Source organism: Streptomyces sp. NPDC051183 (assembly GCF_040682455.1).
Lineage (GTDB): Bacteria > Actinomycetota > Actinomycetes > Streptomycetales > Streptomycetaceae > Streptomyces.
This window is the reverse complement of the sequence record NZ_JBFBBA010000014.1, coordinates 1-56619: the sequence shown is the minus strand read 5'-3', so window position 1 is coordinate 56619 and position 56619 is coordinate 1. Positions and strand designations below refer to the sequence as shown.

General features: G+C 72.6%; 45 protein-coding genes, 1 tRNA gene and 3 pseudogenes (1 of these 49 only partly in view). 22 read left to right on the top strand and 27 right to left on the bottom strand.

Annotated elements, in window-relative coordinates:
- Window positions 1-503: the 5' portion of a methyltransferase domain-containing protein gene (locus AB0M99_RS14900; RefSeq protein ID WP_365920258.1), read on the bottom strand. Its footprint begins 514 nt before the window's first position; the window shows 503 of its 1017 coding nt (coding positions 1-503); the start codon lies at window positions 501-503; its stop codon lies beyond the left edge, outside the window.
- 89 nt (window positions 504-592) lie between these two features.
- Between AB0M99_RS14900 and AB0M99_RS14895 the strand changes: the two genes are divergently transcribed.
- Window positions 593-997 carry a globin gene (locus tag AB0M99_RS14895; RefSeq protein WP_365920256.1) on the top strand — a complete coding sequence of 135 codons (405 nt, stop codon included), beginning with the start codon at window positions 593-595 and terminating at the stop codon, window positions 995-997.
- A gap of 4 nt (window positions 998-1001) precedes the next feature.
- Here AB0M99_RS14895 and AB0M99_RS14890 read toward each other — a convergent pair whose 3' ends face one another.
- From AB0M99_RS14890 to AB0M99_RS14850, 9 genes are all read right to left on the bottom strand, one after another.
- Window positions 1002-1724, bottom strand: coding sequence for a hypothetical protein (locus AB0M99_RS14890; RefSeq protein ID WP_365920255.1), 723 nt, complete (start codon window positions 1722-1724; stop codon window positions 1002-1004).
- Window positions 1721-2197, bottom strand: coding sequence for a thioesterase family protein (locus tag AB0M99_RS14885; protein WP_365920253.1), 477 nt, complete (start codon window positions 2195-2197; stop codon window positions 1721-1723). Before AB0M99_RS14885 ends, AB0M99_RS14890 begins: the two co-directional genes overlap by 4 nt.
- A 10-nt stretch (window positions 2198-2207) precedes the next feature.
- Complete coding sequence (gene ettA / locus AB0M99_RS14880) at window positions 2208-3872, bottom strand: energy-dependent translational throttle protein EttA (RefSeq protein ID WP_365920251.1); 1665 nt, start codon at window positions 3870-3872, stop codon at window positions 2208-2210.
- 225 nt (window positions 3873-4097) lie between these two features.
- A complete protein-coding gene (locus tag AB0M99_RS14875) occupies window positions 4098-4556 on the bottom strand; it encodes an ALF repeat-containing protein (RefSeq protein ID WP_365920249.1) in 459 nt (152 codons plus the stop codon).
- Window positions 4557-4890: 334 nt separating this feature from the next.
- Window positions 4891-6369 carry a phosphatase PAP2 family protein gene (locus AB0M99_RS14870; protein WP_365920247.1) on the bottom strand — a complete coding sequence of 493 codons (1479 nt, stop codon included), beginning with the start codon at window positions 6367-6369 and terminating at the stop codon, window positions 4891-4893.
- Between the two features lie 50 nt (window positions 6370-6419).
- The gene (locus tag AB0M99_RS14865; protein WP_365920245.1) at window positions 6420-7613 is read right to left on the bottom strand and encodes a thioester domain-containing protein; all 1194 of its coding nucleotides are present in this window, start codon (window positions 7611-7613) and stop codon (window positions 6420-6422) included.
- Between the two features lie 209 nt (window positions 7614-7822).
- The gene (locus AB0M99_RS14860) at window positions 7823-8230 is read right to left on the bottom strand and encodes a single-stranded DNA-binding protein (RefSeq protein ID WP_365920243.1); all 408 of its coding nucleotides are present in this window, start codon (window positions 8228-8230) and stop codon (window positions 7823-7825) included.
- A 135-nt stretch (window positions 8231-8365) separates the two neighbouring features.
- On the bottom strand, window positions 8366-10207 hold the full coding sequence (locus AB0M99_RS14855; protein WP_365920241.1) for a GTPase: 1842 nt from the start codon (window positions 10205-10207) through the stop codon (window positions 8366-8368).
- Window positions 10208-10211: 4 nt separating this feature from the next.
- Window positions 10212-11822 carry a dynamin family protein gene (locus AB0M99_RS14850; protein ID WP_365920239.1) on the bottom strand — a complete coding sequence of 537 codons (1611 nt, stop codon included), beginning with the start codon at window positions 11820-11822 and terminating at the stop codon, window positions 10212-10214.
- Window positions 11823-12155: 333 nt separating this feature from the next.
- Here AB0M99_RS14850 and AB0M99_RS14845 point away from each other — a divergent pair.
- A tRNA-Arg gene (locus AB0M99_RS14845) sits at window positions 12156-12228 on the top strand.
- 144 nt (window positions 12229-12372) lie between these two features.
- Here the strand turns inward: AB0M99_RS14845 and AB0M99_RS14840 are convergent.
- Window positions 12373-12798 (bottom strand): annotated as a pseudogene (locus AB0M99_RS14840) (ATP-binding cassette domain-containing protein); the annotation flags it as partial.
- A 386-nt stretch (window positions 12799-13184) separates the two neighbouring features.
- The gene (locus AB0M99_RS14835; protein WP_365920237.1) at window positions 13185-13658 is read right to left on the bottom strand and encodes a phospholipase; all 474 of its coding nucleotides are present in this window, start codon (window positions 13656-13658) and stop codon (window positions 13185-13187) included.
- Between the two features lie 347 nt (window positions 13659-14005).
- Here AB0M99_RS14835 and AB0M99_RS14830 point away from each other — a divergent pair, with 347 nt between their 5' ends.
- On the top strand, window positions 14006-14527 hold the full coding sequence (locus tag AB0M99_RS14830) for a hypothetical protein (RefSeq protein WP_365920235.1): 522 nt from the start codon (window positions 14006-14008) through the stop codon (window positions 14525-14527).
- Here the strand turns inward: AB0M99_RS14830 and AB0M99_RS14825 are convergent.
- On the bottom strand, window positions 14524-15312 hold the full coding sequence (locus tag AB0M99_RS14825; RefSeq protein ID WP_365920233.1) for an alpha/beta hydrolase: 789 nt from the start codon (window positions 15310-15312) through the stop codon (window positions 14524-14526). The two genes, AB0M99_RS14830 and AB0M99_RS14825, sit on opposite strands and share 4 nt — an antisense overlap.
- A gap of 108 nt (window positions 15313-15420) precedes the next feature.
- Between AB0M99_RS14825 and AB0M99_RS14820 the strand changes: the two genes are divergently transcribed.
- Window positions 15421-16137, top strand: a complete 717-nt coding sequence (locus tag AB0M99_RS14820; RefSeq protein ID WP_365920231.1) for a 4'-phosphopantetheinyl transferase superfamily protein — start codon at window positions 15421-15423, stop codon at window positions 16135-16137.
- Here AB0M99_RS14820 and AB0M99_RS14815 read toward each other — a convergent pair.
- The gene (locus AB0M99_RS14815; RefSeq protein ID WP_365920229.1) at window positions 16134-16823 is read right to left on the bottom strand and encodes a nucleoside deaminase; all 690 of its coding nucleotides are present in this window, start codon (window positions 16821-16823) and stop codon (window positions 16134-16136) included. The two genes, AB0M99_RS14820 and AB0M99_RS14815, sit on opposite strands and share 4 nt — an antisense overlap.
- A gap of 21 nt (window positions 16824-16844) precedes the next feature.
- On the opposite strand from AB0M99_RS14815, the gene AB0M99_RS14810 reads away from it, so the two are divergent.
- The 5 genes from AB0M99_RS14810 (at window position 16845) to AB0M99_RS14790 (ending at window position 22731) form a co-directional block, all read left to right on the top strand.
- Entirely contained in the window at window positions 16845-17258 is a 414-nt protein-coding gene (locus AB0M99_RS14810) for a GNAT family N-acetyltransferase (RefSeq protein WP_365920227.1), read from the top strand.
- A gap of 70 nt (window positions 17259-17328) precedes the next feature.
- Complete coding sequence (locus AB0M99_RS14805) at window positions 17329-18498, top strand: S8 family serine peptidase (RefSeq protein ID WP_365920225.1); 1170 nt, start codon at window positions 17329-17331, stop codon at window positions 18496-18498.
- Between the two features lie 351 nt (window positions 18499-18849).
- Window positions 18850-20142 (top strand): hypothetical protein, encoded by a 1293-nt coding sequence (locus AB0M99_RS14800; protein WP_365920223.1) that lies wholly within the window; start codon window positions 18850-18852, stop codon window positions 20140-20142.
- 86 nt (window positions 20143-20228) lie between these two features.
- Window positions 20229-21287 (top strand): DUF916 domain-containing protein, encoded by a 1059-nt coding sequence (locus AB0M99_RS14795; protein WP_365920221.1) that lies wholly within the window; start codon window positions 20229-20231, stop codon window positions 21285-21287.
- Between the two features lie 61 nt (window positions 21288-21348).
- On the top strand, window positions 21349-22731 hold the full coding sequence (locus AB0M99_RS14790) for a hypothetical protein (protein ID WP_365920219.1): 1383 nt from the start codon (window positions 21349-21351) through the stop codon (window positions 22729-22731).
- 68 nt (window positions 22732-22799) lie between these two features.
- Here the strand turns inward: AB0M99_RS14790 and AB0M99_RS14785 are convergent, their stop codons facing one another.
- From AB0M99_RS14785 to iolC, 4 genes are read right to left on the bottom strand one after another with little or no spacing between them, the layout of a single operon-like run.
- Window positions 22800-24299, bottom strand: coding sequence for a CoA-acylating methylmalonate-semialdehyde dehydrogenase (locus tag AB0M99_RS14785; RefSeq protein WP_365920217.1), 1500 nt, complete (start codon window positions 24297-24299; stop codon window positions 22800-22802).
- Window positions 24300-24311: 12 nt separating this feature from the next.
- Window positions 24312-26243: a 3D-(3,5/4)-trihydroxycyclohexane-1,2-dione acylhydrolase (decyclizing) gene (iolD, locus tag AB0M99_RS14780; RefSeq protein WP_365920215.1), complete on the bottom strand. Its 1932-nt coding sequence runs from the start codon at window positions 26241-26243 to the stop codon at window positions 24312-24314.
- Window positions 26183-27007: a 5-deoxy-glucuronate isomerase gene (gene iolB / locus AB0M99_RS14775; RefSeq protein WP_365920442.1), complete on the bottom strand. Its 825-nt coding sequence runs from the start codon at window positions 27005-27007 to the stop codon at window positions 26183-26185. The genes iolD and iolB overlap by 61 nt, the downstream gene beginning before the upstream one ends.
- Before the next feature lie 7 nt (window positions 27008-27014).
- Window positions 27015-27938 carry a 5-dehydro-2-deoxygluconokinase gene (iolC, locus tag AB0M99_RS14770; protein ID WP_365920440.1) on the bottom strand — a complete coding sequence of 308 codons (924 nt, stop codon included), beginning with the start codon at window positions 27936-27938 and terminating at the stop codon, window positions 27015-27017.
- A 101-nt stretch (window positions 27939-28039) separates the two neighbouring features.
- Here iolC and AB0M99_RS14765 point away from each other — a divergent pair, with 101 nt between their 5' ends.
- The 3 genes from AB0M99_RS14765 to AB0M99_RS14755 all read left to right on the top strand — a co-directional run bounded on the left by AB0M99_RS14765 (window position 28040) and on the right by AB0M99_RS14755 (window position 30412).
- Entirely contained in the window at window positions 28040-28954 is a 915-nt protein-coding gene (locus AB0M99_RS14765) for a sugar phosphate isomerase/epimerase (RefSeq protein WP_365920213.1), read from the top strand.
- Window positions 28955-28977: 23 nt separating this feature from the next.
- The gene (locus tag AB0M99_RS14760) at window positions 28978-29991 is read left to right on the top strand and encodes a Gfo/Idh/MocA family oxidoreductase (RefSeq protein WP_365920211.1); all 1014 of its coding nucleotides are present in this window, start codon (window positions 28978-28980) and stop codon (window positions 29989-29991) included.
- A gap of 220 nt (window positions 29992-30211) precedes the next feature.
- Window positions 30212-30412 (top strand): MarR family transcriptional regulator, encoded by a 201-nt coding sequence (locus tag AB0M99_RS14755; protein ID WP_365920209.1) that lies wholly within the window; start codon window positions 30212-30214, stop codon window positions 30410-30412.
- Window positions 30413-30499: 87 nt separating this feature from the next.
- Here the strand turns inward: AB0M99_RS14755 and AB0M99_RS14750 are convergent, their stop codons facing one another.
- Window positions 30500-32767 (bottom strand): MMPL family transporter, encoded by a 2268-nt coding sequence (locus tag AB0M99_RS14750; RefSeq protein WP_365920207.1) that lies wholly within the window; start codon window positions 32765-32767, stop codon window positions 30500-30502.
- 142 nt (window positions 32768-32909) lie between these two features.
- On the opposite strand from AB0M99_RS14750, the gene AB0M99_RS14745 reads away from it, so the two are divergent.
- Complete coding sequence (locus tag AB0M99_RS14745) at window positions 32910-33563, top strand: TetR/AcrR family transcriptional regulator (RefSeq protein WP_365920205.1); 654 nt, start codon at window positions 32910-32912, stop codon at window positions 33561-33563.
- On the opposite strand, the pseudogene AB0M99_RS14740 reads toward AB0M99_RS14745, so the two are convergent.
- A pseudogene (locus AB0M99_RS14740) lies at window positions 33541-34405 on the bottom strand (cation:proton antiporter). The gene AB0M99_RS14745 and the pseudogene AB0M99_RS14740 sit on opposite strands and share 23 nt — an antisense overlap.
- 179 nt (window positions 34406-34584) lie before the next feature.
- On the opposite strand from AB0M99_RS14740, the gene AB0M99_RS14735 reads away from it, so the two are divergent.
- Window positions 34585-34818, top strand: a complete 234-nt coding sequence (locus tag AB0M99_RS14735; RefSeq protein ID WP_365920203.1) for a cation transporter — start codon at window positions 34585-34587, stop codon at window positions 34816-34818.
- Window positions 34819-34906: 88 nt separating this feature from the next.
- Window positions 34907-37180 carry a heavy metal translocating P-type ATPase gene (locus tag AB0M99_RS14730; RefSeq protein WP_365920201.1) on the top strand — a complete coding sequence of 758 codons (2274 nt, stop codon included), beginning with the start codon at window positions 34907-34909 and terminating at the stop codon, window positions 37178-37180.
- A gap of 350 nt (window positions 37181-37530) precedes the next feature.
- On the opposite strand, the gene AB0M99_RS14725 is transcribed toward AB0M99_RS14730, so the two are convergent.
- A complete protein-coding gene (locus tag AB0M99_RS14725) occupies window positions 37531-38820 on the bottom strand; it encodes a citrate synthase (protein WP_365920199.1) in 1290 nt (429 codons plus the stop codon).
- Between the two features lie 183 nt (window positions 38821-39003).
- The gene (locus tag AB0M99_RS14720; protein ID WP_365920197.1) at window positions 39004-41250 is read right to left on the bottom strand and encodes an ATP-dependent RecD-like DNA helicase; all 2247 of its coding nucleotides are present in this window, start codon (window positions 41248-41250) and stop codon (window positions 39004-39006) included.
- Between the two features lie 289 nt (window positions 41251-41539).
- On the opposite strand from AB0M99_RS14720, the gene AB0M99_RS14715 reads away from it, so the two are divergent.
- Window positions 41540-42085 carry a DUF937 domain-containing protein gene (locus AB0M99_RS14715; protein ID WP_365920195.1) on the top strand — a complete coding sequence of 182 codons (546 nt, stop codon included), beginning with the start codon at window positions 41540-41542 and terminating at the stop codon, window positions 42083-42085.
- A gap of 78 nt (window positions 42086-42163) precedes the next feature.
- A pseudogene (locus AB0M99_RS14710) lies at window positions 42164-42655 on the top strand (GNAT family N-acetyltransferase); the annotation flags it as partial.
- Here the strand turns inward: AB0M99_RS14710 and AB0M99_RS14705 are convergent.
- Window positions 42606-43541: an EamA family transporter gene (locus AB0M99_RS14705; protein ID WP_365920193.1), complete on the bottom strand. Its 936-nt coding sequence runs from the start codon at window positions 43539-43541 to the stop codon at window positions 42606-42608. The pseudogene AB0M99_RS14710 and the gene AB0M99_RS14705 sit on opposite strands and share 50 nt — an antisense overlap.
- Before the next feature lie 108 nt (window positions 43542-43649).
- Here AB0M99_RS14705 and AB0M99_RS14700 point away from each other — a divergent pair, with 108 nt between their 5' ends.
- Complete coding sequence (locus tag AB0M99_RS14700) at window positions 43650-44606, top strand: LysR substrate-binding domain-containing protein (RefSeq protein WP_365920191.1); 957 nt, start codon at window positions 43650-43652, stop codon at window positions 44604-44606.
- 10 nt (window positions 44607-44616) lie between these two features.
- On the top strand, window positions 44617-46497 hold the full coding sequence (locus AB0M99_RS14695) for a glycoside hydrolase family 3 N-terminal domain-containing protein (RefSeq protein ID WP_365920189.1): 1881 nt from the start codon (window positions 44617-44619) through the stop codon (window positions 46495-46497).
- A gap of 24 nt (window positions 46498-46521) precedes the next feature.
- Here AB0M99_RS14695 and AB0M99_RS14690 read toward each other — a convergent pair whose 3' ends face one another.
- Both AB0M99_RS14690 and AB0M99_RS14685 read right to left on the bottom strand, forming a co-directional pair.
- Window positions 46522-47958: a S28 family serine protease gene (locus tag AB0M99_RS14690; RefSeq protein WP_365920187.1), complete on the bottom strand. Its 1437-nt coding sequence runs from the start codon at window positions 47956-47958 to the stop codon at window positions 46522-46524.
- A gap of 84 nt (window positions 47959-48042) precedes the next feature.
- On the bottom strand, window positions 48043-48441 hold the full coding sequence (locus AB0M99_RS14685) for a hypothetical protein (protein WP_365920185.1): 399 nt from the start codon (window positions 48439-48441) through the stop codon (window positions 48043-48045).
- 204 nt (window positions 48442-48645) lie between these two features.
- Between AB0M99_RS14685 and AB0M99_RS14680 the strand changes: the two genes are divergently transcribed.
- Window positions 48646-49200: an EF-hand domain-containing protein gene (locus AB0M99_RS14680; RefSeq protein ID WP_365920183.1), complete on the top strand. Its 555-nt coding sequence runs from the start codon at window positions 48646-48648 to the stop codon at window positions 49198-49200.
- Window positions 49201-49230: 30 nt separating this feature from the next.
- On the opposite strand, the gene AB0M99_RS14675 is transcribed toward AB0M99_RS14680, so the two are convergent.
- Both AB0M99_RS14675 and AB0M99_RS14670 read right to left on the bottom strand, forming a co-directional pair.
- A complete protein-coding gene (locus AB0M99_RS14675) occupies window positions 49231-53082 on the bottom strand; it encodes an ABC transporter ATP-binding protein (protein WP_365920181.1) in 3852 nt (1283 codons plus the stop codon).
- A gap of 124 nt (window positions 53083-53206) precedes the next feature.
- Window positions 53207-53980, bottom strand: a complete 774-nt coding sequence (locus AB0M99_RS14670) for a GntR family transcriptional regulator (RefSeq protein WP_365920179.1) — start codon at window positions 53978-53980, stop codon at window positions 53207-53209.
- Window positions 53981-54141: 161 nt separating this feature from the next.
- On the opposite strand from AB0M99_RS14670, the gene AB0M99_RS14665 reads away from it, so the two are divergent.
- Entirely contained in the window at window positions 54142-54645 is a 504-nt protein-coding gene (locus AB0M99_RS14665; protein ID WP_365920177.1) for an ATP-binding protein, read from the top strand.
- Between the two features lie 422 nt (window positions 54646-55067).
- The coding region (locus AB0M99_RS14660) for a reverse transcriptase domain-containing protein (RefSeq protein WP_365920175.1) at window positions 55068-56619 on the top strand (1552 nt) is incomplete at its 3' end.

Genomic DNA, 56619 nt, shown 5'->3' with positions numbered 1-56619 from the left:
GTGACCACGGTCGGCCGGTACCCGAGCTGGGCCAGGTGGGCGCGCGCGGACTCGGTGATCTCCTCGTCCAGGTCCACGGTGGTGACCAGGTCCTCGCCGAGCCGGTGGCACAGCAGGGCGGCGTTGTAGCCGGTGCCCGCGCCGATCTCCAGCACGTTGTCCCCATCGCGCACCTGAAGGGCCTCCAGCATCTTCGCCATGAGCGAGGGCTGGCTGCTGGAGGAGACGAGCTCGCCGTCGCGCAGCCGCGTCGCGAGCGGGGCGTCCCGGTACACCCCGCGCAGCCAGCGGGCCCGCCGCTCCGGGTCCGGGTCCTCGGCCCACAGCCGCTCGTTGCCCGCGCCGCGGCCGGTGAAGAAGTACGGGACGAAGACGTGCCGGGGCACGGCCGTGAAGGCCGCCCGCCAGGCCGGATCGTCCAGCGCCCCGGCGGCGGTCAGCTCCCGCACCTGGGCGGCGTGCGCGGTCTCCAGCACGTCGCGAACCTCGGCGTGTGCGCCCATGACTCCACTGTCCTGCGCGGGCCGTTCCCGTGCGACCTCGGAGTCCTAGGACCCGGGTCCTCCGTCCGGGCGTCTGAGACGATGGTCGGGTGAATGAGATTCCGAGGGGCACGGTCCAGGAGCAGACCTTCTACGAGCAGGTGGGCGGCGAGGACACCTTCCGCCGTCTGGTCCACCGGTTCTACCAGGGGGTCGCCGAGGACCCGCTGCTGCGTCCGATGTACCCGGAAGGGGATCTCGGGCCCGCAGAGGAGCGGTTCGCGCTGTTCCTGATGCAGTACTGGGGCGGCCCGAACACGTACAGCGAGAACCGCGGCCACCCGCGCCTGCGCATGCGGCACGCGCCGTTCCAGGTGGACTCCGCGGCGCACGACGCGTGGCTGAAGCACATGCGGGTCGCGGTGGACGAGCTGGGCCTGGCGCCGGAGCACGAGGCGCAGCTGTGGCGCTACCTGACGTACGCGGCGGCGTCGATGATCAACACCGCGGGCTAGCGGACTACAGGGGGCGGACCTGGAGGGCGCCGAGCCCTCCGACGCCGCCGGGGCGGCGCAGGGCGATCGAGCCGTACGGGGTGCGCAGGCGCAGCCAGCTCCCCGAGGCGAACAGCGCCACCGGGTCGGGGGCACCGGGCGGGACGGGGGCGGCGGGCACGGTGGACCGTATCGGCCGCAGGAAGCCCAGGGACTGCGCGGCGTGCACGGCCCGCAGCGGGAGTTCCGTGTCGCCGAGCGTGCGGGACCAGATCTCGCGGCCGATGCGGTCGCGCTCGGACCGCGTGCGGTGCTGCGGGGGCAGGGCCTCGTCGCGGGCCCGGAACTCGGCCACGGCGGCGGCCACGGCCTCGCCGATCGCCTCGGGGCCGGGCAGCCCGGGAACCTGCTGCCAGCCGCCGCGGGGCGGGAGCACCCCGGCCCAGGCGGGTCCGGTGACGGGCGCGGGGACGACGGCGAGCGCCGAGGACTCCTCGACGGACTCCAGCAGCTCACCGGCGGACACGGTCAGGTCCAGCGGCGCCGCCACGGGCCCGGCCAGCCGCACCGTGCGGACGGCCAGCACCTCGAAGGAGGGCGGCCGCCCGAAGACGGCGAGCGCGCCGCCGCCCGCCTGGAGGCGGACCGCGGCGGCGCGGTCGTAGTGCAGCAGCCGGCCCAGGAAGGCGGCGAGGTCCGCCGCCTCCCCGGAGTCGGCGAACCGCAGCTGTTCGGGGAGCCCGCTCATGCCGCGAGGCGCCCTTGCGTGCTCTTGCGGCGCTCGGAGGCGTCCGCGGGCTCGTCGAGGTACTCCTCCAGGAAGAGCTTCTCCTCGGCCGTGATGCGGCGGGGCCGCCCCTCGGCGAGGTTGTACGGCACGACCACGGTCTCGGCGCGCACGTACACCGTCTCCGGCGCGTCCTGGGTCGCCTCGTCCTTGACCTCGTAGCGGATGGTCAGGGACGCGGCGCCTATCCGGGTCACCCAGGACTCGATGAGGACCGGCTCGTGGCGGTGCACGAGGGGCAGCTTGTAGTCGATCTCGTGGCGGGCCACGACGGAGCCGCCCGTGAAGGACTCACTGCCCTCCCCCGGCGCGAGGCGGAACATGAAGTCGATCCGCGCCTCCTCCAGATAGCGGAGGAAGACGACGTTGTTGACGTGCCCGAAGGCATCCATGTCCGCCCAGCGCAGGGGGCACCGGTAGTGGTGTCTGGCCATGACCGTTGCCTCAGCCTCGGGTGAGCTTCTTGTAGGTGGCACGGTGCGGGCGGGTGGCGTCCGCACCGAGACGCTCGACCTTGTTCTTCTCGTACGACTCGAAGTTGCCCTCGAACCAGTACCACTTGGACTCGCCCTCGTACGCCAGGATGTGCGTGGCGACCCGGTCGAGGAACCAGCGGTCGTGGGAGATGACCACGGCCGCACCGGGGAACTCCAGCAGCGCGTTCTCGAGCGAGGACAGGGTCTCGACGTCGAGGTCGTTGGTGGGCTCGTCGAGGAGCAGCAGGTTGCCGCCCTCCTTGAGCGTCAGCGCCAGGTTGAGGCGGTTGCGCTCACCACCGGACAGGACGCCGGCCGGCTTCTGCTGGTCCGGGCCCTTGAAGCCGAAGGCGCTGACGTACGCACGGGACGGCATCTCGACCTGGCCGACGTTGATGTAGTCCAGCTCGTCCGACACGACCGCCCAGAGGGTCTTCTTGGGGTCGATGTTGGCGCGGCTCTGGTCGACGTACGAGATCTTGACGGTCTCGCCGATCTTGACGGAGCCGGAGTCCGGCGCCTCCAGGCCCTGGATCATCTTGAAGAGCGTGGTCTTGCCGGCGCCGTTCGGGCCGATGATGCCCACGATGCCGTTGCGCGGCAGCGTGAAGGACAGGTCGTCGACGAGGACCTTGTCACCGAACGCCTTGGAGAGGTTGTTGACCTCGACCACGATCGAGCCCAGACGCGGGCCCGGCGGGATCTGGATCTCCTCGAAGTCCAGCTTGCGCATCTTGTCCGCCTCGGCCGCCATCTCCTCGTAGCGCGCGAGACGGGCCTTGGACTTGGTCTGGCGGCCCTTGGCGTTGGAGCGGACCCACTCCAGCTCTTCCTTGAGGCGCTTCTGGCGCTTCTCGTCCTTGCGGCCCTCGACCTTGAGGCGGGTGGCCTTCTTCTCCAGGTAGGTGGAGTAGTTGCCCTCGTAGGGGTGCGCGCGGCCGCGGTCGAGTTCGAGGATCCACTCGGCGACGTTGTTCAGGAAGTAGCGGTCGTGGGTGACGGCCACGACGGCGCCCTTGTACTGCGAGAGGTGCTGCTCCAGCCAGTTCACCGACTCGGCGTCGAGGTGGTTGGTGGGCTCGTCGAGGAGGAGCAGGTCCGGGGCCTCGATCAGCAGCTTGCAGAGCGCGACGCGGCGCTTCTCGCCACCGGAGAGGTTGGTGACGGGCCAGTCGCCGGGCGGGCAGCCCAGGGCGTCCATGGCCTGCTCCAGCTGGGCGTCGAGGTCCCAGGCGTTGGCGTGGTCCAGGACTTCCTGGAGCTTGCCCATCTCGTCCATGAGCGCGTCGGTGTAGTCGGTCGCCATTTCCTCGGCGACCTCGTTGAAGCGCTTGAGCTTGCCCATGATCTCGGCGGCGCCGTCCTGGACGTTCTCCAGGACGGTCTTCGACTCGTCGAGCTTGGGCTCCTGCATGAGGATGCCCACGGTGAAGCCCGGCGTGATGAAGGCATCGCCGTTCGACGGCTGCTCCAGGCCCGCCATGATCTTCAGAACGGTGGACTTACCGGCGCCGTTCGGGCCGACCACACCGATCTTCGCGCCGGGCAGGAAGTTCAGGGTGACGTCATCAAGAATCACCTTGTCGCCGTGCGCCTTGCGCGTCTTGCGCATGGTGTAGATGAACTCAGCCAAGAGAAACCGTCCGGCAGATCGATGGGTGGGCAGATACACCCCATCTTGCCAGTCGTCCATACCTCGGGGGAAACCCGTATGGCCCCCGGGCCATACGCCGGGGCGGTGCGCGGGGGCCGGATTCCGGGCCTGGACAGGGATCGACGGCCCCGGCGGCCGGTACGGATGCCGAGGGGGTGCCGCCTTCGGGCAGCACCCCCCCGGTACCCCTCGGTACGTTTCCGGCTAGGCGCCGGTGCCCGCGCGGCGCATGCGCGCGGCGAGCAGCAGACCGGCGCCGGCGACCAGCGCGGCGCCCGCGCCGCCCGCGGCGAGGGCCGTGTCGGAGCCCGCGCCGGTGGCGGCCAGCGTGTGGCCGCCGCCGTTGACGGTGACGTTCCCGTTACTGGTGGTGGCGGTGGCGCCGGACCCGGTGGTGACGACGGCGGGCTGGGCCGTGGTCCCGGTGCCCGTGCCCGTGCCGCTGCCGGCCTGGGCCTCCCGGGCGGCCTTGGCGGCGTCCTCGGCGGCCTTGTCCTTCGCGCGGGCCTCGTGCTGGCCGGTCTTGAGGAAGGCCTCGATGGCCTTGGGGTCGACGGCGTTCAGGGCGTCCCGCGCCGCCTCGCACACCTCGGGGCCCCCGACGCTGGCGACCCGGGCCACGCGGACGCGGTTGTCCTGGTGGCGCAGCTGGTACTGGGTCACCTCGAGGAAGTGACGCCTCTCGGCGGCGGTCTTGCCGCCGTCGAAGCGGCTTGTCCGCGGTGTTCTCGGCCGGGGTCTGGTCGGGAACGGTCGGCGCGGGCGGGGCGGCCGGCCCCGGGGCGGCCTCTTCGGCGAACGCCGGGGAGGCGAGCAGTACGGCCGGAGCAATGGCGGCGGCGGTGACCGCAGCGGCGATCCGGGACAGCTTCACAGACAGCACCGCAGTGTTTGCGCATCTTCACGCGTCGGATGATCCTAATTTCGGATCACTGTAGGCGCTTCGATCACCCCCGCTCCACCCCATTGACCCGGAACGACCGGGTCCGCATGCAGGTCAGCGGGGGCGGTAGACCGTCAGCGCGTCCGGGAGCTCGTCGAGCACCAGCGCGGCGGGGGCCTTCGCGTATTCGCCGTCGTAAGCGAGCGCAGTGCCCGCCGGGATGTCCCCGACGCGCAGGCTGCGCAGGCGCGTGGCCACATGGACGGGGGAACGGGTCAGCGGGCCCGCCAGGGCTGCGGCGAGCAGCCGGGGGCCGGGGCGGCCGCCGCCGTGGACGAGGCGGACGTCGAGCAGGCCCTCGCCGAGGCTGTCGCGCCACCGGGGCGCGGGTCCGGTGCCCCGGTACGTGCCGTTGCCCGCGAAGAGCAGCCATACGCTCCGGGGCCGCCCGGCCAGCCGGAGCCGTACGGGGCGCTGGGCCCGCACCACCCGCCAGGCCGCCAGCAGCGCGGCGGGCCCGCCGCCGATCCGGGGTGCCCACCGCAGCCGGTGGCCCAGCAGCTCCGGGTACGCCCCGATGCTGAAGTTGTTCAGGAAGTACGCCGGGCGGTCGTCCTCCGGCCCCGGGGTGAAGCGGCCCACGCCGACGTGCACGGCGTGGCCGGCCGCCACGGCGCGGCAGGTGTCCTGCGCTCCGGCGAGGCCGAGGTCCAGCGCGAAGTGGTTGAGCGTGCCGCCCGGGAACACCGCGAGCGGGACCCCGGCCCGCAGTGCGGCGGTCGCGGCGGCGTTGACCGTGCCGTCGCCCCCGCAGACCCCGAGCACGGTGGAGCGGGCGGCCGCCGCCGCCAGCCCCGCGACCAGCTCCGGGCCCGCGCACTCGACCACCTCGGCCTTGGGCAGCCGCTCGCGCAGTACGTCCAGCCCCGCGGCCGCGGTGGTCCCCGACCCGGTGTTCACCACCACGGTGAGTCCGCGCCCGTCGGGCAGCGCGGGCGCCCCGGCCGCCGTCCGCTCGTCGCCCGGGACGACCCGCGCCTCCTCGGCGTCCCGCGCGAGGTGGCGTACGACGAACCCCGCGGCCACCCCCAGCGCCGCGCCCGCGAGCACGTCGGAGGGGTAGTGCACGCCGGTGTAGACCCGGGAGAAGGCCACGGCGGCGGCTGCCGGAGCCACCGCGGCGCCCCAGGCCGGGGCCTCCAGGGCGAGCCCGGTGGTGAAGGCGAACGCCGACGCCGAGTGCCCCGACGGGAAGGAGGTGGTCCAGGGCGGCGTCGCCGGCTGGCGCACTACGGGCACCCCGTCCAGCAGCGGCCGCGGACGGCGCACGGACCACTTGCCGACGGTGTTGATGGTCGCGGAGGCCAGTGCCAGCGAGGCCGCCCCGCGCAGGGCGGCCTTGCGCGCCCCGGCCGAGCCGAGGACGGCGATGCCCGCCGCGGCCGCGCCCCACAGCACCCCGTGGTTCGCGGCCCGCCCGAGCCGGGGCAGCACCCGGTCGGCCCCGGGCCAGTGCCGCCGGGCCACCGCGTCGAACCACTGCCGGTCCCACCGCGCGACCGCGCCCCGCCAGGTCAGTTCCTGTCCAGCCATCTCCAGTCCCTACCCGCGCTCCCGGATCCGGAATCAGGACAGCCGGTCTGCTACTCCGACTCCTCCTCCAGCGGACGCTTGCGCAGCAGGAGCACCACCAGACCGCCCAGGACCACCAGCCCCACCGCCAGGGAGGCGATGAACGGCGTGGCCGCCGAGCTGCCGCTGGTGGCCAGGCGCTCCTCCGAGCTGTCGGGCGAGCCCTGCGCGGACAGCGAGCCCAGCGTGGTCAACGCCGTCCCGGCGGACGTGTTGGAGCCCGCGCCGGAGCCGGAGCCGGAGCCCGATGCCGTGCCCGTCGTCGCGGTGACCGGGGTCTCGGCGGACCGGGGCCACATCGCCGTCGCCGTCGCCGCCGTGGCGGACGCGCTGGAGCCCGCCACGATCTGGGTCTGGGCCGGCACACCGCTGGTGAAGACCCGGCCCACCGGCACCCTGGTCGCGCCGTGGACCGTGACCGAGGCGATGCCGTCCGGAGTGCCCGCGGGCACCTCGAAGTACAGCCGGCTGCCGTTGACCGCGGTGTCGACCGGGCGCCCCTCGGCGTCCACCACCCGCACCCCCATCGCCACCGCCGCGGCGTCGGGGGTCACGCTCACGCTCTGCGCCCCCGTCCGCACGGTGACCGGCCCGAGCCGGCTGCCCACCGGCCCCGACACGTCCCCGGGGTCCAGCCCCAGCGAAGCCGGCGGCTCCGGCATCCGGCCCGCCTCCCGCTGGAGGTAGTCGGCCAGCTTCTCGGCCGCCGGGTCGGCTGCCTCGACCTGCACGCCGTCCGCCAGCCGCCAGATCGCCACCTGCGTCCCGGCCGCCGCGCTCTCCGCGGTGAGCGCCCCGGCACCGGCCGCCTCGGCGAGCCCGGCCAGGTCGTTCAGCTGCGGATAGGAGTGCTCCAGGACCCAGCGGATCCGGCCCGCCTCCCCGTTCCCCGCGAGCGGGCTGCCGCTCCAGCCGCTCTCGTTGAACCGGGCCTGGGGCTGCGCGTTGCCCGCGAGTCCGACCCCGTACGTCTGGAGCATCCCGCCGCCGTCGACCCGCATCTCGTACAGCCCGGCCGGGATCTGGCGCACGGATCCGTCGCCGCCGCGCAGGACCGCCTGCCCGAACGTCTTCAGCCCGTCCAGCACGGCGCTCGCGCCCTCCGGCGCCCTGGGCACCGTCGGGTCGCTGTCGGCGGCTGCCTGAGCGCCCGGGGCGGCGGCGAGCGCCGCGGTGAGCAGCGCCACCGCCAACGGCCGCCGCACGCCGGCCCGTACGGCAGCCGCCGCGCGACCCGGCACAGGAGCCGGAGCCGGGCCAGGAGCTGGAACCGGAACCGGTACCAGAGCCGGAGCCGGACCAGGAGTGGAATCAGGAGCGGAGGATGCGGGAACGGCAATCGACACAGTCTTCCCCTTCGGGCCGAAGGCCCAGGTGCCCGTGAGTACCGGGGAATCCTATCCGCCTCGAACACTCAGACCACCGCCCCGTTCTGAGTGGCCATCAGAGGGGCGTCCACCTTGACGATCCGGCGGAAGGCGGCCGTCCCGCGGTTGAGGTCGTGCCCGATGGCGGTCGCCTCGATGTCCGCCGAGAACCACCGGTTGCCCTCCTCGTCGGGCGGGTTCTCGCGCACCCGCAGCCTCCCGTGCACCACGAGCGGTTCGCCGACCGAGACGGAGCCGGCGAGGTTCAGGGCGAGGGTGCGCCGCGCCCACACGGTGTAGAAGCTGGTGGGCGCGTCCGCCCAGACCTCTTTGCGGCGGTCGAAGTACCGCGGTGTCACAGCGAAGCGGAACCGCGCCGACGGTCCCGCCGGCGTCTCCCTGTAGTCGACTTGCGTTGCCACGTGACCCACCAGCGTCACCTGGGTGTCGTTCATCCCGGCCGCCCTCCCCGGGCGGGGCCGCGGCTGAGATCCGCCCGCCCCGCACCCGTGTTCCGTACCCGCACGGACCATCCGCACGAGGTACGACCATGCTGGGCGAGGCAGCCGGAGCCCGCTCGCGCCTGTGGACTACTGGCGGGTTGTGGACAACTTGATCCCCCCTGCGGCCACCGCCGCGTACTGCTCGCGCACCTCGCGGTAGCGCAGCAGCTCCGCCGCCACCGGCTCCAGCACCCGGGCCCGGCCGCACCCGGCCGCCGCCTGCCTCAGCCGCCGCTCCGCGTCCTGCCCGTACCGCCTCGCCGGACCGCGGGCCGCGATCGAGCAGGCCCACTCCACCAGCGGCCCGCCGATGATGCCCGCCACCATCAGCAGCACCGGCGGCAGCAGTCTGGGCTCCAGGACCCCGACGATCTGCCCGACCAGCCACAGCCCGCCGTAGATCTGGAGCAGCGTCATGGCCGCCTGCGCCAGCACCGCCGCCGGCCACCACGCGGGCCGCGGCGGCTTGGCACTGGGCACCGCGACCGCCGCGCCGAGCGTCACCGCGATCTCGTCCAGCGCCTCCGGGAGCTGGTAGGCACCGCGCACCGCCGTCTCGCGGACCGCCTGCGCCCAGGGCTGGGGCAGTCCGGCGGCCGCTTCGTCGGCGACCGTCCGCACGGCCTGCTCCACGCGCTGGCGGGCCGTCACCTCCTCCTCCACCGGCGGCTCCACGACGGGCGCGCCCCGGCCGCCGATCGCCGCCAGGGCGGCCAGCCCGGCCAGCGTGCGCGGGGCGCGCCGGCTCTCGTACCACCGCCACAGCCGCAGCCACGGGGTCCCGCACGCCTTCCCGGCATTGCGCCGCCAGGCCCGCTCGGCGGCGAGCCCTGCCGCGTACGCCCCGACCGCCTCGGCGAGGCGGTCCTCGAACTCGGCGCGCGCGGCCTCCCCGATCTCCGGCCCCGGGTGCCCGTCGGCGACGTAGAGCGGCCGCAGGCGCGCGGCGGCCCGGTCGACATCGGCGCAGATCCGCCGGGTGGCGGCGCCCTTCTCCTGGGTGAACTGTCCGAGCATCTCGCGCAGTTCCCCGACGCCCTCACCCGTGAGGGCGGACAGTCCGAGCACGGTGGCTCCCGGCTCCCCGTGCTCGCCGAGCGCGATCCCGTCGTCGTCCAGCAGCCTGCGCAGGTCGTCCAGTACGAGGTCCGCCGATTCGCCGGGCAGTCGGTCCACCTGGTTCAGCACGACGAACGTCACCTCCGCGTGCCCGGCCAGCGGGCGCAGGTACCGCTCGTGCAGCACGGCGTCGGCGTACTTCTCCGGGTCCACGACCCACACCACCGCGTCGACAAGTGCCAGCACCCGGTCCACGTGCTCCCGGTGCGCGCCGACGGCCGAGTCCAGGTCGGGCAGGTCCACCAGGACCATCCCGCGCAGCGCCTCGGCCTCCGAGGTCTCGCGGGGCCGGCGCCGCAGCCGTCCGGGGATCTCCAGCCGGTCGAGCAGGCCGGCGGCCCCGTCCGACCAACTGCACGCGATCGGCGCGGCGGTCGTGGGCCTGCGCAGCCCCGTTTCGGAGATCTGCACCCCGGCGAGTGAATTGAAGAGGGTGGACTTGCCGCTTCCGGTGGCTCCGGCGATGGCGACGACCGTGTGCTGCGCCGACAGGCCGCGCCGCGCGGCCGCCTCGTCCAGCACCCGTCCGGCCTCGGCGAGGGTCTTGCCGTCGAGGATCCGGGTCCGGGACAGCCCGACGAGCTGGCGCAGCGCGTCCAGACGCGTGCGCAGCGCCTGGGCCTCGGGGCTGAGCGGGGACGCGGGGGCCTTGCCGCCATCCTCGCCGGCTCCGGAGACCGCCCGTACGAGCGCGTCGTCGCCCTCGTCGTCGTCATCGAAGCCGGGCTCCCGGTCGGCGGGCCGGGGGCGCGAGCGTGCGATGAGTCCGTCGTCCCAGCGGTCGTCGGTGCGATCGGTCAAGGCGGTCACCGCGTCACCTCTCCTTCTGCAGTAGCGACAGCGCGGCGATCAGCTCGGACTGTGGTTCCGGGGTCACTTCGAGTGCTTCCAGGGGAGCGAGCCGGCGGTCGCGCTCGGCGCGCAGCACCTGGTCGAGGTGCTCGCCGACGAGCTCGCCGCCGCGGTCGCGCAGCCGCAGGGCGGCCTGCGCGCCGATCCGTTCGGCGAGCTTCTCCCCCGCCGGGCGGGCCCGCTTGCCGCCCAGCAGGGCGGCGACCAGCAGGGCGGCGACGCCGTCGGGGTCGGGCGCGGGCTGCTTGTCGAGCTGCGCTACCTCCTCCTCGGCGAGTTCCTCCAGCACGCGCCGCCACCGGCGTACGGCCATGCCGATACGTTCCGCCGCCTCGCGATCGGGAGCGGGCAGCGACACCGCCCCGGCGGCCGGCTCTCGCCGCCAGGCCTCGGCGATCCGCTCGTCGGCGGCGGCGACCGCGCACTGCAGCAGCGCCGCCAGGGACTCCGCCAGCGAGTCGAGCAGTTCATCCGCGCTCGTGTCGAGCGGGTAGCCGCGCCAGCGGGTCAGCGCGTCGCCGGCGAGCACGGCGCCCTGGTCGAGGCGGTTGCGCACCCGCTTGCCCTCCCGCTTGTACGCGTCCTCGACGGCCGAGGTCAGCCGCACGGCGGCAGCGTGCTGGGCGGCGACGGCCGACGCGAGCTCGGGCATCCGCCGGGCCAGGGAGTCCAGCGCCCCGAGCGCAGTCCGCCCGACGGCGTACTGCCGGGCGGCCGGGTCCTGGACGTGGTGGGCGAGCCACGCGGCGAGCGGCGCGACGGCGCTGGCCGGCAGCAGCCCGCCCCCGCCGGCCGACTCGGGCAGTTCGGGAACGGTGAACCGCGGCACCTCGCCCAGCCCGGCCCGCGTGAGCAGCGCCCCGTACTGCCGTGAGACCTCGGCGAGCACCTGGTGCGGAACCCGGTCGAGGACGGTGATCAGGGTGGCCTTGTACTGCTTGGCGGTGCGCAGCAGGTGCCAGGGCACGGCGTCGGCGTACCGCGAGGCGGTGGTGACCATGACCCAGACGTCGGCGGCGCAGATGAGCTCGGCGGCGAGTGTCCGGTTCTCGACCACGAGGGAGTCGATGTCGGGGGCGTCGAGGATGGCGAGCCCGCGGGGCAGGGAGGAGACGGTCTCGATCCGCAGCTCGCGGGTGGAGTGGTTCAGGGGGCCGCGGGGGGCGGTCGCCTTCGGGGCCGGAACGCGCTCCTCCTCCCCCGGCGGGGCCCAGACCCGCATCAGGTCGGGGAGCACCCGCATCCCGGCGAACCAGTGGTGGTCGTCCGGATGGCAGACGAGCACCGGTGTGCGCGTGGTCGGGCGCAGCACCCCGGCTTCGCTGACCTGCCGCCCGACGAGGGAGTTGACGAGGGTGGACTTACCGGCCCCGGTGGACCCGCCGACAACGGCGAGCAGCGGCGCCTCGGGCGCCTTCAGCCGGGGTACGAGGTAGTCGTCGAGCTGCGCGAGCAGCTCGGCTCTGGTCTGGCGGGCGCGGGGGGCGCCGGGCAGGGGCAGCGGCAGACGCACGGACGCGACCCGGTCGCGCAGGGCGGACAGGGCATCGAGCAGCTGAGGCCGAACATCCAAGGTCACCACATGCGAAGAATGCCCAATTTAGGACCATTTTTGAAGCTTATACGTCCTCTGCGCGCCGACCGCGACTCCAGTGGGACATTCTGGGCACGGCGGACGAGTGGGGCGCAGGCATAACGAGTGCACAACACCCAGGGCGCCGCGGCGCAAAAGCGATGCGAGAATCGCACCTGCCTGCGATTATCGGGACCGCTTCACCGAACCTCCACATCGTGGCACGCGGGTGAAGCAACCGGGACAAGGCAACCGGAGCCCTATCCTTGACCCGGCACGGACCACAGTCCCACCCCCACCAAAGGGGCTCCAGGCCACCACGGCCACCTTCCGGCCCCCGTAGCTCAGTGGATAGAGCAGGTGCCTTCTAAGCACTTGGCCGCAGGTTCGAGTCCTGCCGGGGGCACTTCTCTCCACCACCCCGAGCCCTCCCTTCGCGGAGGGCTTCAGTGCAGGTCAGGGCACCTTACCGAGCGGGTTGTAGCGACAGGGTAAGGGGTCGGCCGCACGGCGCGGACGACCCCTTTGCCACTCGCCCGTACTCACCCGGTCAGCCGAAGCGGCCCTCCACGTCGTCCGAGGTGCGCGGGTCCGAGGGCGTGGAGAACATCGCCGGGGTGGGGCCGTGTTCGACGATGCACAGGCGCTGCTGCTGACCGCCCGAAAGGGCGCCGCCCGGTTGGCGCAGCCGGTCGCGGACCTCCTTCCACAGGCCCGCCTTGGCCAGGCACTCCTCCACCAGGTCGTCCTTGACCGCCGTGTTCGCGCGGATGCCGGTCAGCTTCAGGCCCGCCGTCACGTTGTCGTGGACCGACATCGCCGGGAAGGGGTTCGGCTTCTGGAAGACCATGCCGATACGGCGGCGGGCGTCGGCGAGGCTCCGGCCGCGGGCGTAGACGTCCTCGCCGTCGAGCAGGACCTCGCCCGCCAGTTCGGCGCCGGGGATCAGCTCGTGCATGCGGTTCAGGAGGCGCAGCCGTCCCGCTGCGGTCTGCCCGCCGCCGACGTCGGCGCGGGCGCCTGCCGTCGTGCCTGCCGTCGTGCGACGTCCACCCATGACACGAACAGAAAACGTGGCCGAGACACCGGGCCGCCCCCCTTCCCCACAAGCCGTGCGTGGCTGGAAAACGGCCACCCACCCACGGCCGCGGGCATGACGATCCACGGGGCGGAGGGTTCTGGGGCACACGGATCGGTGAAGCAGAAACGGAGAACATGTGAACGTGAGGAGGGGGCGTGCGGGGGCGCGCGTTCCGCTCTCCGGAACGCCCTCCGGTGCGCTCTGCGGGGCGGCGGCTCATACGACCGTCCCGCCCGACAGGGGGCGTCGGGCGGGACGGGGAGCGGGGTGACGCGCGTGGATCACGCGGTCGGGGCGTCCTGGGGGGAGACACCGAAGGCCTTGACGGCCTGGTAGTAGGTCCAGGCCGTGCTGTCGCAGGAGGCCTTCTTCACGCTCGAGTACTGCGAGCAGACGCGCTTGAGGTCCGAGTAGAACGCGTCGTCCAGCCGGGTCTTGGTGGCCGAAAACTCACCCGCCGCCTTGTAGTTGCGGTAGCCGAAGTCGTGGCGGGCGCAGGCCGTCTGGAAGGGGAAGCCGAACGGGTTGTCCGGGGAGGTCGTGCAGTAGTCGGTCGACCAGTCGAAGCCGTACGCCGACCAGGCGCCCTGGTTGCCGCGGGCCGCGACCCAGGAGTTGTAGCTGGCGGCGCTCGTCTGGGTCCAGTTGCTCAGCACCTGCGGCTTGTCCGCGGGAGCCGCCGACGCGGGGGTCGCGAAGACGAGCACACCGGCCGCGGCGGCGGACGCGAGAACGGGGGCGAGACGACGGCGCATGACATTCCTCCAGGACGGGGCGGGGGGCGTTACGACGGGGCGGTACGGGGGCGGTACGGGAGTGCTGGGCGGGGCGGTATTGCCCGCCGCCCGGCCAACTCCCGGTGCGGCGTCTGGTCACACCCTCGGAGCCCGCCATATCGCCGATCCCCACGGCGCCTATAAGCGCCGCGCACGCCACTCGTCCCGCCGGGTCCAGGGGGCGGAGCCGGGCACAGCCGGGCACAGCCGGGACTCAGGTATGGGTCCCGGGACTCAGGTATGGGTCGTTGTCACTCTTGGGGTCGAGAGCAGGTTCGTACTCGGGAGGGACGCGGAAACGGTCGCGGTCGCGAACACTTGCGGGTATGAACCGCCGTCCTCTCGTCATCGTCGCCGCCACCGTGGGAGCTCTCGCCACCGCCGCCTTCGCGCTGCCCAACCTGCCGCCCAACCCCGTGTCCGACGTGGTCAACGACGCGGTGTTCAAGGAGAAGGGCAAGCGCTTCCAGAGCGCGGCCGATGCTCCGACGCGCGGGGATCAGGCGTGGGTTCTGCCGTCCTGGATACCCAAGGACGCCACCGATGTGCGCATACACGCGCGGACCACCGGTGAGGCCCGGCTGATCCGGTTCAAGCTGGGCGCGACGCCGCTGGACGGCCCGCAGTGCCCGGCGGGCACGCCGAAGGAGATGGCGAAGCCGGGGCTGGACGCCAAGTGGTGGCCGCGCGACACCCGGGCCGAGGAGCGGTCCGAGTGCCGGGACTTCTACCAGTACCAGGTCGCGGTGCGCGGCAAGCGGGTCTACGCCTGGACCGACGGGACCCCGTCGCCGGGCGCCAGGACGCAGGACGGCACCCCGGCGGTCCGGCAGGCGGGCAGCCGCTAGGACCGTGGCAGGTCGGGGGTGCTCGCGAGGGCTGCCGCGGCGGCGCGGGCGAAGCCGTCGGGGTTGTCGAGCATGATGTTGTGCCCGCAGTCGGGGACGGCGAGCACCATCACCCCGGAAGCCTCCAGCGCCTCGGTGCCGGGGAAGTGGCCGTCCTCGGCCGGGAACAGGTAGCTGCGCGGGATCTTCAGCTCCAGCAGCAGCTCGCGCATCGTGGGCTGCGTGCCCGCGGCGAGGTGCACGGCGGTGCGGTGCAGGGCCACGCGGCCCGCGAGCCGCATCGTGGACCACCAGTGCGCTCCGACCCGGTCGCGCACCTCGGTCCAGCCGCCGGCCAGGAACTCCTCCTCGGTGTAGGTGGCGAGCCCGCTGCTGCCGGCCGTACCGGGGGTGTGCGGGACCGGATCGAGGTTCGCGTCGACCAGCACCAGGCGGGAGACGAGGTGGGGGTGCCGGTCGGCCAGTACGACGGCCACAGCGCCGCCCATGCTGTGCGCGATCAGCTCGGCGCCGCCGGCCCCGGCCTGTTCGAGTGCGGAGGCGAGCGCGTCGGCGTGCGCTTCCAGCGTGTACGAGAAGTCCTCGGGGCGGTCGCTGTGCCCGTGCCCCAGCAGGTCGACCAGCAGGGACCGGCGCCCGGCGAGGAGCGGGTGCACGGCGCTCGCCGCGAAGTAGGCGGGCGAGGTGGAACCGAGTCCGTGCAGGTAGACCCGGGCCGGCCCGGCCCCGGGCAGTTCGACCCACCGGATCCGGTCACCCGCGGGCGTGACGACGGCACTTCGCATTCTGGACTCCCCCAAGTCGAATGAGTCGACCGATCAGGTCGATGTCGGGATGGAAGCATAGGACGCGCCCGGAGTCGGGCCGCCGACCTGCTCGTCTACCCTCGTCGGGTGGGTACCAACCTGAACCGCCTCGGCAGCGACGCGCCGCGGACCGCCGCGCCTCCGGTCGGCGCGGACGTGGTGGTCTGGGCTCTGGACACCACCTCGGAGGTGGTCGGCGGCCACCGGATCGCCGAGGCGCTCCCGGTGCTGGACGAGGCCGAGCGCGACCGGGCCGGGCGGATGCTGCGGGAGGCCGACCGGATCCGCTACACGGCCTCGCACGTGGGGCTCCGGGTGCTGCTCGGCGGCTACCTCGGGCTGGCCCCGGCAGAGGTGGTGCTGGTCCGCGAGACGTGCCCGTGCTGCGGCGGCCCGCACGGCCGGCCCGCCGTGGCCGGCGGCGCCCCGCACTTCTCCCTCTCGCACAGCGACGACGTGGCCTACCTCGCCTTCGCCGGTGTCCCGGTCGGGGTCGACGTGGAGGCGGTCCCGAGCGCGGCCGCGGTCGCCGACGTGCTGACCACCCTGCACCCCGCGGAGACCGCCGAGCTGACCGCGCTCCCGGAGCCGGAGCGGCAGGCGGCGATGGCCCGGGTGTGGTCCCGCAAGGAGGCCTACCTCAAGGCCGTCGGCACGGGCTTGGCGCTCGGCCTGGCCGAGCCGTACGTGAGCTCCGCGCCCACCCCGGCCGCGGTCCCCGGCTGGACCCTGACCGACCTCGCGGCCCCGCCCGGCTACGCGGCGGCCCTCGCCCTCCACGCCCCGGACACCGCTGCGCACTAGCCGGTACGCCCGGCGCGGGCCGCCGCGGCGCGGGCCAGGTGCGGCCAGAGGGGTTCGAGCCAGGCCTCCACCGAGGGGGCCGTCGGCAGACCCGCCGGCACCAGGTCGTGCAGGGCCGCGGTCTCCGGTTCGGCGGCCCGGTGGCGGGTCAGGATCCGCGGCTCGGCCGGGCCGGTAGCGGCGACGGCCACGCTCCGGAGGAACATCACGTTGGCGGCGGGCAGCCACACCCCGCCGCAGGCCCGCGACGCCGTCGCCTCCGGGGAGCCGCCCGCCAGGGCCCACGGGTCCGGCGCGAGGTACCGCACCTCGCCCACCCCCGTGAACCGGGCCGCCGCGGCGCACATCCCGCACGGTTCCTGCGTGCTCCACAGCACGGCCGCGCCGAGGTCCCAGGCGGTCCGGGCGGCCCCGAGCGCGTTCATCTCGGCGTGCGCCAGCGGCGTACCGCGCAGCGGCCCCGGCCCGGCACCGGGCCCCGGCGCAGACCCGGCCCCCGGCCCAGGCCCGTCTTCGTACGCCTCGTTGCGGCCCTCGCTGAGCACCGCCCCCGCCGGGTCCGCGAGGACCGCCCCCACCGCGAGGCCGCCGGCCGTGAGGGCCTCGTAGGCGAGGGCGAGCGACCTGCGCACCGCCGGCGGCGCGGCCCGCCACGCCGTGTAGAAATCGGTCTCTCCGCTCTGCATCCCCGCATTATGGTGGCCGCCATGGACATCCGCCGAGCCGCCGCAGCCGACGAACTCCGCTCCGCCGAGGGCCTTTTCGACGGGCCCGTCCGCGAGGACTGGGCGCAGCGGTTCCTCGCCTCGCCCGGGCACCTGATGCTCATCGCGTACGTGGACGGCGTGCCCGCCGGCATGGTCTCCGGCGTCGAGATGAGCCACCCGGACAAGGGCACCGAGATGTGCCTGTACGAGCTGTCCGTGGACGAGGGCTACCGGCGGCGCGGGATCGGCCGCGCCCTGACCGAGGCCCTGGCTGCCGAGGCCCGGGCCCGCGGCTGCTACGGCATGTGGGTGGGCGTCGACACCGACAACGAGGCGGCCCTGGCCACCTACGCCTCGGCGGGCGCCCGCGACGAGGGCGTGTTCTCGATGCGCGGCTGGCCACTCGCCCCGTAGCGGGCGTGTCGTGGGGCCACTCGGCGCACCCTCCGCGCGGGCGCCGCCCGCCTCGCCGAGCATCGGGCGCATGACCGCATTCACCACCCTGTTCCCGGCCGCCCTGCTGCCCGCCGCCCTGCTGGCGGGGGCCGCTTCGCCCGCGCCGCTGCCCGCCGAAACCCCCACCGCCGCCTATGTCGTGGTCCTGCGGGACCACGCCTCCCGGGCGCCCGCCCGGGCCCTCGTCGCCGAGGCCGAGGCGGCCGGCGACGAGGTCGGGGCGGTGTACGAGACCGCACTGAACGGCTTCGCCGTCCGCACCAGCGCCGCCCGCGCCGCAGCCCTCGCCGCGGACCCGCGGGTGGCCTCGGTGGAGCCGGACGCGGAGTTCCGGATCAGCGACGGCCAGGTGCAGAGTCCCGCGCCCTGGCCGCTGGACCGGATCGACCAGCGCGAGCTCCCGCTCGACGGCTCGTACACGTACGCCACCGCGGCGCAGGGCGTCACCGCGTACGTCGTGGACACCGGGATCAACACCCTCCACCAGGAGTTCGGCGGCCGCGCCCGGCACGGGGTCAACACCGTGTTCATGGAGCCCGCGGCCGACTGCAACGGCCACGGCACGCACGTCGCGGGGACGATCGGCGGGGCGACGTACGGGGTCGCCAAGGGGGTCTCGCTCGTTGCGGTCAAGGTCGCCGACTGCCGCGGGAACGGCACCCTGTCGGCCATGGTCGGCGGCATCGACTGGATGGTGCGGGACTCCCTGGCGGCGGGCGCCGCCCCGGCGGTCGCCAACATGAGCATGGGCGGCAGCTACAGCTTCGCCCTGAACCGGGCGGTGACGCGGGCGGTGGCGGCCGGCATCACCTTCACCGTCGCCGCCGGCAACGCGGGCGAGAGCGCCTGCGCCGGCTCCCCGGCCGGGGTTCCGCAGGCCGTCACGGTCGGCGCCACCGACGCCGCCGACCGGTGGGCCCTGTTCTCCAACTACGGCAGGTGCGTGGACCTGGCGGCGCCGGGCGTGGCCGTCACCTCGGCCTGGAAGGGCTCCGCCACCGCGACCGCGCGGGCCTCCGGCACCTCGATGGCGGCCCCGCACGCGGCGGGTGTCGCCGCGCTGGTCCTGGCGGGCGGCACGGCCAGGACCCCGGCCCAGGTGTCCCAGGCGCTCGTCGGCGGCGCCGTTCCCGGCCGGATCACGGCCCTCCCCGCCGGGACCCCGAACCTGCTGCTGCACGTACCGACCGCCGGGTAGCCCGCCCGTACGCGCATCCGGCCCGGGTCGCAGCGGCCCGCCGGCCCGGTCGCCGACGGGCCCCGCGGACCCGGGTCGGACCGGGTCGGACCAGGTCGGAGCAGGTCAGAGACGTCCCGCGAACCCATCAACCCCACCGGCACCGCTCACCGTCCGCTCACCGTCCGGTCGGTATCCGGCCACCTGCCCGACCTGGCCTGATGGCACATCAATTTCTGAGTGCTTCGGGCGAAAGCAAGCCATTGACTTCTCATCACCGCGACGCGTCAATGTCGGCCACCGCACCGGCTCGGCCCTCCCCCACACAGCGGGTGGGGGGAGGGGTTCGTCTGACGAAGGAGTCGCGACCCAGTGAGTACAACGTTCCGACGAAGAGTTCTGGCCGGGGCGGGCGCATTGTCCCTGGCCCTGACCGGTGGCGTGGTGGGCCTGGCCGGCTCCGCGCAGGCCGCGACGAAGACCACTCCCGTCTTCGAGAACTGCGATGCCCCGGCGCCGCAGGCGGACGGTTCCGGCAACCAGAACTGGACGATCACCCTGCCGGACGGTGCCAAGGCCGGCGAGGTCGTCCCGATCACCATCGACCCGGGCGCGAGCCCGCTGCTCCCCGGTTTCTCCGTCACGACGGTGAACACCTCCAAGGTGACCCTGAAGGTCGGCACGACCACCCAGGTGGTCGTCAGCCCGCCCGAGACGGTCAACGTCGAGGCGGGGAAGCCGCTGGACCCCAAGGGGTTCTCCGGCACCATCAAGATCCCGGACGGTACCGAGGGCACCACGGTCCACGTCGCCCTGGACCTGTCGGTGGTCGACGCGGACCTCAACGGTTCGATATTCACCACCGTCTGCACCCCGGATCCGCGCCCCAGCGCCTCCCTCGGCTCGGTCGCGGTGGAGGCCCTGCCCAAGGACCCGATCACGACCAGGCTGACGCCCAACAGCGGCAAGGCCGGCACCCCGGTCACCGTGACCGGCGCCAACTTCCCCGCCGGCCCGGTCACCTGCTCCGCCCTCAAGGGCGGCGCCGCGACCGGTGAGACGGGCAGCGGCACGGCGGCGGCCGACGGCACCGCCACCTGCGCCATCACGATCAACGTGGACACCGACCAGATCAAGATCGACGGTGCCATCACCCCGTACAAGGACTTCGTCTTCGTCAAGGACCAGCCCGGCGTGAAGAACCCGGTCGACGTCGAGGTGCTGCCCGGTCCGCTGGCCATCGGCCCGCAGGGCGGCAACCCGGCCGTCAGCTTCGGCAAGGTGACCATCAACGGCAAGCCCCAGTCGGTCGTCGGCCAGTTCACCGCGATGTCCGTCCAGGACTTCCGCGGCGGCACCCTCGGCTGGGACGTCTCGGCGACCCGTACGCCGTTCCTCAACGAGGCCACCGGCCACTCGATGACCAAGGCGCAGATCGGTATCCAGCCGACCTGCAAGGTGACCAACGCGGACAGCCCGAGCACCTGCTCCGCCGGTGCGCCCGGTGCGATCTCCGACACCCCGATGAAGATCGCCTCCCAGAACGCGGGCGGCGAGAACCTGACCGGTGGCGAGTTCGAGGTCGGCGGCGCCGGGATGATCCAGCTCCCGCCGTTCATGTTCGCCGACACCTACCAGTCGGTCGTCACCTTCTCGATCGCCTGACCCCGCCCCACCAGCCCCACCGGGTGGTGCGGTGCTCCGGCACCGCACCACCCTTCCCCCTGTCCGCCCCGTCTGGAGAACCGCCCATGCGCACCCGCCTCCGCACCCGTAGCCGCATACGCACCCGCAGCGCTCTGTACGGTCTGCTCGCCGGCCTGCTCCTCCTGGGCGCGGGCCTCCTCTCCGCCGGTCCCGCCGCAGCCGCGGACAACGGCACCTGGGGCGTCTTCCCGACGCCTCCGGCCGGTGCGCAGATGGCCGACCGCGCGTACTTCTTCCACCAGGGCGAGGCGGGCGGCACCATCACCGACAGCGCGACGATCCTGAACTCCTCCGACAAGGAGCTGACGTTCCGGGTCTTCGCCACCGATGCCGTGAACACCCCGGTGGGCGGCGCCTTCGCGCTGCTGCCGGTGGAGACCGCGCCCAAGGACGTCGGCACCTGGATCGCGCTGGCGCCGGAGGCCGCGACGACGGTCACCGTGCCGCCCAAGGGCCGCAAGGACATCCCGTTCACCGTGAAGGTCCCGGCGGACGCGACGCCGGGCGACCACGTGGGCGGGATCGTCGCCCTCAACACCGCCGTGGAGGGGGTGCAGAAGGAGGGCAAAGTGCAGGTCGGGGTGAAGCGCTCGGTGGGGGCCCGGCTCTACTTCCGCGTCCCCGGCCCGGTGACCCCGGGTCTGAGCGTGGAGGACGTACGGGTCGACCGGGCGGCTCCGCTGCTGCCCTGGGTGAAGGACGCCCGCGCCAAGGTCACGTACACCCTGGTCAACCGCGGCAACGTGGTCGTCGAGCCGAAGGTGCGGGTCACCGCCGAGGGGCTGTTCGGGCGCACGGTGCTGGACCGTCCGGCCCGCGAGCTGAAGCTGGTGCTGCTGCCCGGCCAGCGGATCGAGCTGACCGAGGACTGGGCGGACGCACCGCAGCTGGACCGGGTCACCGTCAGCATCTCGGCCGGGGCGTCGCTCTACCCCGACCTCGAATCCGGCTCGGAGGCCTCCTTCCTGGCCGTGCCGTGGCCCGCCCTGGGCGCCGCCTTGGTGCTGGCGGGCGCCGCGATCGTCTTCAGGGTGCTGCGCGTGCGCCGCCGCGCCGGGTCCGAAGAAGCGGAACCCACACCGGACTTGGCTGGGGCCCGCTGACCCGCGAGGGTGTCTCCGGGTGGTGGCATCCGGCCATCACCGCTACGGGGAGGCACCAGCCATGGAACACCAGCACAGCGCAGGCCGGCCCGACCAGCCGGCCCGCGACCCCTCCCGTCCCGACCGGCGGGTGGTGCTCGCGGGGGGACTCGCCGGGGCGGCGGCCCTCGCGCTCGGCGCCGCCGAAGGGGCGCACGCCGCGGGGGCACAGGCCGCTGCGGCGGGACCGGCGGCCTCCGGGACGCCCGGACCGGCCCTCGGCCCGGCGCCCGACCAGGCGCTCGACCCGGCCCGCTCCGCGAGCAAGGGCGCGGGCCTGCTGACCCGCATCGAGCGGACACTCGGCACGGGCACCGCCGTCTACCTGCCCGGCGACGGCTGGATACGCCTCACGCTCCCGCTCGCCGACGGCGGCCCGGCCCCCGTCACCGTGGACGTGGTCGCGGACACGGCGCGGGCGCCGCGCGGGATCGCGTACCTGCTGCCCGGCGGCGGGCTGAACTTCGGCGCCGACTTCTTCACCCCGGGCGGCCCCGGCGACCACAACCTCGCCCACGAGCTGCGCCGCCAGGGCCTGTTGGTCGTCGGCGTGACCCCGCGCGAGGACTCCGCGCAGGCCGCCGACATCACCGCCGACCGGGGCCTCGCCGCGCACCGCCGGGATCTGGCCAAGGTGGTGGGCGCGCTGGACTCCGTACTGCGGCTGCCGTACCAGTACGCCGGGCACTCCGCCGGTGCCGCCCTGGCGCTGGACGCGGCCTCGCACGACGGCTCCGCGCGGCTGCGGCGGGTGGTGGTCCTGGACACGACCGGGCCGTACACGGGCGACCTGGCCGTACGGGCGGCCCAGACGCGGGACGTGTACGCCGGGCTGCTCGCCCGCGGCACCCACGCGGTGGACCCGGGGCTGGCCGGGCTGGTCGCCCGGGCCGTCTCCGACCCGGGCGGCGCCTCGGCCGTGCCGTGGCCGCCGGACCCCGCGCAGCGCTTCACCAACGCCGGGCTGGCCCACTTCGCGCTGATCCGCACCTCCGTACTGCCCGGCGCGGCGAACTGGATCTACCACCAGGGCCACAGCGCGGGCAGTTACACCTTCGGCGCGACCCCGGCCGAGGACCGGTTCGCCCTGGCCCACACCACGCTGGCGACCTGGCGCGCGGCGACCGCGGCACTGGGCAGCGGCCTGCTCCCGACGGCCCTGATGCGGGACCTGGCCGCGGTCTGGGCGGGCGACGAGAGGACATACCGGATCGACTGGGGCCGGATCGGCGCCGAGGTGGTCTGGGTCAACACCGAGCTGGGCCGCGGCGACCACCGGCGCGGCGCGGAGCTGATCCGCGCGGCCGGCAACAGGCGCGTCGCGTACTCGGTCGTCCCGGGCTACGGCCACGGCGACGCGGTCTGGTCCGCCACGGCCGCGCAGGACGTCTGGTCCCTGCTCTGACCCGGGAAACGCACTCGCCCCCCGCGTGAGGGTTGCGGGGGGCGAGCGGTCGGCGGGTCCGGAAGGGATCAGTGGTTGCGCGGGAAGCCCAGGTCCACGCCGGCCGGGGCGTCGGACGGGTCCGGCCAGCGGGTCGTGACGACCTTGCCGCGGGTGTAGAAGTGGATGCCGTCGTTGCCGTAGATGTGGTGGTCGCCGAAGAGCGAGTCCTTCCAGCCGCCGAAGGAGTGGTAGCCCACCGGCACCGGGATCGGGACGTTGACGCCGACCATGCCCGCCTGGATCTCCAGCTGGAAGCGGCGGGCGGCGCCGCCGTCGCGGGTGAAGATGGCGGTGCCGTTGCCGAACGGCGAGGCGTTGATCAGCGCCACGCCCTCCTCGTAGGTCTCGGTGCGCAGCACGCACAGGACCGGGCCGAAGATCTCGTCGCGGTAGGCGTCGGAGTCGGTCCTGACGTTGTCGAGCAGCGACAGGCCGATCCAGTGGCCGTTCTCGTTGCCCTCCACCGTGTAGCCGGTGCCGTCGAGGACCACGTCCGCGCCCTGCGCGGCCGCGCCCTTCACGTACGAGGCGACCTTGTCGCGGTGGGCGGCGGTGATCAGCGGGCCCATCTCGGAGGTCGGGTCGTTGCCGGGGCCGACCTTGATCTTCTCGGCGCGCTCGCGGATCTTCTCGACGAGCGTGTCGGCGATGGACCCGACGGCCACGACGGCGGAGATCGCCATGCAGCGCTCGCCGGCCGAGCCGTAGGCGGCCGAGACCGCCGCGTCGGCAGCCGCGTCCAGGTCGGCGTCCGGGAGGACCAGCATGTGGTTCTTGGCGCCGCCCAGGGCCTGGACGCGCTTGCCGTTGGCGGCGGCGGTGGTGTGGATGTGGCGGGCGATCGGCGTGGAGCCGACGAAGGAGACGGCCGCGATGTCGGGGTGCGCGAGCAGCGCGTCCACCGCGACCTTGTCGCCGTGGACGACGTTCAGCACGCCCGCCGGCAGGCCGGCCTCGCTCATCAGCTCGGCCAGCTTGTTGGCGGCCGACGGGTCCTTCTCGCTCGGCTTGAGGATGAAGGTGTTTCCGCAGGCCACGGCCAGCGGGAACATCCACATCGGCACCATCGCCGGGAAGTTGAACGGGGTGATGCCCGCGACCACGCCGATCGGCTGGCGGATCGAGGAGACGTCCACCCGGCTGGAGACGGACGTCGACAGCTCGCCCTTGAGCTGCACGGTGATCCCGCAGGCCAGCTCGACGATCTCCAGGCCGCGCGCGACCTCGCCCAGCGCGTCGGAGTGCACCTTGCCGTGCTCGGCGGTGATCAGCTCGGCGATGGCGTCGCGGTTGGCGTCCAGCAGGGCGCGGTAGGCGAACAGCACCTTGGTGCGGGCGGCCAGCGAGGACTGGCCCCAGCTCTGGAAGGCCTCCTTGGCGACCTGTACGGCGGCGTCCACCTCGGCGGCCGAGGCGAGCGCGACCTGCGTGGTGACCTCGCCGGTGGCCGGGTCGGTGACCGGGCCGTAGTTGCCCGACGCGCCCTCGACGGTCTTGCCACCGATCCAGTGGTTGACGGTCTTCATTGCCTTGCTCCTTCACAGATGGCGACGTCGCTGCGCGGCTTGCCGGTCGTACTCTTCGCGGGCTTCCACCGCCGACGCACGGGTCGCGGTCTCGGCCACAGGAACATCCCACCACGCCTGTGCCGGGGGTGGGCCCGACACAGTGTCGGGTGTTCGGGTCTGTGCGTAGACACATGTGGGACGGTCCGCCGCGCGCGCCTCCGAGAGGGCTTTGCGCAGGTCACCGATGGTGCGGGTACGGATCACGGCCATCCCGAGGGAGGCCGCGTTGGCGGCGAGGTCCAGGGGCAGCGGCTCCCCGCCGTACGAGCCGTCCGCCGCCCGGAAGCGGTACGCGGTGCCGAAGCCCTCTCCCCCCACGGCCCCGGACAGGCCTCCGATCGAGGCGTAGCCGTGGTTGTCGAGGATGACCAGCCTGATGGGGACGCCCTCCTGGACCGCGGTGACGATCTCGGTCGGGTTCATCAGGTACGTCCCGTCGCCGACCAGCGCCCACACCGGCCGGCCGGGGGCGGCCAGGGCCACCCCGATCGCGGCGGGGATCTCGTAGCCCATGCAGGAGTAGCCGTACTCGACGTGGTACTGGTCGGGCGAGCGCGGGCGCCACAGCTTGTGCAGGTCGCCGGGGAGCGAGCCGGCGGCGTTGATCAGGATGTCGGTGCCGTCGACGACGGCGTCGAGCAGCCCGAGCACCTGCGCCTGCGTCGGCGGGGCGTCCTCGTCCTCGTCGGGGACGGCGTACGCCCGGTCCACGCGGGCCTCCCAGTCCGCCTTCGCCGAGGTGTACGCCGCCTCGTAGGCCGGGTCCACCCGGTACCCGGCGACGGCGTCCAGGAGTTCCCCGAGCGCCTCGGCCGCATCGGCGACCAGGGGGCGGGCGGCCAGCTTGTGCGCGTCGTACGGGTCGAGGTTGAGGCCGACGAAGCGCACCGCGGGGTTGCGGAAGAGGGTCGCCGAGGCGGTGGTGAAGTCCGTCAGCCGGGTCCCGGCGGCGATGACGAGGTCGGCCTCGCGGGCCAGGCCGTCGGCGGTGGCGGTGCCCGTGTGCCCGATCCCGCCCACGTCGGCGGGGTGGTCGTGGCGGAGCGCGCCCTTGCCCGCCTGTGTGGACGCCACCGGGATGCCGGTGGCCTCGGCGAACGCCGCCAGGGCGGCCTGCGCCCCGCTGTGCCGGATCCCGCCGCCGGCGACGATCAGGGGCCGCGCGGAGCCCCGTACGGCCTCGGCGGCCTCGGCGAGCTCCCGGCGGTCGGGCCTCGGCCGGCGTACGCCCCAGACCCGCTCGGCGAAGAACTCCTCGGGCCAGTCGTACGCCTCGGCCTGTACGTCCTGCGGCAGCGCGAGGGTGACGGCGCCGGTCTGCACGGGGTCGGTGAGCACCCGCACGGCCTGGAGGGCGGCGGGGATCAGGGCCTCGGGGCGGGTGATCCGGTCGAAGTACCGGGAGACGGGCCGCAGGGCGTCGTTGACGGACACGTCCCCGGCGTACGGGACCTCCAGCTGCTGGAGCACCGGATCGGCGGGCCGGGTGGCGAAGGTGTCCCCGGGGAGCAGGAGCACCGGGATCCGGTTGACGGTGGCGAGGGCGGCGCCGGTCACGAGGTTGGTGGCGCCGGGTCCGATGGAGGTGGTGACGGCGTGGGCGGAGAGCCGCCCGCACTGGCGGGCGTACCCGACGGCGGCGTGCACCATGGCCTGCTCGTTGCGTCCCTGGAGGAAGGGCATCTCCTGCCCGCCCGCCTCCAGGAGGGCCTGCCCGATCCCGGCGACGTTCCCGTGACCGAAGATCCCCCAGGTCGCGGCGACGAGGCGGCGGCGCTGCCCGTCGCGTTCGGTGTACTGGCGGGCGAGGAAGCGTACGAGCGCCTGCGCCACGGTGAGCCTCACTGGGGGTCCTCCGTGCGGTGGAAGGGCAGCCGGGGGTCGATGTCCCGGCCGGACCATGTGGAGCGGATCCAGCCGTGGTCGGGATGGTCGCGGATCAGCCACTCCCGCGTCCGGTCCGGGCCGGCCATCACATTGAGGTAGTACATGTCGTGGCCGGGGGACGCGATGGACGGCCCGTGCCAGCCGTCCGGGATGAGCACCGCGTCGCCGGTCCCCACCTCGGTGAGGATGTCGGTCTTCCCGGCCGGGGACGGGCTGACACGCTGATAGCCGACTCCGGGCGTGTCCCCGTGCGGGGCGATCTCGAACCAGTAGATCTCCTCCAGCCGGGACTCCTCGCCGGGGTGGTGCTCGTCGTGCTTGTGGGGCGGGTACGAGGACCAGTTCCCGCCGGGGGTGAGCACCTCGACGGCGATGAGCCGGTCACAGGCGAACGCCCCGGCGGCGGCGAAGTTGTTGACCTGCCGGGAGCACTGCCCGGCGCCGCGCAGCTCGACGGGAACACCGGCGGCGGGCCCGTACCGGGCCGGGAGCCGCTCCTCGCACCGGGCCCCCGCGAGCGCGAACCGCCCGCCGGCGACGGAGCGGATCTGCGCCCGCGCGTCCCGCGGCAGGTAGGCGAAGTCGGTGACGGCGTCGAACACCCCCGGCCGGCCGCGCAGTTCGAAGACCTCCGGTCCGCCGCCGCCGGGGGCCGCGGACCGGCAGCTGACCTCGCAGGCGCCCGACAGCGGGAGCACGATCCACTCGGCGTCCCCGCACTCGTGCGCGTACGCCTCCCCCGGCTCCAGGGCCAGCACCCGCAGCCGGGTGAAGGCCATCCCCCACTCAGACACCACCGGCACGGCCCAGCACCTCCTCCACCTCGTGCGCGAAGGGCATCGCCGTCGAGCACGCCAGCCGCGAGGCGACGACCGCCCCGGCCGCGTTGGCGTACTCGATCGTCCGGCCCAGCTCCCAGCCCGCGATCAGCCCGTGGCACAGGGCGCCGCCGAAGGCGTCCCCGGCGCCGAGGCCGTTGACGACGGTCACCGGCACCGGCGGGACCTGCGCCACCGTCCCGTCGCGGTGGACGGCCAGCACGCCCTGCGGTCCGCGCTTGACCACCGCCAGCTCGACGCCCGCCCCGAGCAGTGCGCGCGCCGCCGCGTACGGCTCCGACTCCCCGGTGGCGACGGCGCATTCCTCCGCGTTGCCGACGGCCACCGTCGCGTGCGCCAGCGCCCGCTCGTACCACTGCCCGGGTTCCCCGGACCACAGCGTCGGCCGCCAGTCCAGGTCGAAGACGGTGGTCCCGGACTTGGCCCGGGCCTCCAGCGCCGCCAGCGTCGCGGTCCGCGAGGGTTCCGCGCTCAGGCCCGTTCCCGTCATCCAGAACACGCGTGCCGCGCGCACCGCGTCCAGGTCCACCTCCTCGGCCGCGATCTCCAGGTCGGGCGCCTTGGGAAAGCGGTAGAAGTACAGCGGGAAGTCGTCGGGCGGGAAGATCTCGCAGAAGGTCAGCGGCGTGGGCAGGCCGGGCACCTCCCCGGCCCACCGGTCGTCCACCCCGAACCCGCGCAGCTCCGAGCGCAGATACGCCCCGAAGGGGTCGGCCCCGGTCCGGGTGATCAGCGCCGTCCGCCGCCCCAGCCGGGCCGCCGCGACCGCGACGTTCGCCGGGGAGCCGCCCAGGAACTTCCCGAAGGTGTCCGCCTCCGCGAGCGGTACGCCCGTTTTCAAGGGGTAGAGATCCACCCCGATCCGCCCCATCGTGATCAGGTCGAACGCCAACGGATCCGTAGTCACCAGCACACCACTCCTCCCGATCGGTCTTCCCCGTGACCTTGAGCCTCGCACCCTAAGGTGGCCGCATGACGTCCTCTCCGCCCGCGTTGACCCGTATCCGCATCGGCTCGGCACCGGACTCATGGGGTGTCTGGTTCCCCGACGACCCCCGGCAGACTCCCTGGGAGCGGTTCCTGGACGAGGTCGCGGACTGCGGGTACGAGTGGATCGAACTCGGCCCCTACGGATACCTCCCCACCGATCCCGCCCGCCTCGCCGACGAGACCGCCCGGCGCGGCCTGCACGTGTCCGCGGGCACCGTCTTCACCGGACTCCATCACGGGCCCGCCGTGTGGGAGGACACCTGGGACCACGTGTCGCGGATCGCGGCGCTCACCCGGGACATGGGGGCGCAGCACCTCGTCGTGATCCCCTCCTTCTGGCGGGACGACAAGACGGGCGAGGTGCTGGAGGACCGCACCCTCACGCCCGGGCAATGGCGTGAACTGACCACGCAGACCGAGCGCCTGGGCCGGGAGGTACGGGACCGGTACGGGCTGCGGATCGTCGTCCACCCGCATGCCGACACCCATATCGACACCCCGGCGAACGTGGCCCGGTTCCTCGATGCCACCGACCCCGAGCTGGTCTCCCTGTGCCTGGACACCGGGCACTACGCCTACTGCGGGGGCGACAGCGTCGAGGCGGTCGAGACCTTCGCCGAGCGGATCGGCTATCTCCACCTCAAGCAGGTGGACCCGCGGATCCTCGCCGATGTGGTCGCCGGACAGGTGCCCTTCGGGCCGGCGGTGGCGCGCGGGGTGATGTGCGAGCCGCCGGCGGGCGTGCCCGCGCTGGAACCCGTACTGGCGGCCGCCCAGCGGCTCGGCGTGGAACTGTTCGCCATCGTGGAGCAGGACATGTACCCCTGCCCGCCCGACCGGCCGCTGCCGATCGCCCGGCGCACCCGCGCCTACCTGCGCTCCTGCGGCGCCCGCTGACCACTGTCTGGGAGGAATCAACGATGAGCAGCACGCTCGGCATCGCCGTGATCGGCACCGGGAAGATGGGCTCCGACCACGTGCGCCGGATCGGGCGGACCGTCGGAGGGGCCCGGGTGGTGGCCCTGGCGGACCCGGACTGGGACCGTGTGAAGGAGGCCGCGGCGGGCCTGGACGGGGCGAGCGCGCACACCGACCCGGCGGCCGCCATAGCCGCGCCCGGGGTGCAGGCCGTACTGATCGCCTCGCCGGGGCCCGCGCATGAGGAAGCGATTCTGCAGGCGTTGGCGCGGGGGTTGCCGGTGCTGTGCGAGAAGCCGCTGACCCCGGATCCGGCGGGGGCGCTGCGCGTGATGGAGGCGGAGCTGCGGCTCGGCCGCCGGCTGGTCCAGGTGGGGTTCATGCGGCGGTTCGACGCCGAGTACGAGCGGCTCAAGGAGTTGCTGGACGCGGGCGGGATCGGCCGGCCGCTCTTCCTGCACTGCCGGCACCGCAATGCCTCCTCCCCGTCCTTCTTCACGAGCGACATGCTGATCAGCGACTCGGTGGTGCACGAGGTGGACGCGGCCCGCTGGCTGCTGGGGCAGGAGATCACCGCCGTGACGGTGCTCTCGCCGACGCCCACCTCCGCGGCCCGCGAGGGGCTGCGCGATCCGCGCCTCGTGCTGCTGGAGACCTCCGGCGGGGCCGTCGTGGACGTGGAGATCTTCGTCAACTGCGGTTTCGGCTACCAGGTGCAGTGCGAGGCGGTCGGCGAGTCCGGCAGCGCCCGGATCGGCGACGGCCACGCGATGGTCGTCCAGTCGGCGGGCCGCTGGGGCGGGGAGATCGACCAGGACTTCACGGTGCGGTTCGCGGACGCCTACGACCGCCAGCTGCGGCGCTGGGTGGCGGCGGCCGCCCGGGGCGGGGTCGCGGGGCCCGATGCGTGGGACGGGTACGCGGCCGCGGCCGTCTCGCAGGCGGGGCTGGCCGCGTCGGGCAGCGGCGTACGCACCCTCGTGGAGCTGGCCGAACGGCCGTCCCTGTACCGCTGATTGCACCCGACCCCTGTGCCGCATCTGTCACAGGGGTCGCCCTTGTGTCACACATGTCCGCATTACGCGGGTCTTCCGTCACAGCCGGTCGACAGGCCCTCCCCCGCCCTCACCCTGCGTCGTTCTCCGGGCACAACCTGAGTGATCGTCACTGTCCACGCGCCGGCTCCCCCGACGGCCTCCCGGCCGGCCCCGCGGCGTGGACAAGGAGGTGTCGTGGATGAGCGACCGACAGCTGTGGTCGTACAAGGAGATCGCCGCCCATATCCGGGTCCAGCCGGACACCGTGCGCTCGTACCGCAAGCACGGGCTGCTGCCCGCGCCCGACCACGTCGAGAGCGGGAAGCCCTATTGGTACGCCGACACCATCCGCGCCTGGGTGGCCCGCCGCCCCGGGAACCGGGGCCGCCGCGAAGACTGATCGCGCCACCCCGGACGGGGCCCACCGGGCCCCGTCCGGCCGCCGCCGCAGGTCGCACGTCGCAGGTCGCAGGCCGCAGGAGATGGCCTAGCGCGCCCCCGCCGGGACCCGTTCCGGTTCTCCCGCCTCCCCCGGTTCCGGTGCCTGCGGTGCCGGGCCTCCCTCGCTGAGCCCGATCCTCTCGTGGAGCCTGCGCAGCGGGCCCGGAGCCCACCAGGTGGCCTTGCCCGTCAGCTTCATGACGGCCGGCACCAGGAGGCTGCGCACGACCATGGCGTCCATGAGCACCGCCAGCGCGATCCCGAGCCCCAGCATCTTGGTGTTGGTCACCCGCGACGTGCCGATGGCCACCATCACCACCGCCAGGATCACGGCCGCCGCGGTGATCAGCCCGCCCGTGCGGGCCAGTCCGGTGCGCACCGCCCCCTCGTGGTCCCCGGTCCGGTCGTACTCCTCCTTGATCCGGGATATGAGGAACACCCCGTAGTCCATGGAGAGTCCGAAGGCGATGCAGAACATCAGCACCGGCAGGGTGGTCTCTATGTCGCCGGTGGAGGTGAAGGAGAGCAACCCGGAGAGGTTGCCGTCCTGGAAGACCCACACCACGGCCCCGAACATCGCGGTCAGGCTCAACGCGTTGAGAAGTACCGCCTGGAGCGGTATCAGCAGGCTCCCGGTGAGCAGGAACACCAGCAGCAGCGTGGCCAGCACCACCAGCGCCCCGGCCGCGGGGAGTTCGGCGGCTATCGCCTTCTGGGCGTCGACGAGCACCGCCGCCTGCCCGGTCACCGAGGTACGGAACCCGGCGTCGACCTTGCGCACCTCCGCGACCAGGTCCTGGGCCTGTTCGCCCACCGCTTCGCCTTCGGTGACGACCTCGAAGTAGGCGTAGCGCGACCCGGGCGCCGAGCTCACCGGCCCGTCGACCCTGACCACCCCGGGCAGCGCGTCCACCCGGTCCCGGAACGCGGTGAGCTCGCCGGCCCCCGCCGCCCCCTCGGCCAGTACGGTCAGGCCGCCTCCCGGGGCGCCCGGGAAGCCGTCACGGATCTGTTGCTGGACCACATGCGACTCGGCGGTCCTGGGCAGCTGCCGGTCGTCCACGGTGCCGAACTTCACGCCGAGGAAGGGCAGTCCGAGGAGCAGCAGTCCTGCCGTGGTGGCCACGGCGAACAGCGGCGCCCGGCGCATGACCAGCGAGGCCGTCCTCCCCCAGCCCTGTCCGGACGCTTCGGCGCTCGCCGCGGGGGCGGCCGCCGCACCTGCGGCAGTCCTCCGGCGCTGCCAGAGCCTGCGCAGGTCCAGCGAGTTGACCCGCTCGCCGAGCAGCACCAGGGCCGCCGGCAGCACGATCAGCGCGGCCGCCGCGGCGAGGAGAACCACCGCGACCCCCGCGTAGGCGAAGGAGCGCAGGAAGTACATGGGGAAGAAGAGCATCGCCGAGAGCGCGACGGCGACGGTCAGGGCGGAGAAGAGGACGGTGCGCCCGGCGGTGCGCAGGGTGGCCCCGACGGCCGCCACCGGATCGCGCCCGGCGGCGAGCTCCTCGCGGAACCTGCGCACGATGAACAGGGCGTAGTCGATGGCGAGTCCGAGGCCCAGGGCCGTGGTCAGGTTCTGGGCGAAGACGGAGACGTCGGTGAACTCGGTGAGGCCGCGCAGGACGGCATTGGTGCCGAGGATGGCCACGATGCCCACGCCGAGCGGCAGCAGGGCGGCCACGGCGCTGCCGAAGACGAGGATGAGCAGGACGAGGGTCACCGGCAGGGCGATGACCTCGGCGCGCAGCAGGTCCTCCTGGATGGTGGAGGTCACCTCGCGCTGGACCGCGACGGGCCCGCCGAGGGAGACCCGCACCGGTCCGTGGTCACCCCGGTAGCGCGGGGCGATGCGGTCCAGGACGGCGGTGGCGGTCTTCTCGTCGCCGAGCACCCGGGCGGCTATCAGGGCCTGTCGGCCGTTCTCGGAGCGCAGCGAGGGCAGCTGCGTGCGCCAGTACGAGCCGACCCCGGCCACCCCCTGCTCGGCCGCGAGCTGCGCGGTGAGCCGCTCCGCCTCGGCCGCGACGGCCGGGTCGTCCACCCCCGCGGCGCCCTCACCGGCGTCGACGAGGAGCAGCAGGTTGGGCTGGGAGCCGGGGAACTCGCGCTCCAGGGCCCGGGCGGCATAGGTGGACTGGGCGTCCGGATCCTCCCAGCCTCCGCTGCCCAGCCGGTCGGCGACTCCGCCGCCCGCGAACACGGCGAGCGCGGTGGCCACGAGGGCGAGCAGGAGTGAGAGCCGCGGCCTGGCCGTGACGAACCGGGTCCACCGGCCGCTCTCCCCGGGCGACGGCGGATTCTTGACTTTGGGCATGACTCGGTGTCCCCTTCACCGCGATTGCCAGATCAACCTAGACTGGCAAACACGAGCAGTCACTCGCGTTTTCCCAGAATGCGAGTGACCACTCGCGTTTGTCAATCGCCCACGGGAAGCAATGGGAAGCAAGGGATTGGACATGCCGAGGACCACCGCGGACAAACCCACTGAAATCACTGAAAGCACACCCCGCCGCCGCCAGGCCCGGGGGGAGCGGCGCATCAGCCAGCTCCTCGCCGCCGCCGCGGGCGTGTTCTGCCGTACCGGTTACGCGGCCGCCAGCACCAGCGCCATCGCCCGCGAGGCCGGCGTCTCGCCGGGCACGCTCTACCAGTTCTTCCCGAACAAGGAGGCCATCGCGGTCGAGCTGGGCGGGCAGCTGCTCCAGCGCGCGCACGAGATGCACGGCCAGGCCTTCCTGCCCGAGAACCTGCAACGCCCCCTGCCCCAGCTGCTGGACGCAGTCCTGGACCCGGTCATCGCCTTCAACTGCGAGAACCCGGCCTTCTGGGCGCTGATGCACGGCTCCGGCATCCCCGGCATCGCCCAGGAGCACGAGGAACTGCACGCCGGCCTGATCACCCGCGTCGAGGGGGTGCTGCACAGCTTCACCCCCGAGGCCACGCCGGCCGATCTGGAGCGCACCTCGAACATGATCCTGGGCATCTTCAAGTCGTCCCTGGACCTGATCCTCGCCCACGAGGGCGCCGAGCGCGCCGCGTACATCGCGGAGCTCAAGACCGTCCTGCTGCGTTACCTGGAGCCGATGATCACCACGACTCACCCTCGCTGACCCGGCCGGGGCGGGGGGCCGCGCCCGCCCGCAGCCGCAGCCCCACCAGCGGGAACACCAGCACGGACAGCATCCCCGCCCCCACCAGCGCCGCGGCCTCCCCGGGCGCGACCTTGCCGTCCTGCACGCCCATGGTGGTGATCGCCACCACCAGCGGCAGCGCGGTGGCCCCGAACAGCACCAGCGCCGCCCGGTCCCGCCGCCCGAGGTCCCGCGGGGCCAGCAGCCACATCGGCAGCCCCCGCACCACCAGGAACAGCAGCAGGAACACCGGCAGCAGCACCAGCACCCGCCCGCCCGCGAGCAGCGCCGCCGAGCGAGCCGGCGCCCGCCCGCTGAGCAGCAGCGCCATGGCGATGATCGGGCCGAACTCGCCGATCGACCCCCATCGCCAGCATCACGGACCCGAACCGGCTCTGCAGGTCCCCGGCATCCCTCAGCACCGGCAGGATCGCGCCCAGCGCGGTGCTGGTGAGCGCCGTGCCGACGTAGACGCCCTTGTCGAAGCCGCCCCCGTGGGCGAGCAGGGTCCCGGTCCCCAGTCCCAGTGCCGGCGCGATCAGCCAGGCCCACAGCGACCTCTTGAGCGTGCCTCCGCCGACCCGGTCGAGCTGGATCTCGTAACCGGCCAGGAAGATCAGCATCGCGAGTCCGAGCCGGCTCAGCACGTCGATCACCTCGCCGGTGACGGCCCATCCCAGCACGTCCGGCCCGACCAGGATCCCGAGCAGGATCTCGAAGATCACCAGGGGTACCGGCAGCCACCTCCCCACCGCGTACGCGAGCAGGGGTGCGAGCACGGCGATGGCCATGATCAGAACGAGCGTGACCGAATGCGACATACATGCTATTTACATACGGTTCGCGGGGGTCGGCCACTTCACGACCCTGCCGGACGAAGCAACGGAAGGGGTACTCGCATCCATACCCCCTAGGGGTATAGTCTTGGAGGGTCGGGAGGACGGTGGAGCGATCGACCGCCTTCCGGCGACCGGACACGCCCTTGAAAGAGGAGAACGACATGAGCGCCGACACGGACACCCAGACCACCACCGTCTACCGGGTGACCGGCATGACCTGCGGGCACTGCGAAGGCGCGGTGACCGGCGAGCTCTCCGCCCTGGCGGGCGTCAGCTCCGTCAAGGCCGTCGCCGCGACCGGCGAGGTCACCGTGGTCTCCGCCGCCCCGCTCGCCGAGGCCGACGTGCGCGCCGCCGTGGACGAGGCCGGGTACGAGTTCGCCGGCCAGATCTGAGTTTCCCCCTTCGGCCGTACCCCGCCGGGGCGTGCCGGCCAGCTCATACTGGTTCCGTACGCCCCGGCCCTCCCCCTGGAGCCGGAACATGACCAGCACTGTGCACGACGGACCCATAGCGGCGGTCGAACTCTCGATCGGCGGAATGACCTGCGCCTCCTGCGCGGCCCGCATCGAGAAGAAGCTGAACCGGATGGACGGCGTCAGCGCCACGGTGAACTACGCCACCGAGAAGGCCCACGTCTCCTACACCGGGGACATCCGGGTCGCGGACCTGATCGCGACCGTCGTCAGGACCGGCTACACCGCCGAGGAGCCCCCGCCGCCCGCCCCCGCGGCCGCGGCCGTCGACGAGGAGCGCCCCGAGGCCCCCGACCCCGCCCTGGCCGCGCTGCGCGGGCGACTGTTGGTCTCCGCCGCGCTCGCGCTGCCCGTCGTACTGCTCGCGATGGTCCCGGCCCTCCAGTTCGACAACTGGCAGTGGCTCTCGCTCACCCTCGCGGCCCCCGTCGTCGTCTGGGGCGCCCTCCCCTTCCACAAGGCCGCCTGGACCAACGCCCGGCACGGCGCGGCCACCATGGACACCCTGGTCTCGGTCGGCACCCTGGCCGCCTTCGCCTGGTCGCTGTGGGCCCTGTTCTTCGGCCACGCGGGCATGCCCGGCATGCGGCACGGATTCGCCCTCTTCACCGATCAGGGGGGCGCCATCTCGCGCACGGACGGCTCCTCCGCCATCTACCTGGAAGTGGCCGCCGGCGTCGTCAGCTTCATCCTGCTGGGCCGGTACCTGGAGGCCCGCTCGAAGCGGAAGGCCGGCGCGGCCCTGAAGGCCCTGCTGGAGCTGGGCGCCAAGGACGTGGCCGTACTGCGCGGCGCCGCCGAGGTGCGGATCCCCGTGAGCGCGCTCGCCGTCGGGGACCGCTTCGTGGTCCGGCCCGGCGAGAAGATCGCCACCGACGGCACCGTCGTCGAGGGCAGCTCCGCCGTGGACGCCTCCATGCTGACCGGCGAATCGGTCCCGGTCGAGGTGTCCGTCGGCGACTCCGTCACCGGCGCCACCGTCAACGCCTCCGGCCGCCTCGTCGTCGAGGCCACCCGGATCGGCGCCGACACCCAGCTCGCCCGGATGGCCAGGCTGGTCGAGGACGCGCAGAACGGCAAGGCCGAGGTGCAGCGCCTCGCCGACCGGATCTCCGGGATCTTCGTGCCGATCGTGCTGCTGCTCGCGCTCGGCACCTGGGTGACCTGGCTGCTGATCACCGAGGACCCCACGGCCGCGTTCACCGCCGCCGTCGCCGTCCTGATCATCGCCTGCCCGTGCGCCCTGGGCCTGGCCACCCCGACGGCCCTGATGGTCGGCACCGGGCGGGGTGCCCAGCTCGGGATCCTGATCAAGGGACCCGAGGTGCTGGAGTCCACCCGCCGCGTGGACACCGTCGTCCTGGACAAGACCGGAACCGTCACCACCGGGCGGATGACCCTGTCGGGGACCTACGCCGCCGAGGACGTGGACGAGAAGGAGCTGCTGCGGCTCGCCGGCGCCCTGGAGCACGCCTCCGAGCACCCGATCGCCCGGGCCGTCGCGACCGGGGCGGCCGAGGCGGCCGGGGAGCTGCCCGTACCCGAGTCGTTCGAGAACGTCGCCGGACTCGGAGTCCAGGGCGTGGTCGAGGGGCACGCGGTCCTGGTGGGGCGCGAACGGCTGCTGGCCGACTGGGAGATCCCCCTGCCCGCCGCCCTCGCCGATGCCAAGGCCGCCGCCGAGGCCGAGGGGGCCACGGCCGTACTGGTGGCCTGGGACGGGGCCGCGCGCGGGGTGCTGACCGTGGCCGACGCGGTCAAGGACACCAGCGCCGAGGCCGTGGCCCGGCTGCGGGAGCTCGGCCTCACCCCGGTCCTGCTGACCGGCGACAACCGGGCCGTCGCCGAGACGGTGGCCCGCGAGGTGGGCATCGAAGAGGTGATCGCCGAAGTGCTGCCCCAGGACAAGGTGGACGTCGTACGCCGACTCCAGGCCGAGGGCCGTACGGTCGCCATGGTCGGCGACGGGGTCAACGACGCGGCGGCGCTGGCCCAGGCCGACCTGGGGCTGGCCATGGGAACCGGCACCGACGCGGCGATCGAGGCCGGCGACCTCACCCTCGTACGGGGCGACCTGCGGGTCGCGGCGGACGCGATCCGACTCTCCCGCCGGACGCTGGCCACCATCAAGGGGAACCTGTTCTGGGCCTTCGGCTACAACCTGGCGGCCCTGCCGCTGGCGGCTGCGGGCCTGCTCAACCCCATGATCGCGGGGGCCGCGATGGCCTTCTCCTCAGTCTTCGTGGTCACCAACAGCCTGCGGTTGAGGTCCTTCCGGTAGTGGATCTCCTCCCCATCTCGCACACAGGTCCTTCACGCGAGACGCAGATCACAGTGATTGCAACGTAACCTTCTGCCACCGGCGTGGGTCTAATGGGGCGATGCCAAGAACGTCTGGGGGACGTTCACGGGGGTCTTGGGGGACGCCCGGGCATCGGCCGGCCGGGACCAGCGCCCGCGGGAGGCTTTGAGCGGCCCTCCCGACCTGCAGCAGGTCCCGGCAGCACCGATCGCCCCGGCTCGGGTCCCGTGGGGGGAATCCGTTCCGGGGAAAGGAAAGCGCCCCGACCGTCGACCCGTGGGGGGATCGGCGGCGGGGCGCTTTTCGCAGGTACCTCGGAGAGCCTCGGGTCAGCGGGCCTCGACCGGAACGAAGTCGCGCAGGACCTCACCGGTGTAGATCTGGCGCGGACGCCCGATGCGGGAGCCGGGCTCCTTGATCATCTCGTGCCACTGGGCGATCCAGCCGGGGAGCCGGCCGAGCGCGAAGAGCACGGTGAACATCTCGGTCGGGAAGCCCATGGCCCGGTAGATCAGGCCGGTGTAGAAGTCGACGTTCGGGTAGAGCTTGCGCTCCACGAAGTAGTCGTCGGCCAGCGCGTGCTCTTCGAGCTTGAGCGCGATGTCGAGCAGCTCGTCGCTCTTGCCGAGCGCCGAGAGGACGTCGTGCGCCGCCGCCTTGATGATCTTCGCCCGGGGGTCGAAGTTCTTGTAGACGCGGTGCCCGAAGCCCATGAGCTTCACGCCGTCTTCCTTGTTCTTCACCTTGCGGATGAAGGTGTCGACGTCGCCGCCGTCGGCCTTGATGCCTTCCAGCATCTCCAGGACCGACTGGTTGGCGCCACCGTGCAGCGGACCCCACAGGGCCGAGATGCCGGCGGAGATCGAGGCGAACATGTTCGCCTGCGAGGAGCCCACCAGGCGCACGGTGGAGGTCGAGCAGTTCTGCTCGTGGTCCGCGTGCAGGATCAGCAGCTTGTCGAGCGCCGAGACCACGACCGGGTCCAGGTCGTACTCCTGGGCCGGCACGGAGAAGGTCATGCGCAGGAAGTTCTCGACGTAGCCGAGGTCGTTGCGCGGGTAGACCACCGGGTGGCCGACCGACTTCTTGTACGCGTACGCGGCGATCGTCGGCAGCTTGGCCAGCAGCCGGATCGTCGAGAGGTTGCGCTGCGTCTCGTCGAACGGATTGTGGCTGTCCTGGTAGAACGTGGACAGCGCGCTGACCACGGAGGACAGCATCGCCATCGGGTGCGCGTCCCGCGGGAAGCCGTCGTAGAACCGCTTCACGTCCTCGTGCAGCAGCGTGTGCTGGGTGATCTCGTTGCGGAACGACGCGAGCTGGTCGACGGTCGGCAGCTCGCCGTTGATCAGCAGGTACGCGACCTCGATGAAGGTCGAACGCTCGGCCAGCTGCTCGATCGGGTAGCCGCGGTAACGCAGGATCCCCTGCTCACCGTCGAGGTAGGTAATCGCGGACTTGTAGGCGGCGGTGTTGCCGTAGCCACTGTCCAAGGTGACGAGCCCGGTCTGGGCCCTCAGCTTCGCGATGTCGAATCCCTGGTCACCGACGGTGCTCTCGACCACCGGGTAGGTGTATTCACCGTCCGCGTACCGGAGTACTACAGAGTTGTCGCTCACGTCATCCCTCACCGACGTAGTGCCTCTTCTTCGAGGTGCCCTGACTGCCTCTACCTTCCCCCATTTGGCGCAGGAGAGTGCACTCGGGGTCGGCCTTTGGTCCTATTGACGGCACTGAGTGCCTTCAACCTGCTCATCCTGCCCCCTCCGCACCAGTGGCGGATACCCCAAATGATCGATCATCTAGGTGATGTTTCCCACCGGTATGCGGCCGGACAGCCTGGGCGCGACCGCCGTGAACCTCCTGCCTGCGGAAACCGTACGCACTGCCTGACCGAGGGCTTTGCGGGACCCGACCAGGACGACCAGTTTCTTCGCCCTGGTCACCGCCGTGTAGAGGAGGTTGCGCTGGAGCATCATCCAAGCCCCGGTGGTGACCGGGATCACGACCGCCGGATATTCACTCCCCTGGGACCTGTGGATGGTGACGGCGTACGCGTGGGCCAGCTCGTCGAGCTCCGAGAACTCGTACGACACCTCCTCGTCCTCCTCGGTCCGTACCGTCAGGCGCTGTTCGTCCAGGTCCAGGCCGGTGACCACGCCGACAGTGCCGTTGAACACACCATTGGCGCCCTTCTCGTAGTTGTTCCGGATCTGGGTGACCTTGTCGCCCACGCGGAAGACCCGGCCGCCGAAGCGCTTCTCGGGCAGGTCGGGCCGCGCCGGGGTGATCGCCTGCTGGAGCAGCCCGTTGAGGTTTCCGGCGCCGGCCGGACCCCGGTGCATGGGGGCGAGAACCTGGATGTCCCGGCGCGGGTCGAGGCCGAATCTGGCCGGAATTCGCCGGGCGGCGACATCCACGGTGAGCCGCCCGGCCTCCTCGGTGTCCTCCTCCGGGAAGAGGAAGAAGTCGGGCAGCCCCTGGGTGATGGGCGGCAGGCCGGTGTTGATCCGGTGCGCGTTGGTGACCACCCCCGACTGCTGGGCCTGGCGGAAGATCCGGGTCAGCCGGACGGCCGGTACCGGGCCGCCCTCGGCGAGCAGGTCGCGCAGCACCTCGCCGGCGCCGACCGAGGGGAGCTGGTCCACGTCCCCGACCAGCAGCAGGTGCGCTCCCGGAGCCACGGCCTTGACCAGCTTGTTCGCCAGCAGGAGGTCCAGCATCGAGGCCTCGTCCACCACGACCAGGTCGGCGTCCAGCGGCCGGTCCCGGTCGTACGCCGCATCCCCGCCCGGCTTGAGTTCCAGGAGCCGGTGGACGGTGGAGGCGTCGGCCCCGGTGAGCTCCGAGAGCCGCTTCGCCGCCCGCCCGGTGGGGGCGGCGAGGACCACCTTGGCCTTCTTCGCCCGGGCCAGCTCCACGATCGAGCGGACGGTGAAGGACTTTCCGCAGCCCGGCCCGCCGGTGAGGACGGCGACCCGACGGGTGAGGGCCAGCTTGACCGCGTCCCGCTGCTCGGGGGCCAGCTCGGCTCCGGTGCGGCCGGCGAGCCAGCCCAGGGCCTTGTCCCAGTCCACGTCCCGGAAGCCCGGCATCCGGTCCTCCTCGGCCTGTAGGAGCCGGCGCACCTGCCCCACCAGTGAGAGCTCGGCGCGATGGAAGGGCACCAGGTACACGGCGGTGAGCGGGTCCGGGCCGCCCTGCGGGTCGGGCACGGACTCCCGTACGACGCCCTCGGGGTCGGCGGCAAGCTCCGCCAGGCACTCGATGACCAGACCGGTGTCCACCTGGAGCAGCTTGACCCCGTCAGCGATGAGCCTCTCCTCGGGCAGGAAGCAGTGGCCCTGGTCGGTGGACTGGGACAGGGCGTACTGGAGCCCGGCCTTGACCCGCTCGGGACTGTCGTGCGGGATGCCGACGGCCTGCGCGATCCGGTCGGCGGTGAGGAAGCCGATGCCCCACACGTCGGCGGCGAGCCGGTAGGGCTGGTTCTTGACCACCGAGATGGAGGCGTCGGCGTACTTCTTGTAGATGCGCACCGCGATGGAGGTGGAGACGCCGACACCCTGGAGGAAGACCATGACCTCCTTGATGGCCTTCTGCTCCTCCCAGGCGGCGCCGATCAGCCTGGTCCGCTTGGGGCCGAGGCCCGGCACCTCGATCAGCCGCTTCGGCTCGCCCTCGATCACGTCCAGCGTGTCGGTGCCGAAGTGCTCCACGATCCGGTCGGCGATCTTCGGGCCGATGCCCTTGATCAGGCCGGAGCCGAGGTAGCGCCGGATGCCCTGGATGGTGGCGGGCAGGACGGTGCGGTAGTTCTCGACGGTGAACTGCTTGCCGTACTGCGGGTGGGAGCCCCAACGGCCCTCCATGCGCAGCGATTCGCCGGGCTGGGCGCCGAGCAGGGCGCCGACGACGGTGAGGAGGTCGCCGCTGCCCCGGCCGGTGTCGACCCGCGCGACGGTGTAGCCGCTCTCCTCGTTGGCGTAGGTGATGCGTTCGAGCACCCCCTCGACCACTGCCGGCTGGACCGCCCCGTTGGTTTCCATGAACCAGAAGCTACCGGTTGGCGCCGACAGCCCGGAGGGCCTGTGGAAAACGCCCGTGGAAACCGGAAGGGGGTCCGGCCTCGCGGCCGGACCCCCTCACGGTTACCCCTCCCGTGTCGGACTTCCCGATCCCCCCAGATCCCTCCCCGGAAGTGCCGACGCAACGTACGACCCGCAAGCCCCGCCGGGGGTTGCACACCGCTCTACAACTTTACTTTTCCATTACCAAAGGGGGGTCCGAGCGCGACCCGAGGTGCCGGTGTATCGACACAGAAGTAGCGTTTCGGGCATGAGCGAATCTTCATTCCAGGACGACGTGCTCAATGAGCTCGGCGACGACAAGCTGACCGAGATCGCCGGACTGCTCGGCACCGACGTGGGCGCCGCGCGCGAGACCGTCGCCGAGACCGTCGGCGCCATGACCGGCGGCCTGCAGGAGAAGGCGGACGCCGATGACGACGACGGCGTGGAGGTCCGCCAGGCCTTCGCCGAGGTGGCCCAGCCCCCGCTGGAGGGCGTGGCCACGCTCGGCGGCCTCGGCGGGCTGCTCAGCGGCGGGATGATGGCCGGCGTGCTCGCCAAGGTGAGCAAGCCCGTCGCCAACGCCGTCTCGAAGAAGACGGGCATCCCCGCGGCCACCGTCAGCCGGGTCATCGAACTGCTGATCCCGGTACTGCTGGCCGTCTTCGCCAAGCGCGCGGCAGCCGGCAAGGGCGCGGGCGCCGGCGCAGCCACCGCGGGCGGCGCACCCGCGGCCGCCCCCGGCGCCGCACCGGCCGAAGGCGGCAACCTCGGTGACCTGCTGGGCCAGATCCTGGGCGGCGGCAAGAAGTAGCCACGGCGGCGAGGTCGCCCGGACGGCGCAGCCGCCCCCGCGCTACCCTCGGGCACCATGGACAACCCCGGTGTACGGCTGCGGGATCCGGCGCCCGGCGAGCTGGGCTGGATCGTGCAGCGGCACGGCGCGCTCTACGCCGCCGAGTACGGCTGGAACACCGAGTTCGAGGGCCTGGTCGCCCGGATCGTCGCGGACTTCGCCGAGGACCACGACCCGTACCTTGAACGCGTCTGGATCGCCGAGCTGGCCGGCCGCCCGGTCGGCTCGGTGATGTGCGTGCGCGAGGAGGGCTCCCCCACCACGGCGCGGCTGCGGCTGCTCCTGGTGGAGCCGCAGGGCCGCGGCCACGGCATCGGCACCCTGCTCGTGGACACGGTCGTCGACTTCGCCCGCTCGGTCGGCTACCGCGAACTGGTCCTGTGGACCAACGACGTGCTGCGCGAGGCCGGCGCCCTGTACCGGCGGGCCGGTTTCACCATGGTCGCCGAGCATCGGCACCGCTCGTACGGCGTCGCCCTCACGGGGCAGGACTGGCGGCTGCCACTGCAGGAGGGCTCTGCGCACTGACGCCCGAACCGACCCCCGTACGGTTCGAAGCGCGCGCGGGGGCCAGCGAGGTGAGCGCCACCCCGCCGACGAGCAGGGCGGCCGCCAGCCAGCGCAGCCCCGAGATCCCCTCGCCGAGCACCAGCGCGGCCGAGGACATCCCGAACACCGGGACGAGCAGCGAGAACGGCGCCACGGACGAGGCCGGGTAGCGGCGCAGCAGGTACCCCCAGGCGCCGAAGCCGAACACGGTGGACACCCAGGCCACGTACCCGATCACGGCGACCCCGGACCAGTCGAGCGCGCGCAGCGCCGCGAGGTCCCGCTCGGGCCCCTCCACCAGCAGCGAGAGCCCGAACAGCGGCAGCACAGGGACGGTGCACACCCAGACCATGAAGTTCAGGGCGTCGGGCGGGGAGGCCTTGCGGGTCAGGACGTTGGAGACGCCCCAGCACGCGGCGGCGGCAACGACCAGGGTGAAGCCGAGCACCGGCCCGGAAGCGCCCCCGTCGGCGGCGGCGACGGCGATCCCGGCGAGCGCGACGGCCATGCCGGTCACCCGTACCCGGCCGGGCCGTTCGCGCAGCACGACGGCGGCGAGGACGGCGGTGAAGACGGCCTGGATCTGGAGCACGAGGGAGGAGAGCCCGGCGGGCATCCCCTCGGCCATGCCGGTGAACAGCAGGCCGAACTTGGCGATGCCGAGGGCCGCTCCGACCCCGAGGATCCACTTCCAGGCGACCTTGGGCCGGCCGACGAAGAACACGGCGGGCAGCGCCGCGACGAGGAACCGCAGGGCGGACAGGAGCAGCGGGGGGAAGTGGTCGAGTCCGATCTCGATGACGACGAAGTTGAAGCCCCAGACGGCGGCGACGAGCACGGCGAGTGCGGTGTGTACGGGACGCATGGTTCGAGCATCGACCCCGGGACGATGTAGCACCAGCGCGGATCTCTTCCGGGATGGATGAAGCAATGCTTACGAATGGGCGGGCTCGCCACGCCTAGGATGGGGCACATGCTCGACCTGTCCCGGCTGCGCGCCCTGCACGCCGTCTCCGTCCACGGCTCGGTCGCGGGCGCGGCGGCCGCCCTCGGCTACACCCCCTCCGCGGTCTCGCAGCAGATCGCAAAGCTGGAGCGGGAGACCCGCACCACGCTGCTGGAGCGGCGGGGGCGCGGGGTCGCGCTCACCGAGGAGGCCCGCCATCTGGCCGACACGGCCCAGGAGTTGCTGGCCATCGTCGAGCGCGCCGAAACCACCCTGGAGGAGCGCCGCGGGCAGCCGGGCGGGCTGCTGACGGTGGCCGCCTTCGCCTCGGCGGCGCGCGGGCTGCTGCCGGGGGTGCTGGCCGACCTGGCGCGCCGCCATCCCGCGCTGGACGTGCGCCTGACGGAGGTGGACCCCCACCTCTCCGTGGACCTGGTGGCCCGGGGCGTCACCGATCTGGCCGTGGCGCACGACTGGGACATCGCCCCGCTCCCGGCGCCCGAGGGCGTGGAGCAGGCCGTGATCGGCGACGACCCCTGCGATCTCGTCGTGCCGCGGGGGCACCCCTTCACCTCCCGGGCGGTGGTCCGGCGTTCGGATCTGGGCGGACAGCGCTGGGTGTGCCAGCCGCCGGGCCGCGTCTGCCACGACTGGCTGGTGCGGACCATGCGCACGGCCGGGTTCGAGCCCGAGATCGCGCACGTCGCCGAGGAGAACCACACCATCGTCGCGCTCGTCGCGGCCGGCCTCGGGGTGGCCGTCGTACCGCGGCTGGGCACCGGGGCGCTGCCGCCGGGCGCGGTGGCCGTACCGCTGCGGCCGGGGCCCGTGCGCCGGCTGTACGCCCTGTGGCGCACCGGGGCGGCCCGCCGGCCGGCGATCACCGAGGCCGTACGGACCCTCCAGGAGCACTGGGCCGCGCAGGGACCCCGTCCGGGGGACCTCCCGAGTGTCCGCGGCCGCACGGGGGCGGCCCGGCAGTAGGGTCCGGCCCGTGCCGTACCAAGCCTCCCGCCGGACCCTGCTCGCCGTGGCCGCCATGGCCGCCGTCACGGCCGCCGGGGCCGCCTCCACCGCCGTCGGGCGCGACCCGGAGCCCGGTGACCCGCACCCCGACGACCCGCGCCCCGGGGACCGCCCGCCCCGCGGGGAGCGCCCCGGCGGCCCGCCGGGACACCGGCCCGACGCGGCGCAGCTGCGCGGGCTGGTGGCCCGGATGAGCCTGGCCGAGCAGGTCGGGCAGCTCTTCGTGTCCCGGGCGTACGGACACTCCGCGACCGACCCCGACCCGGCGGACGCCGAGCGGAACATGGCGCTGTTCGGGGTGCGCACCGCCGCCGAGCTGGTCGCCCGCCACCACCTCGGCGGGATCATCTACTTCGCCTGGGCGCACAACACCCGTAACCCCCAGCAGATCGCGGAGCTGTCGGCCGGCCTCCAGCGCGCGGCCGCCCGGTCCGGCGGGGGCGTCCCGCTGCTGCTCTCCACGGACCAGGAGCACGGGATCATCGCCCGCATCGGCAAGCCCGCGACCCTGCTCCCGGGGGCGATGGCACTGGGCGCTCAGCACGGCGCGGCCGGCTCCACCGCCGATGCCCGCCGGGCGGCGCGGATCGCGGGCTCCGAGCTGGCCGCGATGGGCATCCGGCAGGACTACGCACCGGTGGCGGACGTCAACGTCAACCCGGCCAATCCGGTGATCGGGGTACGGTCCTTCGGCTCCGAACCGCGCGCCGTGGCGGCGCTGGTCGCCGCCCAGGTGCGCGGCTACCAGGGCGCGGGGGTGGCCGCGACGGCCAAGCACTTCCCCGGCCACGGGGACACCGAGACCGACAGCCACGTCGGGCTGCCGGTGATGAGGCACAGCCGCGCACAGTGGGAGGAGCTGGACGAGCCCCCGTTCAGGGCGGCGGTCGAGGCGGGTGTCGACGCCGTCATGACGGCGCACATCGTCTTCCCCGCGCTCGATCCGTCCCGGGATCCGGCGACGCTCTCGCGGCCCATCGTGACCGGCATCCTGCGCGAACGCCTCGGCTTTCGCGGGGTGGTGGTCACCGACGCCCTCGACATGGCCGGGGTCCGTCAGAAGTACGGGGACGACCGGGTGCCGGTGCTGGCGCTGAAGGCGGGCTGCGACCAGTTGCTGAACCCGCCGGACCTGGGGCTGGCCGTGCGCAGCGTGCTGGCGGCGGTGGATTCGGGCGAGCTGTCGCGGGCGCGGATCGAGGAGTCGGTGCTGCGGATCCTGGAACTCAAGTCCCGCCGGGGCCTGTTCGGCCGCTCGTACGCCACGGTCACGGCAGCCGACGCGGCCGCGGAGGTGGAGGCCGTCGTCGGGATCCCGGAGCACCTGGCCGCCGCCGACGAGATCGCGGCCGGGACGACGACGCTGCTGGCCAACCCGGTGAAGCTGCTGCCGCTGGATCCGGCGGCCCGGCCCCTGCTGCTGGTGACGGGCACCGACCCCGCCTCCCCCACCGGTACGACCGGACCCCCTACGGAGGTACTGGCCCGGGAGCTGTCCGCGCTGGGCTGCCGGGCGACGGCCGCGCCGCCCGCCCGCGCGGTGGCGGCCGCCGCGGGCCACGCGGCCGTGCTGGTGTGCACGTACAACGTCCCGGAGGGGGAAAGCCCGCAGCGCACGCTGGTCGCGGAGCTGCTGGCCACCGGGGTCCCGGTGGTCCTGGTGGCGATCCGCAATCCGTACGACCCGGCCCGGCTCCCGCGGTGCGCGGCCGAGCTGGCGACGTACTCCTGGACGGATGTGGAGCTGCGCGCGGCGGCCCGGGTGCTCACCGGGGCCGTACGGCCCTCGGGCCGCCTCCCGGTCCCGGTGCCTGGCCGCTACCCGCTGGGCCACGGGCTGACGTACTAGCCGGGGGCCCAGCGGGGGTCGCGGCTACGGCCGCAGCATCGGCTCGCGGTCGACCTGGTCGAGCTGCGCGTCCGGCTTCGCCAGCGGCGCGGCCGGGGCGGCGCCGTCCGCGCCCAGCGCGGTGGCGGCCGGGGCCACCCCGGCCCACTGCAGGATCTTCGCGGTGGCCAGCGTCCGCTCGCCGTCGAGCAGCTTGGCGACGTTGGCCCCGTGGTTGGCGCCCGGCGCGGTCATCACGTAGCTGTCGCGCACGTTGTAGCCGAGGTGGAACGGCTCGGCGCCCCACGGGTCGTTCTGCCCGTAGACGAAGAGCATCTGGTTGGCGTTGTTGCGCACCCAGGTGTCCACGTCCGCCATGGCCGCCGGCTTGAAGGTCATGGGGATGTCGCGGGGCACGAAGTTGCGCGGCGGCTGGTAGCCGTAGCGGCTCAGGCTGCCCAGGTGCGGCTGCTTGATGTCCGGGGAGCCGAGCTGCGTGCCCGCCTGGTAGTAGTACGGGACGTACGTCTCCAGGCCCTGGTCGGCGTAGGCGGAGAAGCCGGAGATCGCGTCGACGGTGTCCCAGATCTCCTGGTCGCTCGCGGTGGCGGCGGCCGGGATGCCGGCGCAGTCGGCGAGCAGGCTGTACTGCCAGAAGGCCCACACGTAGTCGAGCACGACGGCCTCGTAGGCCTTGTCGAGGGTGCCGACGGTGTTGAACGTCCAGCCGTTCTCGGCGGCGGCGGCCGCGTACTTGGCCTCCAGCGGCTCGCGGCGCACGAGCGCCTCGCGCTGCACGGCGTTCAGCTTGTCGCGGCACTCCTTGGTGCCGACCTTGCTGAAGAACCGGTCGTAGGCCGAGTCCTCCTTGTTGACCACGTCGTTCGGCGCGACGTAGGCGACGACGCCGTCCATGTCACGCGGGTAGAAGCGCTCGTAGTAGGTGGCCGTCATGCCGCCCTTGCTGCCGCCCGTGGCCAGCCAGTTCTTGGTGTAGATCTTCTTGAAGGCGGTGAAGACGCGGTGCTGGTCGCTGGCGGCCTGCCAGATGTCCAGGTTCGCCCAGTTGGCCGGGTCTGGCCGGGAGGGCGTGAAGAATCGGTACTCCAGCGACACCTGGTTGCCGTCGACTATGGTCGTCGGCTCGCTGCGGCGCGGGTTGGTGTTGACGTTGTAGCCGGAGGTGAAGAAGACCGTCGGCCGGGAGACGTCCTTGTGCAGCAGGGTCAGGCGCTGCTTGAAGGTGCCCTTCCACGGAGCCCGGTGGTCGACCGGCTGCTCGTAGTTCAGTACGAAGAAGCGGTAGCCGGGGTACGGCTTCTCCTCGATCAGACTCATCCCCGGAATGCCGAGGATCTGGTCCTTGATGTCCGTGGCGGCGGCCGGCCCTGCGGCGGTGGCCGCTTGAGCCGTGAAGCTTGCCGCACCCATGGTGCCGATCAGCACCACGAGCGACAGCAGCCATCCGAGCGTCTTGCGCATTCACCCTCCCCTTGAGTTCACTTCGGTCGCCGTGAACCTAGCCGGGTCAACACGCCGCTGAACAGACCTTGTTGGGTCGCAGCGTCAGCAAAGAATCCAGCCGGAATCAGCCGATCCGGCCGCCACGCCCCCCTTTACATACACACAGCGGTTGATCACATGGACGGTGACAGGTCCGGCATATCGGGTGAACCGCCCCGCATCGCGTACGGGGACCCCGCCGCGTGGCTGAATGCTCACCGCCATCGCGCGGCGCCTGCCGGGCTCGCGGGCCACGGTCACCGCGCACACCTGGGTACGGGTCCTGTAGATGCGGACCTCGCCCGTGGAGAACGGCAGCGCCTTGACGAGCCGCCCCGGACAGCCGCCGGTCGCGGCCTGCGCGGGCGGCGCCGCGAAGAGCCCGGCGACGCTCAGCCACAGGGCCCCCGCGAACACCCAGAGGCCGGCGGCCCACCGGCCGCGCGCCCTCGACCTCAGCAACACCCTGTCCCCCGATCGTTCGTACGTACCGCGTGCGTACGCACATACGACGCTCGGGCCTGCCTGAAGGTTGCAGCGGGCAAGGACTTCTGCTCCGAGTGACCTCGTACGGGTGGATCCGCAACTCCCGGGCGCCGATACGGGAGTTCGCGACCCGCCGGGAGATTACGCTGAGTAACCAGATACCCACGAAAGGGCACTTCCATGACGAACAACCTGCTCGACCGCAAGCTGGACCGCGCCTTCCGGCACCTCGACGTCAACTCCGACCAGGTGATCAACTGGACCGACATGATCGCCCTCGGGGCGCGGCTCCTCGACGCCCTCGACGAGCCCGCCGACTCGCCGAAGGCCGAGCGCGTGATGGCCGGGCTCGCGGACTTCTGGCAGGACCTGTTCACCGAGCTCGACATCGACCGGGACGGCAAGGTCACGCCCGAGGAGTACAAGCTCGGCATGACACGGCTCTACCAGGACGGCGGCGAGGCCTACGACCGCTCGTTCCGGCCTCTGATGCACGCGATCCTCACGGTCGTCGACACCAACGGCGACGGGTACGTCAGCCCCGAGGAGTTCCACAGGGCCCAGCAGGCCTTCGGCACGGAGCTGGAGCCCGCCGAGACCGACGCGCTCTTCGCGCGGATCGACCTGAACCACGACGGGTACCTGTCCGTGGACGAACTCCTCGTCGCCGTCCGCGAGTACTACACGGGCGACGACGAGGACGCCCCGGGCAACCTGCTCTTCGGCGAGCTCTGAGCCCCGGGCGGCGCCGCCCTGGGCGCAGCCCTAGGCGACTGCGCGCTCGTCCTCACCGGCGAAGGTGCGCCACAGCTCGGCGTACCGGCCGCCGCGCGCCAGGAGCTCGGCGTGCGTGCCGTCCTCCACGACCCGGCCCCGGTCCATGACCACGACCCGGTCGGCGCGCGCGGCGGTGGTCAGCCGGTGCGCCACCACCAGGGTGGTGCGCTTGCCCGCGAGCCGGTCGGTGGCCTGGTTGACCTGCGCCTCGGTGGCCAGGTCGAGCGCGGCCGTGGCCTCGTCCAGCAGCAGCACGTCCGGGTCGACGAGCTCGGCGCGGGCGAGCGCGATCAGCTGCCGCTGCCCGGCGGACAGGTTGCGGCCGCGCTCACTGACGGTGTGCAGGTAGCCCCCGTCGAGGGTGGCGATCATGTCGTGCGCCCCGACCGCGCGCGCGGCCGCCTCCACCTCGGCGTCGCCCGCCTCGGGCCGCCCGTAGGCGATGGCGTCGCGGACGGTTCCGGGGAAGAGGTACGACTCCTGCGGGACGACCCCCAGCCGGTGCCGGTACGCCGTCAGGTCGAGCTCGCGCAGGTCGGTGCCGTCGGCGGTGACCCGCCCGGAGGTGGGGTCGTAGAACCGGGCCACCATCTTGACCAGCGTGGACTTGCCGGCGCCGGTCTCGCCGACGAAGGCGACGGTCTGCCCGGCGGGTATCCGCAGGCTGATCCCGGCGAGCGCGTCCCCCTTCTCCCCCCGCTCCTCGGCGGTGCCGTAGGCGAAGCGGACGTCCTCGAAGGCGATCTCGCCGCTCAGGGCCGCGACCTCGCGCGGCTCGGCGGCGCGCGGCGTGGTCGTGGGCTCGCGCAGCAGCCCCTGGATGCGGCCGAGGGAGACGGTGGCCTGCTGGTAGCCGTCGAAGACCTGGGAGAGCTGCTGGACGGGGGCGAAGAACAGGTCGATGTAGAGCAGGTACGCCACCAGCGCGCCGGTGGTGAGGGTGCCGGCCTCGACCCGGCCCGCGCCGACGATCAGCACGGCGGCCGCGGCCCCGGAGGACAGCAGCTGCACGAAGGGGAAGTAGACGGATATCAGCCACTGGCCGCGCACCCGGGCCTCGCGGTACGAGTCGCTGCGCTCGGCGAAGCGGGCGGCGCCCGAACCCTGGCGGCGGAACGCCTGGACGATGCGGAGCCCGGAGACGGACTCCTGGAGGTCGGCGTTGACCAGGCCGACCCGGTCGCGGGCGAGCTCGTAGGCGGCGACCGACTTGCGGCGGAAGACGATGGTGCCGAGCACCAGCACGGGGAGGGTGGCGAAGACGATCAGCGCGAGCTCGACGTCGAGGACGAGCAGGGCGACCAGGATGCCGAAGAAGGTGAAGACGGAGACGACGGCGGTGACGAGCCCGGTCTGCAGGAAGCTGGACAGGGCGTCCACGTCGGTGGTCATCCGGGTCATGATCTTGCCGGTCAGCTCGCGCTCGTAGTAGTCGAGGCCGAGTCGCTGGAGCTGGGCGAAGATCTTGACGCGCAGCGCGTACAGCACGCGCTCGCCGGTACGCCCGGTCATCCGGGTCTCGGCGAACTGCGCGGCCCACTGCGCGACGACGACGGCCAGGGCGAGCCCGGCGGCCACCCAGACGGCGCCGAGGGCGGCCTGCGTGACGCCCTTGTCGATGCCGTGCCGGATCAGGACGGGCAGCAGCAGCCCGGAGCCCGCGTCGACGGCGACCAGGCCGAGGCTGACGGCGAGCGGCGCCCAGAAGCCGCGCAGCAGGCGGCGCAGGCCGTAGCTCTCCTCCGGGGCCGCGGCGCGCGCCTCGTCCACCCCGGGGGTGTCGTCTGCGGGCGGCAGCGCCGCCACCTGCGCGAGCAGTTCGGGGGTCGCGGGCATCCCGGCGACGGCTCCGGCCATGGAGGGCGGTCCGGCGGCGGGCACGCCGGCGGCCGCGGCGGGTGCGGCCGTCGCCTTGCCGTCCTCGCTGCGCCGCCACAGCTCGGGGGTGACCCCGTCCGAGACCCGGCGCTTGGCGTTGACGGGCTCGGAGTCGATCTCGGCCTCGAGCTCGATGTCCCGTTCGAGGTCCCGTTCCAGGTCCCGTTCGAACTCCGCCATAGCGGGCGCGTCGGGGGTCCGCGGGGAGGCGGCCCCGAGGGCGTCGGGGTCGGTCAGCAGACGCCGGTAGAGGGCGGAGCGGCGCTCCAGCTCCTCGTGCGTGCCGATGTCCGCGAGCCGCCCGTGCTCCAGTACGGCGATCCGGTCGGCGAGGGCGAGGGTGGAGCGGCGGTGGGCGATGAGCAGCGTGGTGCGGCCGGCCATGACGGACCGCAGCGCTTCGTGGATCTCGTGCTCCACGCGGGCGTCGACGGCCGAGGTGGCGTCGTCCAGGAGCAGCAGGCGGGGGTCGGTGAGGATGGCGCGGGCGAGCGCGATGCGCTGGCGCTGGCCGCCGGAGAGGGTGAGCCCCTGCTCGCCGACCTTGGTGTCGTACCCGGCGGGCAGGGCCGCGATGAACCCGTCGGCCTGGGCGGCGCGGGCGGCGGCCTCGACCTGTTCGGCGGTGGCGCCGGGGTGCCCGTAGGCGATGTTGGAGCGGATGGTGTCGGAGAACAGGAAGGAGTCCTCCGGCACCAGGCCGATGGCGCCGCGCAGCGACTCGTACGTCAGCTCGCGCACGTCGTGGCCGCCGACGCGGACGGTGCCGCGGTCGGCGTCGTAGAAGCGCGGCAGGAGCAGCGAGACGGTGGACTTGCCGCTGCCGGAGGCGCCGACGACGGCGACGGTCTCGCCCTCGGCGATGGAGAGCGAGAAGCCGTCGAGGACGGGCCGCTCGGGGTCGTAGCCGAATCCGACGCCGTCGAACTCGACGGTGGCGGGCGCGTCGGCGGGAAGCTCGCGGGTGCCCTCGTGGATCACGGGCCCCATGTCGATCAGCTCGAACACGCGCTCCGCGCCGGCGCGGGCCTGCTGTCCGACGGTGAGGACCATGGCGAGCATGCGGACGGGTCCGACGAGCTGGGCGAGGTAGGTGGAGAAGGCGACGAAGGTGCCGAGGGTGACCTGGCCGTTGGTGGCCATCCAGCCGCCGAGGGCCAGCATGGCGACCTGTCCGAGGGCGGGCACGGCCTGCAGGGCGGGGGTGTAGCGCGAGTTGAGCCGGATGCTCCGCATCCGCCCGGCGAACAGCCGGCGCCCGGCGGTGCGCAGCTTGCCCGTCTCCTGCTCCTCCTGGCCGAAGCCCTTGACGACCCGTACGCCGGTCACGGCCCCGTCGACGACCGTGGCGACGGCCGCGGCCTGGCCCTGGGCCCACCAGGTGGCGGGGAAGAGCTTCTTGCGGCTGCGCTTGGCGATGAACCAGAGGGCGGGGGCCATGAGCAGCGCGACGAGGGTCAGCAGCGGCGAGAGCCACAGCATGATGCCGAGGGATATCCCGAAGAGCAGGAAGTTCCCGATGGTCATCGGCAGCATGAACAGCAGGCCCTGGATCAGCTGCAGGTCACTGGTGGCCCGCCCGACGACCTGCCCGGTGGACAGCTCGTCCTGGCGGCGCCCGTCGAGGCGGGCGACGGCGTCGTACATGTCGGTGCGCAGGTCGTGCTGCACGTCCAGGGCGAGGCGGCCGCCGTAGTACCTGCGTATGTAGGTCAGCACGTACACGAGCAGGGCCGCGGCTATGAGCATCCCGGCCCAGGGCGCCATGTCCTTGGTCTTGTCCCCGATGACGTCGTCGATGATCACCTTGGTGACCAGCGGCACGACCGCCATGACGGCCATGCCCGCCAGTGAGGACCCGAGCGCGAGCAGTACGTTGAGCCTGTAGCGCCAGGTGTAGGCGGCCAGCCGCCTGCCCCAGCCCTGTTTGCTTCCGTCGGCTGCCGTCTCTGCCGCCACCACGTGGTGCCTCCCCGTTGGTCGTGTCCTACCGCCACCCCCAACGCCCCGACCGGCGGATTTCATCCCGCCGCAACAATCGAACGCCATCACGCGACCCCGCGCACGCCTGCCTGACCCGTCCGGGCTACGGCGCCCCCGGCGCGTCGAACTCGTATTCCAGGACGTAGGCCGAGGCGTCGAGCACCATCTCGTTGACCTCGACGACCCGCCCGTCGGCGGCGAAGGCGGTACGGGCGACCAGTACGACCGGGGTCCCGGCCGCGAGCCCGAGCCGCGCGGCCTCGTCGGCGGCGGGCATCCGGGAGCGGACCTCCTCCCGGAACCGGGCGGGCGCGTGGCCGAGCTCCGCGAGGCGGGCGTAGATGCCGCCGGGGCCGGTGTCGGGCTCGGTGATGGGAGTGCCGGCCACGAGGGCGGCGTCGAGGTACGAGGTCGCGAGCATGACGGGCTTCCCGTCGAGCAGGAACCTCCGCCGCCGCACGCACGCGGGCGCCCCGTCGGCCAGCCCGAGCACGGCGGCGACGCCGTGCGGAGCGGGCTCCTCGGCGACCCCGAGGAACTCGACCTCCGGGTCTCGCCCCTTGCCCTCTGCGGCCCAGATCGACCCTCCGGCACCCCAGACCTCGACGGCCAGCCGCTGGATTCCGCGGCGTCGAATACCGACCCGGAACTCGCGAACGAAGACCCCGGCACCCTTGCGCGCCTCGGCCAGCCCCTCGGACTGCAGGACGCCGAATGCCTGCCGGGCCGTCATCCGGGCAACGCCGTAGGTGGCCATGAGGTCGCTCTCGCCCGGCAGCCGATCGCCAGGCCCGTACTCGCCGGACGCGATGGCGTCCTTCAGCGCGGCAGCGATGCGCAAGTACTTGGGCTGCCGTCCCGCGACGTCCTTCGGCATACGGTCCTCCCCGATCATCTCCGGACAGCCTAGGGGCGCATCAGGACCGCGGGCGCCTCCCGCCCGCGCAACACACGGCAATCGAACATATCTAGATACCTCTTGACCGAGCCATCGGAGCCCGCTTCACTCGGCTCAGGTATCTAGATAGGTGAGGCACCATGGCAATGCCCTCTGCCGATGAGATCTTCTGGATCGTCCCCCGCGGCCCCCGCGCCCCCGGCCGCGCCCGCGCGCTCCTGCGCGGGCAGCTCGCCGAGTGGAAGACCGACGGGGAGCCCGCGGAAACCGCGGAGCTGCTGCTCTCCGAGCTGGTCACCAACGCCGTACGGCACGCCCGCGCCCCCCACGGCCGGGACATCGGGGTGCGGCTCGCCCGGTACGACGGGCTGCTCCGCGTGGAGGTGGCCGACGCGGGACCCGCCGTCGAGCTCGCCCCCGAGGCCGCCACGGAGTGCGACGAACGGGGGCGCGGGCTCGCGACCGTGGAGGCCCTCGCCGTGCGGTGGGGGCAGTGCCCCCGGCGGCACGGGATCGGGAAGGCCGTCTGGGCCGAGTGCGCCTTGGAGGCGTCTGAATGTATCCCCGGCTCAGCCGGGAGGGATTTGGAGGATATCCCTGGGTCGAATGACTCACCTGGAGTCGAAAGGCGAAGGGGAACGTAGCATGTCAGGAAAGCGGTGACCGGGTCCAGGTATCAGGGACGGTGCATCGCGAGACCCGCGCGATATGGCGAAAGCTGGATTGCCTGAACCCCAATCTCCAGTCGATTCAAAGACGCATCCGCCGGAAAGGTATCTGAAACCGGCGCCGTTCCCTGTGCTGGCTATTTCGGCCTGCTGGCACAACTCCAGGGGGCGGGGCGATCCCCAGTGAGGGGATTGAAGGAGATGAGTGGGGCGCCTAAGTCGCGCTAGAACGTACATTCAGATGAACCAAGGGATCACCTAAAGGGCGCGAGCCCCATGGTGACGGAGTGTCCGTAGTAGTCGCAGGAGTAACGACCTGCCGAGGAGTCCGGGAGAGCCGGAATCAGGGCGAAGGGACACAGGTGACATGGGATTGACGAGACCGGGAGGTATGCGAAATGCAGAACGCCGAAGTGGTTCTTGAGATCCTCCGTGAACGCGGCAGGCGGAATCTGCCATGCAATGAACTGTATCGACAGATGTTCAACCCGCAGTTGTATCTACTGGCCTACGGGCGCATCTACTCCAACAAAGGGGCGATGACGCCCGGAGGCTCAGGGGAAACCGCAGACGGCATGTCACTGGCCAAAATCGGCAGCATCATCGATGCGTTACGTCACGAGCGTTTCCGATTCCAGCCGGTGAAGCGGACCTACATCCCGAAGAAGAACGGGAAGATGAGGCCGCTGGGCCTGCCGTCCTGGACGGACAAGCTGGTCGGCGAGGTCATGCGTCTCCTCTTGGAGGCGTACTACGAGCCCCGGTTCTCCGACCGCTCCCACGGTTTCCGTCCCGGACGGGGATGCCACACAGCATTACGCGACGTGGCCAAAACCTGGACCGGGACAGCCTGGTTCATCGAGGGAGATATCGCCCAGTGTTTCGACTCGCTTGACCATCAGGTGATGCTCGATACCCTGGGCGAGAAAATCCACGACAACCGGTTCCTGCGGCTCGTGCGCAACATGCTCAAAGCCGGATACCTGGAAGACTGGACATGGAACGCCACACTCAGCGGCGCCCCACAGGGCGGGGTCCTCTCGCCCATCTTGTCCAACATCTATCTGCACCGGCTGGACATCTTCATCGAAACAGTCCTCATGCCGGAATACACCCGAGGGAAACTCAGGGCGAGGAACCCTGAATACCGCCGGGTCGAAGCGGCTATCCAGCGGGCCCGTACACGCGGCAACCACACCGCAGTACGCGCGCTGCGAAAACGGCTCCACAGTCTCCCGAGCCAGGACATGTCCGACCCGGGATACCGCCGTCTCCGCTACGTGAGATACGCCGACGACACCCTCATCGGGTTCACCGGACCCAAAGCCGAAGCCGAAGAAATCAAACAGCACCTGGCCCGGTTCCTGCGAGAAGACCTCAAGCTGGAACTGTCCCAGGAAAAGACGCTGATCACCCACGCCAGAACAGGCGCGGCACGATTCCTCGGCTACGAGATCACCATCCGCAGGGACGACCGCAGATCAGAACGGCGAAACGGACCCCGGCGCAAGCGCCGATCGGTCAACGGAACCGTTGCCCTGCACGTCCCAAAGGACGTGATCAAGGCGAAATGCGCCCCATACCTGGAACGCGGGAGACCCTCGCGACAGACCGCGATGCTCAACTACGACGACTACACCATCGTCAGCATCTACGGCGCCAAGTACCGCGGAATCGTTCAGTACTACCTGCTGGCCGGCGACGTCTTTCGACTGAACCGGTTGCACTGGGTCATGCAGTCCTCGCTGCTGTGCTCCCTGGCGAACAAGCACCGCTCGACCATGTCGAAGATGGCTCGCAAGTACAAGGTCACCATCGACACCCCGGCCGGGCGCCGCAAGTGTCTCCAGGCCAGCATCACCCGCGCCCCGAGCAGGAAACCGCTGGTCGCGCAGTTCGGTGGCATTCCACTCAAACGGCAGAAGTTCGCGGTCCTCACGGACCACGATC

Excerpts from the sequence above, each read along its gene's own strand:
- AB0M99_RS14665 (WP_365920177.1), top strand. The coding sequence starts at position 54,142 with ATGGCAATGCCCTCTGCCGATGAGATCTTCTGGATCGTCCCCCGCGGC.
- AB0M99_RS14790 (WP_365920219.1), top strand. The coding sequence starts at position 21,349 with ATGGAACACCAGCACAGCGCAGGCCGGCCCGACCAGCCGGCCCGCGAC.
- AB0M99_RS14715 (WP_365920195.1), top strand. The coding sequence starts at position 41,540 with ATGAGCGAATCTTCATTCCAGGACGACGTGCTCAATGAGCTCGGCGAC.
- AB0M99_RS14785 (WP_365920217.1), bottom strand. The coding sequence starts at position 24,299 with ATGAAGACCGTCAACCACTGGATCGGTGGCAAGACCGTCGAGGGCGCG.
- AB0M99_RS14835 (WP_365920237.1), bottom strand. The coding sequence starts at position 13,658 with ATGCGCCGTCGTCTCGCCCCCGTTCTCGCGTCCGCCGCCGCGGCCGGT.
- AB0M99_RS14720 (WP_365920197.1), bottom strand. The coding sequence starts at position 41,250 with ATGGAAACCAACGGGGCGGTCCAGCCGGCAGTGGTCGAGGGGGTGCTC.
- AB0M99_RS14885 (WP_365920253.1), bottom strand. The coding sequence starts at position 2,197 with ATGGCCAGACACCACTACCGGTGCCCCCTGCGCTGGGCGGACATGGAT.
- AB0M99_RS14760 (WP_365920211.1), top strand. The coding sequence starts at position 28,978 with ATGAGCAGCACGCTCGGCATCGCCGTGATCGGCACCGGGAAGATGGGC.
- AB0M99_RS14825 (WP_365920233.1), bottom strand. The coding sequence starts at position 15,312 with ATGCGAAGTGCCGTCGTCACGCCCGCGGGTGACCGGATCCGGTGGGTC.
- AB0M99_RS14705 (WP_365920193.1), bottom strand. The coding sequence starts at position 43,541 with ATGCGTCCCGTACACACCGCACTCGCCGTGCTCGTCGCCGCCGTCTGG.
- AB0M99_RS14810 (WP_365920227.1), top strand. The coding sequence starts at position 16,845 with ATGGACATCCGCCGAGCCGCCGCAGCCGACGAACTCCGCTCCGCCGAG.
- AB0M99_RS14890 (WP_365920255.1), bottom strand. The coding sequence starts at position 1,724 with ATGAGCGGGCTCCCCGAACAGCTGCGGTTCGCCGACTCCGGGGAGGCG.
- AB0M99_RS14750 (WP_365920207.1), bottom strand. The coding sequence starts at position 32,767 with ATGCCCAAAGTCAAGAATCCGCCGTCGCCCGGGGAGAGCGGCCGGTGG.
- AB0M99_RS14730 (WP_365920201.1), top strand. The coding sequence starts at position 34,907 with ATGACCAGCACTGTGCACGACGGACCCATAGCGGCGGTCGAACTCTCG.
- AB0M99_RS14670 (WP_365920179.1), bottom strand. The coding sequence starts at position 53,980 with ATGCCGAAGGACGTCGCGGGACGGCAGCCCAAGTACTTGCGCATCGCT.
- iolD (WP_365920215.1), bottom strand. The coding sequence starts at position 26,243 with ATGGTCCGGCCGGGACATCGACCCCCGGCTGCCCTTCCACCGCACGGA.
- AB0M99_RS14815 (WP_365920229.1), bottom strand. The coding sequence starts at position 16,823 with ATGCAGAGCGGAGAGACCGATTTCTACACGGCGTGGCGGGCCGCGCCG.
- AB0M99_RS14870 (WP_365920247.1), bottom strand. The coding sequence starts at position 6,369 with ATGGCTGGACAGGAACTGACCTGGCGGGGCGCGGTCGCGCGGTGGGAC.
- iolC (WP_365920440.1), bottom strand. The coding sequence starts at position 27,938 with ATGGGGCGGATCGGGGTGGATCTCTACCCCTTGAAAACGGGCGTACCG.
- AB0M99_RS14735 (WP_365920203.1), top strand. The coding sequence starts at position 34,585 with ATGAGCGCCGACACGGACACCCAGACCACCACCGTCTACCGGGTGACC.
- AB0M99_RS14700 (WP_365920191.1), top strand. The coding sequence starts at position 43,650 with ATGCTCGACCTGTCCCGGCTGCGCGCCCTGCACGCCGTCTCCGTCCAC.
- AB0M99_RS14680 (WP_365920183.1), top strand. The coding sequence starts at position 48,646 with ATGACGAACAACCTGCTCGACCGCAAGCTGGACCGCGCCTTCCGGCAC.
- AB0M99_RS14755 (WP_365920209.1), top strand. The coding sequence starts at position 30,212 with ATGAGCGACCGACAGCTGTGGTCGTACAAGGAGATCGCCGCCCATATC.
- AB0M99_RS14830 (WP_365920235.1), top strand. The coding sequence starts at position 14,006 with ATGAACCGCCGTCCTCTCGTCATCGTCGCCGCCACCGTGGGAGCTCTC.
- AB0M99_RS14805 (WP_365920225.1), top strand. The coding sequence starts at position 17,329 with ATGACCGCATTCACCACCCTGTTCCCGGCCGCCCTGCTGCCCGCCGCC.
- AB0M99_RS14765 (WP_365920213.1), top strand. The coding sequence starts at position 28,040 with ATGACGTCCTCTCCGCCCGCGTTGACCCGTATCCGCATCGGCTCGGCA.
- AB0M99_RS14795 (WP_365920221.1), top strand. The coding sequence starts at position 20,229 with ATGCGCACCCGCCTCCGCACCCGTAGCCGCATACGCACCCGCAGCGCT.
- AB0M99_RS14745 (WP_365920205.1), top strand. The coding sequence starts at position 32,910 with ATGCCGAGGACCACCGCGGACAAACCCACTGAAATCACTGAAAGCACA.
- iolB (WP_365920442.1), bottom strand. The coding sequence starts at position 27,007 with ATGGCCTTCACCCGGCTGCGGGTGCTGGCCCTGGAGCCGGGGGAGGCG.
- AB0M99_RS14690 (WP_365920187.1), bottom strand. The coding sequence starts at position 47,958 with ATGCGCAAGACGCTCGGATGGCTGCTGTCGCTCGTGGTGCTGATCGGC.
- AB0M99_RS14860 (WP_365920243.1), bottom strand. The coding sequence starts at position 8,230 with ATGAACGACACCCAGGTGACGCTGGTGGGTCACGTGGCAACGCAAGTC.